The sequence below is a fragment of the Krasilnikovia sp. MM14-A1259 genome (assembly GCF_047159535.1).
GTDB lineage: Bacteria > Actinomycetota > Actinomycetes > Mycobacteriales > Micromonosporaceae > Actinoplanes.
Genome location: NZ_BAAGAJ010000002.1, coordinates 7,011,056 through 7,068,563, shown reverse-complemented (window position 1 = coordinate 7,068,563; position 57,508 = coordinate 7,011,056). Strand labels below are relative to the sequence as shown.

Below are 57,508 nucleotides of genomic sequence, written 5' to 3'. Positions count from 1 at the left end.
GGTACGCACTGCTGGAGCCGCGCGGCCAGCGCCCGCAGGACGGTGTCGCCGGTGGCGTGGCCGGAGCCGTCGTTGATCGACTTGAACCGGTCGACGTCCAGGAACAGCACGCAGACCGGCGCGGGGTCCTCGCCGAGCAGCGCCGCCAGATCCTGCTCGAACGCCTGCCGGGACAGCAGCCCGGTCAGCGGGTCCTGCCGGACCTGGCGCCGCAGCGCCGCCTCGTGCTCGCGGTCGCGAGTGACGTCGCGGCAGTGCACGAAGATCAGCCGCAGCTTGCCCCATCGGTCGCGCAGGCCGGTGCTGTGGATCTCGACCCAGATCAGGGCGCCGTCGGTGCCGCGGCGGTAGCGCCGGGTCAGCGTGACCGGATCGGCCCGCTGGACCAGATCGTCGAACAGCGGGCCGCCGTTGTCGTCGACGGGCTTGAGGGGCAGGTCGCGCACCGTGTACCCGGCGGGCAGCTCATCGGGCAGCCCCAGCCAGTTCCGGTACGCCGAGTTGGTGCGCAGCAGCACGCCGTCCGGCGCGATCATCGCCATGGGCACCGGCGTCTCGTCGAACGCCACGCTGAGCTGGGCCTGGCTGGCGTCGAGGTTGTCCTGGGCCCGGGACTCCTCGGCCTCGGTGAGCCGCCACGCGATCACCTGGAAGGCGGCGGCGAGCAGTACCGCGACGCCGTGCAGCAGCGCCCACAGCCACGGATGCACCATCGCGCTGTGGTGGTCGTACGTACGGTCGCTGACGAGCGTCCCGAACACCGCGTGGTGCAGTGTCGTGCTGACCAGGAACATCCCGAACGGGGTCCAGTCGCGGTACAGGGCCAGTGCCGGGACGGCGACGAAGAACGCGAAATGCGACTCGGTGAGCCCGTGGGTCATGGCGACGAACCCGCCGCAGGCGATCGTGAAGCCCAGCGCCACGAACGTCGAGGGCAGCCGCCGCGGCGGCAGCACGGCCGCGGCCACCACGCACGGCAGGATGAGGATGACGCTGACCAGCCAGGACCGGCCCAGCCCGCCCTGCAGCGCCCCGAACGCGGTCAGGGCGACGACGCAGCCCGCGAGCAGCGTGGTCAGGAGGCGGTGCCGGCCGGCCCAGTCCTCGTCGCGGAGCCCGCCGCCGGCCGGTATCCAACCTCGTACCGCTGTCAGCCCGATCCCCACGTGCGGTGATATCGGCCGTCGAGCGTCCGGCATGAGAATCTACCGGATTCGGACCAAGGTCCTGAATCAGACAAAACTCTTGGCCTCTTAGCGTGCGCTTAACGATCACACAGCCCGGCCATAGCCCCCGGCGCACGAAGGTGCTTCCTGTCCGACAGACATCAGCTCTGTCACCAGCACCGGAGGAACAGACGATGATCAGCTTTCGTACCGCGGGCACCCTCGCCATCGGGCTCGCCGCGGCGCTCGGCGTCGGCGGCACCGCGCTCGCCTCGTCCGGCGCCGACGACTCCGCCGCCCACGTGCGGGCCGACGACAAGGGCGGCCGGGCGGTTCCCATGCTGCCGAACGGTGACCCCATCGCGCCGTCCCGGTCGGACGACTCGACCTCCGCACCGACCGCGGCGCCGACCGCGGCCGGTGTGGTGAGCATCGACACGGCCCGTGCGATCGCGCTGCGGGCCACCGGCGGCGGCCGGGTCACCAGCATCGAGGCCGAGACCGAGCACGGCCGCGCGGTCTGGGACGTCGACGTGGTGGCCGGCGGGGTGCGCCACGACATCGACGTGGACCAGGCGACCGGCGCGGTCACGCGGCACCGTGTCAAGGGCGCCTCGGGCGGCTCCGTGGCGGACGACCGGGGCCGCGGCTCCGACGACACCACCGCCGACGACCGCGGCCGGGGCCAGGGCCAGGGCTCCGACGACACCACCGCCGACGACCGTGGCCGCGGCCAGGGCTCCGACGACACCACCGCCGACGACCGGGGTCGCGGCGGGGACGACCGGGGTGGCGACGACCACGGCAGCGGCCGGCACGGCTCCGACGACTGATCCGTCGGCGAACCAGGTGGAGGCCCCGTGGCTTTGCCACGGGGCCTCGTTCGTGCGTGCGGCTACTGGGAGACGAACAGCAGGCGGTTCGGCGAGCCGCTGCCGGGGTTGCTGACCGCGTTCGAGGTGGCGTCCGCGACCAGCGCGTCACGAACCTGCGCCGGGGTGTACGACGGGTTGCGCGCCAGCACCAGCGCCGCCGCGCCGGCCACGTGCGGCGACGCCATCGAGGTGCCGCTGATGGTGTTGGTCGCGGAGTCGCCGGAGGCCCAGTCCGAGGTGATCGACGTGCCGGGCGCGAAGATGTCCAGGCAGGTGCCGTAGTTCGAGTACGACGCGCGGGCGTCGGTGTTCGTGGTCGCACCGACCGTGATCGCGGCGCCGACCCGGGCCGGTGAGGTGCTGCAGGCGTCGGCGTTGGAGTTGCCGGCGGCCAGCGCGTACGTGACCCCGGACGAGATCGACGCGGCGACCGCGTCGTCGAGGGTGCTGCTGGCGCCGCCGCCCAGGCTCATGTTGGCCACGGCGGGCTTGCTGGCGTTCTGGGTCACCCAGTCGACGCCCGCGACGACCCCGGCGGTGGTGCCGCTGCCGGAGCAGTTGAGCACCCGCACCCCGACGAGGTGGACCTGCTTGGCCAGGCCGTACGTGGCGCCGCCGATCGTGCCGGAGACGTGCGTGCCGTGGCCGTGGCAGTCGACGCCGCCGGTACCCACCGCGTCGTAGCCGGGGGTCGCCCGGCCACCGAAGTCGGCGTGCGAGTAGAGGATGCCGGTGTCGATGACGTACGCGGTCACATTGCTCGCCGTGGTCGGGTAGGTGTACGTGCCGCTGAGCGGCAGGGCCGCCTGGTCGACGCGGTCCAGGCCCCAGGTGGCCCCGTTCTGCGTCTCGAGCAGCGAGACCTTCTGGTTCTGCTCGACGTACGCGACCCGCGGGTCGGCGGCGATGCGCCGGGCGGTGTCGTCGCTCATGCTCGCCTCGAAGCCGGTGAGCGCAGCCCCGTACGTGTAGTGGACCTGCGCGCCGTACCCGGAGGCGAGGCCGCGGGCCTTCGCGGCAGCCGCCGCCATGCCGGGCCGGGTGCCGTGGGTGCCGTCCTTGAGAACCACGATGTAACTGCCGGGGATCGCCGTCGCGGTGCTCGCGAACCGGACCTGTCCCGTCGGTGCCGCCGCCGCAGCCGGGGTTGCCGCCGCGGCCGTGGCGGTCGCCACAACGAGCAGACTGACGGCCAGGGCCTGGCCGCCGAGGGGGCGTCGAATCGCCATGGTGTTCCTCTCTCGCGCCTGCCGGCCGACCCGTCCGCGTGCTCGTGACCCGCAAATATCGACGGTGGTCGGTTTATTGACGCCAGGTTACGGGGCATCGACGGCCGCCACTCCATCCCGATTGGGATATACCGCCGGGATCGTCCCGCTGGCGCGGCGCTGCACCTCGGCCGAACGGCCGGTGCTGGTTAGGATCAACGGACTGCGGCGGGGCTATGGCCCTCAGGCCACACCGGCAATACTCTCGGGTAACACGGCTGTTACGTTGCAACCGTTTCATCTCATACCGGCACGAAGGCGGCGCCCGATGGCTCTCGACGTTCCCTACCGGTCGATCCCGGACATGTTCCTGAAGCGGGTGGCGGCCACCCCGGACAAGCAGGCGTTCGCCAGTCCCAACTCGGACGACACCGGCATGGCATGGCTGACCTGGGCGCAGGTGAAGGACAAGGCCGTCGCGCTGGCCGCCGGGCTCGCCGAGCTCGGCGTGGGCCTGGAAGACCGGGTGTCGATCCTGTCGAACACCCGCCTCGAATGGATCCTGGCGGACCTCGCGATCAACTGTGCCGGCGGGGCGACGACCACCGTCTACCCGACCACGGAGCCCGAGGATGCGGCGTTCATCATCGCCGACTCGGGCTCCAAGGTTCTGGTGGCCGAGAACCCGAAGCAGGCGCTCAAGATTGCCGGTGTGGACACCTCGGTCACCCACGTCGTCCTCATCGACGGGCTGGCCGACGCCGAGGCCGAGCCGCCCCAGCTCACGCTCGCCGACCTGGAGGAACGCGGCCGCGCCGCGCTGGCCCGCGACCCCGGCCTGATCGATCGCGCGATCGAGGCCATCGCCCCGGAGAACGTGGCGACGCTCATCTACACGTCCGGCACGACGGGTCACCCCAAGGGCGTCGAGCTGCTGCACCGCGGCTGGACCTGGGAGGGCATCGCCCAGGAGGACCTCGGCCTGTACGACCCCGACGACCTGCAGTACCTGTGGCTGCCGCTGTCACACTCGTTCGGCAAGACCATCCTCTGCGGCGTCATCCACGTGGGCGTGCCGACCTATGTGGACGGCCGGGTCGACAAGCTCGTGGAAAAGCTCACCGTGATCAGGCCCACGCTGATGGCGGCCGCCCCGCGCATCTTCGAGAAGATCTACAACAAGACCGTCACCACCGCGCTCGGCGAGGGCGGCCTGAAGGCGAAGATCTTCAGCTGGGCGCTCACCACGGGCAAGCGCAAGGTCCGCCTGGAGCAGGCCGGCAAGCCCGTGGACCTGTGGCTGCGCACCGAGTACGCGATCGCGGAAAAGCTCGTCTTCAGCAAGCTGCAGGAGCGCCTCGGCGGGCGGCTGCGCGTACTGGTGTCGGGGTCGGCGCCGCTGAGCCGCGACATCGCCGAGTTCTTCGCTGCCGCGAACCTGCCGATCTCGGAGGGCTACGGCCTCACCGAGACCAGCGCCGCGAACTTCGTCAACCGGGTGGGCCATCTGAAGATCGGCACGGTCGGCAAGCCGCTGGGCGATCTGGAGGTCCGGATCGACACCGACGGCGAGATCCTGCTGCGCGGCGCCCCGGTCATGCGCGGCTACCACAATCTGCCCAAGGAGACGGCGGAGGCGTTCACCGAGGACGGCTTCTTCCGTACGGGCGACATCGGCAACCTGGACGCCGAGGGCAACCTGACCATCACGGACCGCAAGAAGGACCTGGTCAAGACGTCCGGCGGCAAGTACATCGCGCCGTCGAGCATCGAGGGCATGTTCAAGGCGGTGTGCCCGTACACGTCGCAGGCCGTGGTGGTGGGGCAGGCGCGCAACTACGTCACGATGCTCATCTCGCTGGACGAGGACGCCATCGTGGCCTGGGCCGCGGGCGGGCCGCTAGACGGCCGCACGTACGCGGACATCGTCGCCGCGCCCGAGACCGAGAAACTCATCTCGGGCTTCATCGACGAGCTCAACGGCAAGCTCAACCGGTGGGAGACGGTCAAGAAGTTCGCCATCCTGCCGCGCGACCTCAGCATCGAGCAGGGCGAGATCACCCCGTCGATGAAGATCAAGCGGCGCAGCGTCGAGACGAACTTCGCCGCCGAGATCGACAAGATGTACGCGGGCAGCCTCGCCCAGATCTGACCCGCGAGTTCTGCCGGGCCCGGATCCGCACGTGCGGATCCGGGCCCGTCGCGTCACGCCGAGGGTGCCTGGAACAGCCCGACCATGTTGCCGTCGGCGTCGCGCACGAGCGCGGTCAGCGCACCCCCACCCACGTCCTTGACCGGCTGGTGCTCCCGGGCACCCGCGGCAACCAGTTCCTTCACGGCCGCCGCCGCGTCGTCGACCTGCCAGAACGTCACCGGGTGGCTCATGCCCTTGGGGTGGCCGTTCGGATCCAGGCCCACCTCCGGCGCACCCGGCGGCCGGAACCCGACGTAGTAGGGCTCGTTGACGTACGGGTCCACGCCCAGCAACGTGCGATACAACTCGGTCGCCGCCGCGAGGTTCGCGACCGGGTGGACGATGTTGCGGATGCCCTTGATCATGCGTGCCTCCTGTCACATCGGGCCGCTACGGCCCGTCCACCACTGTGACGGATCGCGACGCACGAGGGTGACATCTTGACCGACCCGGGCCGCTACGCGATGACCGCCGGGGTACGCCACGCGGGCCGGCTGGCCCGGTCCAGGTCGTGGCGCACGGCGGCGATCCGGCGTACGGCCTCGGTCAGGTCGTCGGCGGCGAGCGTGAACGGCAGCCGGACGAAACGCTCCAGCGTGCCGTCCAGCCCGAACCGGGGGCCCGGCGCGAGCCGGACACCGACGTCCTCTGCCGCCCGGGCCAGCGCGCTGGAGATGGGCCCGTCCAGCTCCGCCCAGAGCGTGACACCCCCGCCCGGTACGCACACCTGCCACTCGGGCAGCAGCTCGCGCAGCGCCGCGACCAGAGTGTCGCGGCGGAACGTGAGCTGCGCCCGGCGGGCGGCCACGATCTCCTGCTCCTGGGCCAGCAGGCGCACCGCGACGAGCTGTTCCAGCACCGGGCTGGCCATGTCCACCCCGACCCGCAGCGCGGCCAGCCGCTGCACCAGAGGCGCGGAGGCGCGGACCCAGCCGATCCGCAGCCCACCCCAGTACGCCTTGCTCATCCCGCCGATCGACACCACCCGTGAGTGCCGGTCGAACACCGCGACCGGCGGCGGCATCGGTGAGCCGTCCAGCGACAGATCCACGAACGACTCGTCGATGACCAGCTCGGTGCCGGTCGCGTGGGCCGCCCCGACCAGGCGTTCGCGCAGCCCGGCGGGCATGAGATGACCGGTCGGGTTCTGGAACTCCGGGATCAGGTACGCGAGCCGGGGCCGGGTCTGCCGCAGCGCGCCGAGCAGCAGTTCGGCGTCCCATCCGGTGCGCGGGTCCAGCCCGTGGGTGCTGATCCGGGCTCGCCGGGCCGACAGCGCGGCCAGCGCGTTCGGGTATGTGGGCGACTCCACGAGCACGGGCGCCCCGGCCGGGACGGACAACCGCAGCACCAGGTCGAGGGCCTGCTGGGTGCCGCTGGTGATGAGGATCTGTTCCGCGCTGGTCGGCACGCCCCGGGCGGCGAAGCCCTCCGCGACCGCGGCCCGCAGCTCGGGCAGGCCGGTCGGGTGGTAGCCGGCGCTGCCCAGGTAGCGGGGCAGGTCGTCGGCGGCGGCCCGGGCCGCGGCGACCAGTTCGACCGGTCCCGCCGACGCGGCCACCCCCATGTCGATCATGTCGAGGCCGTCGTCGGGCGCCCACAACCCGGAACTGCCGACCCGGTGTCCGGTCGGCAGCGTGGTCCAGCTGCCCGCGCCGCGGCGGCTGGTCAGGTGCCCGGTCTCGCGCAGCGACCGGTACGCCGCCGACACCGTAGTGCGGCTGATCCCGAGGGACTCGGCGAGCTCCCGTTCGGCGGGCAGGCGCACGCTCAGCGGCAGGCGGCTGTCCGACAGCAACCCGCGGATCGCGCCCGCGAGCGCGTCGTAGTCGGGTCGCTTGTGACGACCCGGCAAGGAGTGCCACTGCCCCAGCAGCCGGGCCAATTGGCCGCCGCGTACCGACGTCGTCACCGCCACCTCCGCCAGATTGGCCCTTTCGGGCCGCGCAATTGGCATTCAGAGTGGCAGCTATGCCAACGACTGGCAACACCGATCAGGTCACTGTCCGCTTTCTCCGTCCGATCCGCCGCCTCACCCAGCTGACCGCGGGCCTGACCCTGTACGGCTTCAGCATGGCCCTCATGGTCGTCTCCGGCCTCGGCCTCACCCCGTGGGACGTGTTCCACCAGGGCGTGTCCCGGGCCACCGGGGTCAGCTTCGGCACCGTGGTGATCATCACTGGCGTACCGATCCTGCTGCTGTGGATCCCGCTACGCCAGCGGCCCGGCGTCGGCACCATCGCCAACCTGGTCGTGATCGGCCTCGTCGTGGACGGCGCCCTCGCGGTGCTGCCGTCCGGGGGCAGCCTGCCCGTGCGCGTCACGTACCTGGTCGCCGGGATCCTGCTCAACGGCGTCGCCACCGGGCTCTACATCGGCACCCGGCTGGGCCCGGGCCCCCGGGACGGGCTGATGACCGGCATCGTGGGCCGGTTCCCCCGGCTGTCGATCCGGCTGGTGCGTACCACGATCGAGGTGGCCGTGCTGGCCGTGGGCTTCCTGCTGGGCGGCACGGTCGGCGTCGGCACGATCGCGTACGCGCTCGCCATCGGCCCGCTCGCCCAGGTCTTCATCCCCCGCTTCACGCTGCGGGAGCCGGGGCAGGCCACGCTCGCCGCCACCGCCTGAGCGGGCCCGACGACGGCAAACCGCACCCTTGCACCGGCGGCCCGCACGTGCGGGTGACATCGACCGGGGGAACTGGCCCGCCGATGCCACCCGCCGGCCGGGCGCTGATGGGTGAGCGTCTGATCACCCAGCCACATTCGCTTCCCGGCGCGGCACGCACACGGCATCATTGCGGCATGGGGGCTGGCGGCTGGCGATGGAACGACGCGTGGATCTTCGTCGCCGTGGTCATCGCCGCGCGGCTGGAACGCGACCGCGCCCTGCACGCCGCGTTGCCCGTGACGGGCGCCAGCCTCGCCGACGTGCTCGCCGCCGCCGACTTCCTGCACCACAGCGTGCCGAGCCGCGGCGAGCTGGAGGAGTCGGTGCGGCGGCTCTGCGGCGCCGAGCTGATCACTGTGGACGACGACCTGGTCGAGGTGGCTTCGGCCGGTGAGCAGCTCTGGCGGACCCGGCCGTTCAGCGGCCTGTCGTCGGCTGTGCTGACCATGCAGACCCAGCTCAACCGCGGCTGCCGGCCCGGCGACGGCGACTGGGCCCTGAGCGAGGCCACCTACCAGTCCGCGGTCCGCGAGTACTCACTGCGCCTCGCCGACGGCCGCTAACGCACCGCGTGCCCGGCCGCGCGCAGGCCTTCCTTCACCTCACCGATCGTGAGCTCTCCGAAGTGGAACACACTGGCCGCGAGCACCGCATCGGCACCCGCCGTGATCGCCGGGGGGAAGTGCCCGGGCGCACCCGCCCCGCCGCTGGCGATGACCGGGATGTCGACCACCGCGCGGACCGCGGCGATCAGCTCCAGATCGAAGCCGCTCTTCGTCCCGTCCGCGTCCATCGAGTTGAGCAGGATCTCGCCCGCGCCCAGCTCGGCCACCCGCTGCGCCCACTGCACCGCGTCCAGGCCCGCGCTGCGGCGCCCGCCGTGCGTGGTGACCTCCCAGCCGCTGTCGGTGCCCGCCGCCCGGCGCACGTCCAGGGACAGCACCAGCACCTGGTTGCCGAACCGGTCCGCGATCTCCGCGATCAGCTCGGGGCGGGCGATGGCCGCGGTGTTGACCCCCACCTTGTCGGCGCCCGCCCGCAGCAGCGTGTCGACGTTGTCCACGGAACGCACCCCGCCGCCGACCGTGAGCGGGATGAACACCGACTCGGCGGTACGCCGGACCACGTCGAGCATCGTGGCACGCCCGTCCGAGGAGGCGGTCACGTCGAGGAACGTCAGCTCGTCCGCGCCCTGCGCGTCGTACGCGGCGGCCAGCTCCACCGGGTCGCCCGCGTCCCGCAGGTCGACGAAGTTCACGCCCTTGACGACCCGTCCCGCATCCACGTCGAGGCAGGGGATCACCCGCACCGCGACCGTCATGACCCCTCCTCCGCCGCGGCCAGCGCCTCGACCTCCACCTCGACCAGCATGTCCGGGTGCAGCAGCCCCGCCACCACCACCAGCGTGGCCGCCGGCCGTACGTCGCCGAACAGCTCGCCGTGCGCGCGGCCCACCGCGTCCGCGTGCGCCGCGTCCGTGATGTACATCCGGGTACGCACGACCTGCTCGATCGACCCGCCCGCGCCGCGCAACGCCTCCAGCGCGATGTGGAACGCGGTGAGCGTCTGCGCATGCGGGTCGCCGACCCACTGCACCACCCCGCCCACCGTGGCGGTGCAGCCCGCCGTGAACACCCGGTCCCCCGCACGGACCGCGCGGGAGTACCCGTACGCCTGCTCCCAGCGGCCGCCGGAGCCGAACCGGCCGATCATGCGGCGGCGAGGGCGGCCAGGGCCTCACGGACCGTGAACGCCCCCGCGTACAGGGCCTTGCCGGCGATCACGCCCTCCACCCCGATCGGCTCCAGCGTGGCCAGGGCGCGCAGGTCGTCGAGCGCGGACACCCCGCCGCTGGCGATGACCGGCGCGTCCGTACGGGCGCACACCTCGCGCAGCAGGTCCAGGTTCGGGCCGCGCATCGTGCCGTCCTTCGTGATGTCCGTGACGACGTAGCGTGCCGCCCCGGCCTTGTCGAGCCGTCCCAGCACCTCGAACAGGTCACCGCCGTCGCGGGTCCAGCCACGGGCCGCCAGGGTGCTGCCGCGCACGTCGAGGCCGATCGCGACGCGGTCGCCGTACTCGCCGCAGATCCGGTCGCACCACTCGGGGTCCTCCAGCGCGGCCGTGCCGATGTTGACCCGGGCGGCGCCCGTGGCCAGCGCGCGGCGCAGCGACTCGTCGTCGCGGATACCGCCGGACAGCTCCACGTTCACGTCGAGCCGGCCGACCACGTCGGCGAGCAGGTCGGCGTTGGAGCCGCGGCCGAACGCGGCGTCCAGGTCGACCAGGTGCACCCAGGCGGCGCCGTCGTTCTGCCAGGCGAGCGCCGCCTCCACGGGGTCGCCGTAGCTGGTCTCGGAGCCGGCGGCGCCCTGCACGAGGCGCACGGCCTGGCCGTCGGCGACGTCGACGGCGGGCAGCAGGGTCAAAGTCACGGTGATGTCTCCTAGGATCGGCGGCCCAGTACGAGGACCACCAGGGCGGGCAGGACAAGGACGATCAGGACGGTCAGCACCACCCGCAGCGCGATGCCGGGCACCAGGACCCAGACCGCGACCGCGGCGACCAGGGGCACCAGCAGGATGCCGGTGCGTTCGGCCCGGCTGCGCCGGTGCAACCGGCCGGCGCTACGCCGGCGGGGGGTGAGCGAACGCAGCACCGCCTGCCGCCGCTGCCGGCGAGCCACCCGGCGGGCCCGGGCGGCCTTCTGCTTCTCGGCGGCGGCGAGCCGGGCGGCCCGCCGCCGGGCCCGCTCCTTACTCACCGGTCGCGCAGCTCCCACTCTCACCCGGCAGCGTGGACACCCAGTTGCGCAGCAGCGCGAAGCCGGCGTCCGCGGACTTCTCCGGATGGCACTGCGCGGCGGACAGGGCGCCGTGCTCCACGACCGCCGCGAACGGCACATCGTGCGTGGCCGTGGTGACCAGCGCCCCCGCCTCGCGCAGCGCGTCGAGGTCGGACGCCGCGTACGAATGCACGAAGTAGAACCGGGTGTCCGGCCCCGCGTCGGCGAGCAGTGTCGTGCCGGGCGGGGCGGCGACCGTGTTCCAGCCCATGTGCGGGATCCGGTGGGCGGCCAGCCGGGTCACCGCGCCGGGCAGCAGCCCCAGCCCCTTGGTCTCCACCCCGTGCTCGACCCCGGACTCGAACAGGATCTGCATGCCCACGCAGATGCCCAGCACGGGCCGCCCGGCGGCGACCCGTTCCGCGATGACCGGCCCGGCGCCGAGCGCGTCGATCCCGGCCATGCACGCCGCGTACGCGCCGACCCCCGGCACGACCAGCCCGTCGGCGGCGGCCGCGGCCGACAGGTCGTCGGTCACGGTCACGTCCGCGCCGGTACGGGCGACGGCCCGCTCCGCGGAACGCAGGTTGCCCGAGCCGTAGTCGAGCACCACCACCGACGCCATCAGCTGTCCCCCGGGATCAGCCACGCCACCCCGCCCGCGGCGGCCAGCGCGGCCAGGAGCGCGACCACGGCGATGCTGAACTTGGTCGCACCCTGCCGGACCAGCGACACCACGCCGCCGACCAGGATCCCCGCGAGGGCGAACAACGCGATCGCCATCACAACACGCCCTTGGTGGACGGCAGCGCCCCGGCGTTGCGCGGGTCGACCTCGACCGCCTCGCGCAGCGCCCGGGAGAACGCCTTGAACTGCGCCTCCACCACGTGGTGGGCGTCCGGATGGCCGCCCTCGCGGGCCGCGCGCAGCACGCTGACGTGCAGGGTCACCTTCGCAGCATGCCCGAACGACTCGAAGATGTGCCGGGTCATGCTCGTCGGATACACCGGCCCGATGTACGGCGCGAGCGCCGGCTCCTCATGCACCACGTACGGCCGGCCCGACAGGTCGACCGCGGCCCGGCACAGCACCTCGTCCATCGGGATCGTGGCCGAACCGTACCGGCGAATGCCGGCCTTGTCGCCGAGCGCCTGGGCGAACGCCTCACCCAGCGCGATCGCGGTGTCCTCCATGGTGTGGTGGGCGTCGATCTCCAGGTCGCCCTCGGTGCGCACGGTCAGGTCGAACCCGCCGTGCTTGGCGAGCTGGTGGAGCATGTGGTCATAGAAGCCGACGCCGGTGCTCAGCTCTGCCTGGCCGGTGCCGTCGAGGTCGATCTCGACGAGCACCTTGGTCTCCTTGGTGACCCGTTCGATGCGGGCGGTGCGGCTCATGCCTCGATCTCCATCACGGCGGTGTCCATCGCGGACAGGAAAGCATCAGTCTCGGACTCGGTGCCGGCGGTGACACGCAGCCAGCCCGGCAGCCCGACGTCGCGGACCAGCACGCCGTGCTCCAGCAGCTGCCGCCACACCTGGCTCTGGTCGCCGCCGACGTCGAACAACACGAAATTCGCGTCGCTGTCCGCGACCTGCACTCCGCGCCCGCGCAACGTGGCCACGATCCGGTCGCGCTGCTGCTTGATCGCGTCGACCGTGACCAGCAGCTCGGCGCGGTGCGCGAGCGCGGCCCGGGCCGCGGCCTGGGTGAGCGCCGACAGGTGGTACGGCAGCCGCACCAGCTGGACCGCGTCCACCACGGCCGGGTCGGCGGCCAGGTAGCCCAGGCGGCCACCGGCGAACCCGAACGCCTTGCTCATGGTGCGGGTGACCACGAGCCGCGGATGCCCCGGCAGCAGTGTCAGCGCGCTGGGGGTGCCGGGCCGGGCGAACTCCGCGTACGCCTCGTCCACCACGACCATGCCGCGCGCCGTGGCCAGCACCGCGTCGACGACGGCCGGGTCGAGCGCCGTGCCGGTCGGGTTGTTCGGCGAGCAGAGGAACACCAGGTCGGGGTCGTGCGCGGCGACCTGCGCGACCGCCGACTCGGGGGTGAGCCCGAAGTCGGCCGCCCGCTGCGCGCCGATCCAGCGGGTGCCGGTGCCCGCGGCCAGCAGCGGATGCATCGAGTACGACGGGCCGAAACCCAGCGCGGTACGCCCCGGCCCCGCGAACGCCTGCAACAGCTGCTGCTGGACCTCGTTGGAGCCGTTGGCGGCCCACACGTGCGCCGCGCTGAGCCCGTACCCCAGATATGCGGCCAGGTCGGTCCGCAACGCGACCGCGTCCCGGTCCGGGTAGCGGTTGAGGTCGCGCAGCTCCGCCTGCACCGCCTTGGCGATGGCGTCCACCACCGCGTCCGGCACCGGATACGAGTTCTCGTTCGTGTTCAGCCGCACCGCGACGTCGAGCTGCGGTGCCCCGTACGGGCTGCGGCCGCGCAGGTCGTCACGGATCGGCAGATCGTCGATCGTGGTCATGGGCGGAACCTCACCGCCACGGCGTCGCCGTGCGCGGGCAGATCCTCGGCGTTGGCGAGCGCCACCACGTGCCCGGCGACGTCGCGCAGCGCGGCCTCGTCGTACTCCACGACGTGAATGCCGCGCAGGAACGACTGCACCGACAGCCCGGAGGAATGCCGGGCGCAGCCGCCGGTCGGCAGCACGTGGTTGGAACCGGCCGCATAGTCGCCCAGCGACACCGGCGAGTACGCCCCCACGAAGATCGCGCCCGCGTTGCGCACCCGCATCGCGATCCCCCGGGCATCGGCGGTCTGGATCTCCAGGTGCTCCGCCGCGTACGCATCCACCACCCGCAGGCCCTGCTCCACGTCGTCGACCAGCACCACCCCGGACTGCACGCCGGTCAGCGCCTCGCGGACCCGGGCCTCGTGCTTGGTCGCCGCGACCTGGCGGGCCAGCTCGGCCTCCACCGCCGCCAGCAGCGCGGTCGAGTCGGTGACCAGCACGCTGGCCGCGAGCGGGTCGTGCTCGGCCTGGCTGATCAGGTCGGCCGCGACGTGTACGGGGTCGGCGGTGTCGTCGGCCAGAATCGCGATCTCGGTAGGGCCCGCCTCGGCGTCGATGCCGACGACGCCGCGCAGCAGTCGCTTCGCCGCGGTGACCCAGATGTTGCCCGGCCCGGTGATCACATCCACGGGCTTGCACCGGTCGGCCTCGTCGGCGCCCGCACAGCCGTAGCCGAGCATCGCGACGGCCTGGGCGCCGCCGACCGCATACACCTCGTCGACACCGAGCAGCGCGCACGCCGCGAGCACCCGGGCGTCGGGCAGGCCGCCGTTGTCCGGTTGCGGCGGGCTCGCCACCACCAGGCTCTCCACGCCCGCCACCTGGGCGGGAACCACGTTCATGACCACGGTCGACGGGTACACCGCGAGGCCACCCGGCACGTACAGACCGACGCGGGTGACCGGCACCCAGCGCTCGGTCACCGTGCCGCCGGGCACCACCTGGGTGGTGACGTCCGTGCGCCGCTGGTCGGTGTGCACCTTGCGGGCCCGGGCGATGGCCTCCAGCAGGGCGGCGCGCACGTCCGGGTCGAGGCCGTCCGCCGCCGCGGCGATCGCGTCGGCGGGCACCCGCAGACGCTCCAGACGTACGCCGTCGAAGCGCTCCGTCGCCTCCCGGATCGCCGGGAACCCATGCTCGCGGACCGCCTCGACGACCGGGCGGATCTTCTCTACCGCGACGGAGACGTCGAGTTGGGCTCGGGGCAGCAGGCCGCGCGGGTCCCGCCGGGAGCCGCGCAGGTCGATCCGGTTCAGCACGGGCCCAGTCTAGGCTGCGGGGCGGACACCGGACCGGCCACGTTCCAGGGCGTGGGACCGCCGGCGCCGCACGGCTGACACGGCCTTCGTGGCTTTCGCCGGTGCGGCTCGCATGGCGTTGCGGGGCGAACCGCGTGGCGTTGCCGGGGCGGACCGCCGGGCGTTGCCGGGGCGGCTCGCGCGGCATTTGCCGGGCGACCCGCGAAGATCACTGCACCGGCCGCGCGTGTCGCCGCACCGGACCGATACGCTCGCACCGTGGGCACGATTCTGCCGGTCTTTCCGCTGGGCACAGTCCTTTTTCCCGGCCTCGTGCTGCCGCTGCACATTTTCGAGGAGCGATACCGGGTCCTCGTCCGCGAGCTGGTCGCGGCCACGGGCGACGGCCCGCACGAGTTCGGCGTGGTGACGCTGCGCCGCGGCTGGGAGACTCCGCAGGCGTCCGCCGAGGACGATGACGAGCCGATCGTGGACGAGGCGCCGGTCACCCTGTCCCAGATCTTCGACGTCGGCTGCACCGCCGAGCTGCGGCAGGTCACCGAGCTGCCGGACGGCCGGTTCGACATCGTGACCGTGGGCCGGCGCCGGTTCCGGGTCCTGAGCCTCGATGCGGACACCCACCCGTATCTCGCCGCCGAGGTGGAGTGGCTGCCCGACGAGGAGCAGGCGGACGAGGTGGCCGACGCACTGGCCCCGCGGGTGCTGGCCGCGCTGCGGACGTACCTGGATCTGCTGCGCCCCGAGACCGAGGTGCTGGACCAGGTCCCGGACGACCCGACCGTGCTGTCGCACCTGGTCGCGGCGACCGCCCAGCTGACGCTGGAGGAACGTCAGGAGCTGCTGGCGGCGCCGGACACGACCACGCGGCTGCGCGCCGAGCTGCGGCTGCTGAACCGTGAGGCCGGGCTGCTGGCTCGGGTCCGGGCGGTCCCGGTCCCGCTCTCCGACCTGGCCCGCCCCGCCAGCCCCAACTGACCCCGCAGCCCCGCAAGGGTCAGGGAGCCCCGTCAGGCGCGGTTGGCGCCTGCGCCGGGGGTCGGCGGTAGGTCGCCGGCCGGTGCGGGCGGCTGCCCGTCAGTCCAGCCCGGGACGGACCCCGGGCCCGGCAACAGGTCCGCGCCGGGTGCGGCCGAGGGTTCGTCGTGGCCCGGGCCGGCCCCCGCGCGGTCCAGGTCCGGGTCGCTGGACCAGCCCGCAAGCAGCGTCAGCACGATGACCGCGGCGAACGCGGGGATCAGCAGCACACCGTAGGCGTGCAGGTCGGGCGGGGCCGAGTAGGTGGCGCCGGGCGCCGAGGTCTCCCGCCACTGCTCGTACGCGTGCAGGCCCACCTCCCGGCCCACCGCCCACGCGGCCGCGGCCGCGGCCAGCGTCCCCACGGTCACACCGACGAGCAGCGCGGGCCCGCGGTACCGGCGCAGCACCATCCAGGCGGTGATCGCGACGGCGAGGCCGAACACGAACCCGAGGATGGCGAACCAGCCGTCGGCCGCGATGTACTGCTCCGGCGACGGGTCGTTGACCACGATCCCGTTCGCCCCGGCGTTGAGCACCGGGACGGACGGTGCCAGCCATGTCCAGATCAGGCCCAGCGGCACCCCGGCCAGAGCGACCACGAGCGCGGTCAGCGCACCCGCCGAGACGGTACGGCGCCACGGCCGGGTCGCGGGCTGCGGCGGCGCGGCCGGTGGTGCCCAGTCGCCCGCCGGCGCGGGCGCGTCCAGCGGCGGGATCAGGTACGACGGCTCCGCGCGGGGCGGCGGCGTGGGCGCGTACGACGGCTCCGCCGCGGGCGGCGACGGGTACGACGGCTCCGCGCCGTGCGGCGACGCCGGTTCCTGACTGGGGTTCACCCCCCGATCCTGCCAGGTCCCGCTGGATGCTGCCTGTGATGCCCCTGCACGCCGGTCAGCTCACGCTGGCCGGGCCGAGGATGGTCTTGAGGTCGGCCCGCAGCGCCGTGGTGGGGGCCACCCGGACGCCGCCCAGCCGCATCACCGTGGTGCGGCTGCCGTTCTGCAGGTGGACGTGCACCTCGGCGTCGCCGGGATGGCTGACCAGGATCTCCTTGAGCTGGTCGACCAGCGGCGGGGTGCACCGGGTGATCGGCATGGTCAGGGTGATCGGCTTGGTGTCGGCGGAATGGGACACGTCCGGCATCGACATGTCCATCGCCATGATCCGCGGGGTGTCGTCGCGCCGGTCCACCCGGCCCTTGACGACGACGATCGCGTCCTCGGCGATGTACTGGCCGATCACCTCGTAGGTGTTCGGGAAGAACAGGGTCTCCACGCCGCCCGCGAGGTCCTCCAGGGTGGCGGAGGCCCACGCGCGGCCCTGCTTGGTGATCCGGCGCTGGACGCCGGTGAGGATGCCCGCGAGCGTGACGACCTGGCCGTCGGGGATCGAGCCCTCCTCGTTGAGGGCGGCGATCGTGGTGTCCGCGGCGTTCGCCAGGATCTGCTCCAGCCCGGCGAGCGGGTGGTCGGAGACGTACAGGCCGAGCATTTCCCGCTCGAAGGCAAGCTTGTCGCGTTTGTCCCACTCGGCGTCGCCGATCACCGGCATCGCGACCGTGGCCGAACCTGCCCCGCTCTCGTCGCCGAACGCCCCGAACAGGTCGAACTGCCCCGCCGCCTCGTTGCGCTTGACGTCGGCGTGCGCATCGATCGCCTCCGCATGGACCGCCAGCAGGCCCTTGCGGGTGTGGCCCATCGAGTCGAATGCCCCGGCCTTGATCAGCGATTCCACGGTCTTCTTGTTGCAGGCGACCGCGTCCACCTTGGACAGGAAGTCGTAGAAGTCGGTGTAGTCGCCTTTGTCCTTGCGGCAGCGGGCGATCGCCTCGACCACGTTATGGCCCACGTTGCGGACCGCGGCCAGGCCGAAGCGGATGTCGGTGCCGACCGGGGTGAACGGGCCCGCGGACTGGTTGACGTCCGGTGGGAGGACCTGGATGCCCATGCGCCGGCACTCGGCCAGGTACATCGCCATCTTGTCCTTGTCGTCGCCGACGCTGGTCAGCAGCCCGGCCATGTACTCGGCCGGGTAGTTCGCCTTCAGATAGCCGGTCCAGTACGACACCAGGCCGTAGCCGGCGGTGTGTGCCTTGTTGAACGCGTAGTCGGCGAACGGGACGAGGATGTCCCAGATCGCCTGGATGGCCTCCTTGGAGTAACCGCGTTCCAGCATGCCGTCGCGGAACGGGATGAACTCCTTGTCGAGGACCTCTTTCTTCTTCTTGCCCATGGCGCGGCGCAGCAGGTCGGCCTTGCCCAGCGAGTACCCCGCCAGGATCTGCGCGGCGCGCTGCACCTGCTCCTGGTAGACGATCAGGCCGTACGTGGGACCCAGGATCTCCTTGAGCGGCTCCTCCAGCTCCGGGTGGATCGGGGTGATCTCCTGCTGGTTGTTCTTGCGCAGCGCGTAGTTGGTGTGCGAATTCGCGCCCATCGGGCCGGGCCGGTACAGCGCGAGGACCGCGGAGATGTCCTCGAAGTTGTCCGGCTTCATCAGCCGCAGCAGCGAACGCATCGGGCCGCCGTCGAGCTGGAACACCCCGAGCGTGTCACCGCGGGCCAGCAGCTCGTACGTCGCCTTGTCGTCCAGTTTCAGCGCCAGCAGGTCCAGTTTGGTGCCGTGGTTGAGCTCGATGTTGCGGACCGCGTCGTCGATGATCGTCAGGTTGCGCAGGCCCAGGAAGTCCATCTTGAGCAGACCGAGCGTCTCGCAGGTCGGGTAGTCGAACTGCGTGATGATCGCGCCGTCCGCGTCGCGGCGCATCAGCGGGATGTGCTCGATGATCGGCTCGGCGCTCATGATGACCCCGGCCGCGTGCACGCCGGTCTGCCGGATCAGGCCCTCGATGCCGCGGGCGGTGTCGATGACCTTCTTGACGTCCGGGTCGGTCTCGTACAGCGTGCGGATCTCACCGGCCTCGGAGTACCGCTTGTGCTCCGGGTCGAAGATGCCGGTCAGCGGGATGTCCTTGCCCATCACGGCGGGCGGCATCGCCTTGGTGATCCGGTCACCCACCGCGTACGGATAGCCGAGGACGCGGGCCGAGTCCTTGATCGCGGCCTTGGCCTTGATCGTGCCGAACGTGGCGATCTGCGCGACCTTGTCGTCGCCCCAGCGCTCGGTCACATATCGGATGACCTCGCCGCGCCGACGCTCGTCGAAGTCGATGTCGACATCCGGCATCGAGACGCGCTCGGGGTTGAGGAACCGCTCGAAGATCAGTCCGTGCGGCAGCGGGTCCAGGTCCGTGATCCCCATCGCGTACGCGACCAGGGAGCCGGCGGCCGAGCCCCGGCCCGGGCCCACCGCGATGCCCTGCTGCTTCGACCACTGGATGAAGTCGGCCACCACGAGGAAGTACGACGGGAAGCCCATCTGGATGATGACGCCGAGCTCGTACTCGGCCTGCTTGATGTGGGTCTCCGGGATGCCGCCCGGGAAGCGGCGGGCCAGGCCCTCGAACGCCACCTTGCGGAACCAGCTCTCCTCGGTCTCCCCGTCGGGCACCGGGAAGCGGGGCATCAGGTTCTTGAAGGTGAACATGCCGGTGGTGTCGACCTTCTCCGCCACCAGCAGGGTGTTGCGGCAGCCCACCTGCCACGCCTCGGACGAGTCCACCGCGCGCATCTGGTCGGCGTTCTTGACGAAGTAGCCCGCGCCGTCGAAGCGGAACCGGTTGGGGTCGGCGACGTTGCTGCCGGTCTGCACGCACAGCAGCACGTCGTGCGCCTCGGCCTGGGCCTCGTGGGTGTAGTGCGAGTCGTTGGTCACCAGGGGCGGGATGTCCAGCTTGCGGCCGATCTCCAGCAGGCCGTCGCGGACCCGGCGCTCGATGTCCAGGCCGTGGTCCATCAGCTCCAGGTAGAAGTGCTCCTTGCCGAACACTTCCTGGTACGCCGCGGCGGTCCGCAGCGCCTCGTCGAACTGTCCCAGCCGCAGCCGCGTCTGCACCGCGCCGGACGGGCAGCCGGTGGTGGCCATGATGCCCTCGGCGTGCTCGCCGATGAGCTCCAGGTCCATCCGCGGCCACTTGACGTAGTGGCCCTCCATCGAGGCGCGCGAGTTGAGCTTGAACAGGTTCTTCAGGCCCACGTCGTTGCGCGCCCACATCGTCATGTGGGTGATCGCGCCGTTACCGGAGATGTCGTCGCTCTTCTGCTCCGGCCGGCCCCACTTGACCCGCTGCTTGTGGAAGCGGGACTCGGGCGCCACGTACGCCTCGACGCCGATGATCGGGGTGACCCCGGCCGCGGTGGCCTGCTTGTAGAAGTCGTACGCCCCGTGCATGTTGCCGTGGTCGGTGATCGCCACGGCCGGCATGCCGAGGCGATTGGCCTCGGCGAACAGATCCTTGAGCCGGGCGGCTCCGTCGAGCATCGAATACTCGGTGTGCACATGCAGGTGCACGAACGAGTCAGACACCCGGCAGCCCCCTTTTCGCCCGGCCGACAACCGACGACGGGAAGCCTAGCCCCGACCCCCGACATCCGGCACGGGGGACACCCGGGTCATTGCGCGAACGGTTCGATCATCACCGCGGCGGCGCGCAGCCATGCCGCCCGGGTCTCCGGCTGCAGGTCGCCGTACTCGATCGACGAGCCTACCTCCAGGGCCGGGTCGTACGGCACCACGGCGACCGCCCTGGTCCGGGTCGCGAAGTGCTTGGTGAGGTCGTCCAGCAAGGGCAGCTTGCCCGGCGACGGGCAGGAGATGAGCGTCACGGCGTTGGCCACGATGTCGCCCATGCCGGTGTCGTCGAGCAGGTCCAGCATCCAGTCGGCCGTGAACGCGGCGTCCTCGCGCGGCACCGTGGTGATCACCAGCTGGTCCGCCGCCTTCATCACGGTCTGCCAGTTGACGCTCTCCACGTTGTTGCCGGTGTCCACACAGATCACGTCGTGGGTGCGCCGCAGCAGGTCCATCACCCGCCGCACCGTGTGCTGGTCGAGCCGCTGCGCGAACCGCGGGTTCTCCTCCCCCGCCAGCACGTCGTACGAGCCGTCGGAGGCGTGCCGCAGGTAGTCGTCGAGCTCGCTGAGCAGCTCCTCGCCGTGCATGTTCTCGATCGTCAGCAGGTCGGCGATCAGGTGCCGGATCGTCCGTGCGTGCCGGGCGCTGCCGGCGCGCAGGCCCAGCGTGCCGCGCAGCTCGTTGTCGTCCCAGGCCAGCACGCCGCGGCCGCGGACGCTGCCGATGGTCGCCGCGGCGAGCACCGTGGCGGTCGTCTTGTGCACCCCGCCCTTCGGGTTGGCGAACGCCAGCACCCGGGGGGTGCCCAGCTTGCGGCGCATCACCGCGACGGCCCGTTCGAGGTCCTCGTCGGGACGCGCCTGGCGCCACTCGATGCGGGCCCCGGCGGGCGAGGTCGGCGCGGCCGGGGCCGGGGCGGGCAGCACGGGGGCCGGCGGAGCGGGGGCCGGCACGACCGGCGGCGCGGGCCGGGGTGCGACCGGGGCGGGCGGGGGAAGCACGGACGCCGGGCCGACGGCCGCGGCCGCGCGCGCCGCCGGGTACCCGTTCTCCGGGAGCACCCGGGCGATCGGTGGTGGCACCGCACGCGTGGCCGGGTTGAAGAAGCTGTGCTGCTGCTCCGCCTCGGCCCGGCCGGCATAGCCTTCGGCGCGTGGCGCAAGGCCGTCGGCGCGAGTGGCGAAGCCGTCGAAGCGGCCACTGAGATCGTCGGACCGGCTCCCGCCGCCGTCGGCGCGGCCACCGAAGCCGTCGGCCAGGCGCGACTGCCGCCGGGAGTCCAACGGGTTCACCGGGCGCGGCTCGGCCGGGCTCACCGGGCGCGGGTCCGCGGTCCGCCCGACGCGCCGGTCGAGCGGATTGACCGGGCGGCGATCGAACGGGTTCACCGGGCGCGGCTCGGACGCGGGCCGGGGCTGCTCCGGCGGACGCTGGTCGGCCTGGTGCCGGGGGTCGAGCGGATTGAACGGGCGTCGCTCCGGCGGGCTCACCGGACGGCTCGGCATCGGATGGGTGCCCGGCGCCGGCCGGTACGCCTCGGCGGACTCGTCGTGGTCGGCGCCCTCGGTGTCGTCGGCCGTCCGGGACCCGTGGCGCGCACGATCGAGCAGCGCCCGCCATCGCGGGGCTGGTTCCGCAGGCCGGCCCCAGCCGGTCTCGGTCCCATCCACGGCTCGTCCTCCCTGCGCCGACTCGCGATGTCCCCGGACGGGCGACACCGCCCTAGACAGGCTACGGAGGCCAACCCTATTCGGGCCACTCCCCAATGCCTTCCGCCGGTTGGCCTTGATCCACCGGCGGCACATCGTTGATGCATGCACACCCGTCCGTGACCGACCGGCACCCCCGGCTGGGGCGCCGACGTGGGTCTAACGGCTGGACGGGCCGCGGGATGCTCCCGCCGACGCAGACGGCACATCGGCGGCCGGCCCCGCCGGGGGCCGGTGGCGCGGTGTTGCTTCTTCTCCGATACCCGGAGGCACGGTCCGGACCCCCCGCCGGGATCAGCAGGTGAGGTGGAAGTCACACCGGGCCCGGACGACGAGGGTAACGGCGCACCGGTCGGCGGGGCAACCGCCCGGACCCACGCGGGGCCCTCGGTCAGTTCCCGTCGCGCAGCACGTCCAGCGCGTACGCCAGGTCCTGCGGGTACTCGGCGACGAAGCGCACCTCGTCCTGCGTACGCGGGTGCAGGAAGGCCAGCTCGCGGGCGTGCAGCCACTGCCGGTCCAGCCGCAGCCGGGCCGACAGGGTGGGGTCCGCCCCGTACGTCAGGTCGCCCACGCACGGGTGCCGCAGTGCCGCGAAATGCACCCGGATCTGGTGGGTGCGGCCGGTCTCCAGCTTCACGTCCACCAGGCTCGCCGCGCGGAACGCCTCCACGGTGTCGTAGTGGGTGACGCTGGGCTTGCCGCCGGACATCACCGCGAACCGGTAGTCGGCGCTGGGGTGCCGGTCGATCGGTGCGTCGATCGTGCCGCGCAACGGGTCCAGGTGACCCTGCACGACCGCGTGGTACCGCTTGTCGACCTCGCGGTCCTTGAACGCCCGCTTCAGCACGCTGTACGCGTGCTCGCTCTTGGCGACCACCATCAGTCCCGTGGTGCCGACGTCGAGGCGGTGCACGACGCCCTGCCGCTCGGCGGCGCCACTGGTCGCGACGCGCTGGCCCATCGCGGCCAGCCCGCCGATCACGGTCGGCCCGGTCCAGCCCGGGCTGGGGTGTGCGGCCACCCCGACCGGCTTGTCGACCACCACGATGTCGTCGTCGTCGTACACCACCCGCATGCCGTGCACCGGCTCGGCCACCACGACCGGCGCGCTCGCGGGCGCGGGCAGGGTGACCTCCAGCCACGCCCCGGCGCTCACCTTGTCGCTCTTGGGCCGGGGAATGCCGTCGACCAGGGCGTCCCCGGCCTCCACCAGCGCGGCGGCAGCCGTCCGGGACAGCCCGAACAGGCGGGACACCGCCTGGTCCAGGCGCATGCCGTCGAGGCCGTCGGGCACGGGAAGGGAACGCCGGTCCCCCGCGGGACGCAGCCCGGGTGCGGTCACGGGCGCGCCCCTTCAGATCCTTGGTCGGGTGTCCGCCGGGTTCGGCTGCCGTCACGCTGGCGGCCGGTCAGTTCCAGCACGATGGCCAGGCAGACACCGATCGTGAGGCAACTGTCGGCGACGTTGAAAACAGCGAACTTCTCACCGTACGGCGCGAACGCGCTGATCATGTCGACCACGTGGCCCTGGAACGGGCCGGGGGCGCGGAACAGCCGGTCGCCCAGGTTGCCCAGGGCCCCGCCGAGCACCAGCCCCAGGCTGACCGCCCAGGGAATCGACCGCAGCCGCCGGGTCATCCAGGCGATCCACCCGATCACCGCGAGCGTGATCACCGGGAACACCCAGGTGTGGCCGCTGCCCAGGCTGAACGCGGCCCCGCTGTTGCGCAGCAGCGACAGGTAGATCAGCCCGCCCAGGATGCGCACCGGCTCGGCCGGGTCGAGGTGCTGGACGGACAGCTCCTTGACGATCTGGTCCGCCGCGACGGCCAGCAAGGCGGTACCCGCCAGCAACGCCACGGCCCGCGGTGCGGGGCCCGGCGACGAATCCGGCCCGGACGCGGTCACGGCGGTACCGCCCGCTGCCTCGTCGGCGTTCAGCGTCGTTCCTCCAGTTGCTTGCAGGACACGCACAGGGTCGCGGACGGGAACGCCGCAAGCCGCTCCACCGGGATGGCGTTGCCACACCGCTCGCACCAACCGTAGTTGCCCTCGCCGAGCCGGTCGATGGCGCGTTCCACCTGGTTGATCCGCTCCAGCAGGTTGTTCGCGAGCGTGATCTCCTGCTCGCGCTCGAACGTCTTCGTCCCGGTGTCCGCCTGGTCGTCGCCGGCGGAGTCGGTCAGCCGTTCACGCTGGAGCTCCGCGATCTCGGTGAGGGTCTGGTCGTACTCGCCCTGAAGCTCGTCGCGGCGCTCGGTGAGCGCCACGCGGATCTTCTCGGTCTCCGCGGCGCTGCGCGACCGCCTCGTCCCGGCCTTGGCGGTCGAGGCGGGCCTGGTGTCGGTTGCCTTGGCCATCGTCGCTCCCTCGCCGCGACGAGCGCGGCATCGGCGGTTGCGGGACCAGTGGCGGGCGGTGTCCCCGCCCGTGCCCACCCGTCCCCTTTCGGGCCGGTCGCGCCCCCGCGCGCCCGGCCGGCGCGGCCTGTGGGCAGGCCGCCGCCATGATCCCTCACGTGCACAAACGGCGTGCACGAAACCGCCGCGCACACCGGAGGCTCGCAAGGATACGGAACGTGCAGGTCCGCGACAACCTGGCGCACCGGCCGGGATACCCCGAACCGGGGCGAAAAATACCCGGACGATTGGTCGGACAACCGACACGCCGCGCTCAGGGCACCTCCCGGCCCTCCTCGCCGAACCAGCGGGCGAGCCGTCCGCGCCGGCTGACCGCCCGCAGCCGCCGTTCGGCCGTGTCGCGGACGTCGGCCGTCGCCACGATCAGCAGGGTGTCCCCCGTGCGCAGCCGGGTGTCCGGGGCGGGGACGAATCCGGCCCCCTCGCGGACGACGAGCGTCACCACCGCCCCGACGGGCAGTCGCAACTCGTCGATGTGCACCCCCGCCAGCCGGGATCCTGGTGCCACGCCGATCTGCAGCAGGTCCGCGTGCATGTTCTCCAGCGGCGCGGACTCCACCTGCACCTCCGCCGCCTCGGCGGGTGCGGTGATCCCGAGCCGGCGGGCGACCGGCGCGATCGTCCCGGCCTGCACCAGCGTGAAGATGATCACGAGGACGAACACCGCGTCGAACAGCTTCTCGGCGCCCGGGGTGCCGATCGACAGCGGGATGGTGGCAAGCACGATCGGCACCGCACCACGCAACCCCGCCCAGGACAGGAACGCCTGCCCCCGCCACCCCGGCGCGCCGCGGACCAGCAGGGCGGAGACGGCGACCGACAGCGGGCGCGCCAGCAGCACCAGCGCCCCGCCGACGACCAGCGCCGCCACCAGGGCACCCGGCAGGCGGCTCGGCGACACCAGCAGGCCCAGCAGGACGAACAGGCCGATCTGCGCCACCCAGGCCAGCCCGTCGGCGAAGCCGAGGATGGCCCGGCGGTGCGGCAGCCGGGCGTTGCCCAGCACGACCCCGGCCACGTACACGGCGAGGAAACCGGAGGCGTGCGCGACCGCGCCCGCCGCGTACGCGAGCACGGTCAGCCCCACGGCGGCGATCGGGTACAACCCGGCCGAGGGCAACGCCGCCCGGCGCAGCAGCCAGCGCCCGGCGGCGCCGACGAACAGGCCGATCGCCGCGCCCACGGCGAGTTCGTAGACGAGCAGCACCAGCTCGTGCCACCAGGGGGACGCCGCGGCGGGGCTGGCCAGCAGCACCACGAGCAGCACCACCGGCGCGTCGTTCATGCCGGACTCGGCCTCCAGCGTGGCCACCAGCCGCGGCGGCAGCCGCAGGCGGCGCAACGTGGCGAACACGGCGGCAGCGTCCGTCGAGGACAGCACCGCCCCGTACAGCAGGGCGAGACGCCAGTCGAGGCCGAGCAGCAGGTGCACGACCACCCCGACGACCACGATGCTGACCGCCACGCCGACCGTGGCCAACGTGGCGGACAGGCCCAGCACCGGGCGCAGAGTGCTCCAGCGGGCGGTCAGCCCGCCCTCCGCGATGATCACGATCAGAGCGCAGAAGCCGAGCGTACGGGTGAGCTCCGCGTCGTCGAACCGGATGCCGAGGCCCGCCTCGCCGAGCAGGATCCCGATGAGCAGGTAGACGAGGAGGCTGGGCAGACCGACGCGGGTGGACAGGCGTACCGCCGCCACGGCGACCAGCAGGACGGCAGCCCCGATCAGCAGGGCGGCGTCCAGGTGACCGGTCACACCGGCCCGGCGACGCCGTCGCGCAGCGCGCTCAGCCGCGCGGCGAGGTCGGCAGCGTCGGCGGCGACCACGAAGACCTTGTCCCGGCTGGTGGCCCCGATCCGCAGCGTCACGGCCGCCGCCCGTACGCCGAGGGCGTCGGCGAGCGCGCGGCGTACCGCCTCGGTGGCCTTGCCGTCCACCGCCGGAGCGCCCACCGCGATGATCAGGGCGGCGCCGTGCGGGCCGTCGTACCGGCCCCCGACGTGGGTCCGGCCCGCGCCGGGGCGCACCCGGACCGGGACGGAGAGCTCTCGGTCGCCGGGTGCGGGCGTACGCCGGTTGGCCATGCCTCATTGTCCCGATCTTCGGCGTGGCCGGTGCTCGGGGGCGGCACTCCGCCTGCCGTCATCGCCGGAGCGGTCGGGGTCAGCCTCGGGCGGCCGCCGCGAGCAGGCGGTCGACCGGGCGGCACAGGCCGCACGGGGTGAAGCCCAGCTCGACCGCCTCGGACACCGGCAACGGCTCGGTGAGCCGCCCGACCAGGTGCGGACAGTCCGACACGTGGTAGCGCGGCCGGCCGTCGACGACCAGCACCTCGGCGTCCATCCGCGCGATGCGCACGGCGTCCGCGGCTCGCTCGGCCTGCGGCAGTGGCTCGTCGGCGGGGTCGTCGGGGTCGGGCCGGCCGAACTCCTCCACCGGCTCGTCGAACGACGGTCCCGCGGTGAAGCCTGCCGGGGCGGTCCCGCTCACCGAATCGTGGCCCAGCAGGTCGGCGTGGCCGGACAGGTCAGGCTGGCCCGACGGACCAGGCCGGCCCGACACGTCGAGCTGGTCGAGCAGGCCCAGGCCGGAGCCGGCCGCGGAGTCGCCCGGATCGCTTGCCCAGGACTCGTCGTCAGCACGGGCCGCGGAGTCGCCCGGGTCGCGCCGCCAGGACTCGTCCTCCTCCTGGCTGCGGGCCGCGTCGATGACCGAGGAGGCGTGGTCGTAGTCGGCGTGGTCCCGGTGCTGGTCGCGGTCGTCGCCGACCTCCGGTACCAGCGGCGCGTCGTATCCGCTGCCGGGGTCGTCGTCCACCCTGGCACCCAGAGGGTGATCGTCGGTGGCGTCGAACGCGCCGGGTTCGGCCAGGAGGCCCGCATCCCCCGCGTCGAGTGCCGGGGCGTCCGGCCCGAACTCCATCGCCGCAGCGGAGCCGGTGTCATCGCCGTATTCCAGGGCGCCGGTCTCGTCCGGATACTCCGGGGCGTCGGACTCCTCCGGGAAGACCGTGGAGCCCCGCAGGCCCGGGTCACCGGGGTCGTCGGTGAGGCTGGGCTCGTCATCGAAGACGGCGGTACGCGTGCCGCCCGGCTCGTCCGCGAAGCCCGTGGCGGCAGCGGCGCCCGAGCGGGCGGTCTCGCCCGCGTAGACGGCGGTGGCTGCGGCCGGCGTGGCCCGCTCGGTGAACGCGGCGGATTCGGCGTGCGGTGCGCCGCCCGCCGCGTCGCGGTCACGCCCGCTGGTGCGGGTGGCCGCGGGCCCGAGGGCCCCGCCGACGTCGCGGGCGGCGGCCCGGCGGGCGGATGCCCGGCGGGCGCCCACGACCAGCGCGACCGCGGCCAGCAGGCTGGCCACGATGGAGCTGATGAGCAGCATGCTCGACCCGCCGGCGACGCCGAACACAAGCAGCGTCACCGCGACGAGGATGAGCAGCAGACTGGCAACGATCATGGGCTCATCCCCGCCGCAGTCGGTCCGTCACGATTCCTGAAGGTTTGAGGGTCAGCGGCCGGTCTCGATGGAGTTGGCGCGGCCACCGCCGTACGAGCCGGCCAGGCCCGCCGCGGCGAGACCACCCGAGCCGCCCACGGAGCGGTTCGCGTCGGCGCGCGCCATCTCGGCCTCCAGGCCCTGGCCGCGGCCGTCGAGGTCACGCAGCTGGCTCTCCAGGTAAGCCTTGAGCCGGGTGCGGTACTCGCGCTCGAACTGCTTGAGCTCCTCGATGTGCTTCTGCAGCGCGGAGCGCTTGGCGTCCAGGCCGCCCATGGCTTCCTGGTGGCGCTGGCGCGCGTCCCGCTCGAGGGCGTCGGCCTTGGCGCGAGCCTCGCGGGTGACCTCCTCCGCCTTGGAACGGGCGTCGGAGAGCAGCTTGTCGGCCTCGCGGCGAGCGTCCGCGACGTGGTCGTCCGCGGTGCGCTGGGCCATCATGAGCACCCGCAGCGCCTGCTGCTCGCCGTCGCCGCCGGGAGGGGTGGGACCGGCGCCGACGCCGCCCTGGGCGCGGACCTGCTCGAGCTCGGCCTGCATCTGCCGCGCCGCCTGCTCGGCGGCAGCCTTGTCCCGCTGGACCCGGTCGAGCTGGGCCTTCATGTCGTTGAGCTCCGCCGCCAGCCGGGGGTCGGCACCCGAGACGGCTGGCGCGCCACCCCGGCCACCACGCTCGACCTGCGCGCGCAGCTCGTTGTTCTCCTCGATGAGACGGGCGAGTTCGCGCTCGACCTCGTCCAGGAAGGCGTCGACCTCCTCCTCGTCATACCCCCGTTTGCCGATCGGGGGCTTTTTGAAGGCGACGTTGTGCACGTCGGCCGGGGTCAGCGGCATCGAAACTCCTCGGGTCAGTCGCGGCCGCGTGGGGCACGCCCTGTCACACGCTGAACACAGTGATCAGGCGCGCTAACACGAATTCCATAAGCACGAACAGGATAACCAGCAGGACCAGGGACGCCAGGTCCAAGCTCACGGTACCAATTCGCAGCGGTGGGATCACACGCCTCAACGCCCTCAAGGGTGGATCAGTGACGCTCCACACCAACTCCAGTGCCGCGGAGGCCCCCCGACGCGGCTGCCACCGGCGGCCGTACTGCAGGACCGCACCCAGGACAAACCTCGCCAGCAGCGCCAGGAAGAAGACGTAGACCAACAGGTACAGGACTTGGAACACGATCGACAGCACGTCCGGCGGATCCCTCGTTAGGGTTCAACTCTGGTTGAAGAAGCCGCCCTCAGCGATCTTGGCCTTGTCCTCCGCGGTGACCTGGACATTCGCCGGTGAGAGCAGGAAAACCCGGTTGGTCACGCGCTCGATCGTACCGCGAAGCCCGAAGGCGAGACCGGCGGCGAAGTCGACCAGCCGGCGCGCATCCCCCTCATCCATCTCGGTGAGGTTGATGATGACCGGAACCCCGTCCCGGAAGTGCTCCCCGATCGTGCGGGCCTCCCGGTACGTCGTCGGGTGCAGCGTCGTGATCTGGTACCGCTGCTCCTCCTCCGGCGGGCGCTGGTGCGGCTGGGCCTGCGGGGCGAGGGCGAGGTTGTCGCGGGTCTGGTAGCTCAGCGCGCCGGTGGCCTCACTCGCGGACGACGACGGCCGGGTGATCGAGCGCACGCTGGCCCGCTCGGCGCGGCTCTCCTCGCGGTCGAGGTCCATGCGCGACACCCGCTCGCTCGGCCGGACCCGCTCGAAGCTGCGGGCCCGCGGCAGCGCGGGAGCCTCGTCGACCTCGTCGTCATCGTCGGCGAACTCGTCCGCGTACCGGTACCCGGAGTCGCGCTCCCGGTCCCGGTCGCGATCCCGGTCGCGATCCCGGTCACGGTCGCGGTAACCGCTCTCGCGGTAACCGCGGTCGTCGTAGCGCTCGTCGTCCTCCTCGACGAGGCCGAGCCAGACGCCGGCCTTCCGCAACGCGCTCATGCTGTCCCCACCTCTCGCATGCGCTCGCGGCCCTCGCTGCACTCGCGCATGCCCCCCACCTCGTCCCGTACGGCGCTGAACCTCGTGCCCATGCCCCCAAAACCTCCGTCCGTGGTACGGCCCGCTCCCCCTCGGCGTGCCGCGCCCCGCTTACCCGGGGCCGTCATCGGGCCCCGTCGTGACGCTGTGCCGTCGGGCGCCGCGGCCATCCTGGAGGCACGTCGCGCGAAACAACACGTATGTAGTTTGCTGCCCGCCGCAAGGCTACCGCAGCGTGTTGCGCATCCCGAGCAAAGAACTACCGATCCGGACGTGTGTCGCACCGTGCCGGACGGCCGCCTCCAGGTCCCCGCTCATGCCCGCGGAGACCACAGTGGCGCCCGGATAGCGCTCGGCCAGCCGGGCCGACAGCGCCGCCAGCGTCGCGAAGGCCCGGTCCGGTTCCCAGTCGCGGGGCGCCACCGCCATCACGCCCGCCAGGCGCAGGCTGTCGGCGGCGGCCACCGCGCCGGCGACCCGCCACAGGTCGTGGTCCGGATCGTCGGCTTCGTCGACGGCGCCGCCGCGAGCCGGGTCACCGTCGACACTGATCTGCACCAGCACGTCGACCGGTGCGGTCCGGGTGTCCGCCGCCGCCCGGTCCAGGGCGGCGGCCAGCCGGATCGAGTCGACGGACTCGACCACGTCGGCGTACCGGGCGACCGAGCGGGCCTTGTTGCGCTGCAGCTGGCCGACGAAGTGCCAGCGCACGTGCGCCCCGGCCGCGGCGAGCGCGGCGGCCTTGGGGGCGGCCTCCTGGTCCCGGTTCTCCCCGACGTCGGTGATCCCCAGTTCCGCCAGCAGCAGCACGTCCGATGCGGGGTACGTCTTGGTGACGGCGACCAGGGTCACCTCGGCGGGGTCACGCCCGGCCGCCGTGCAGGCGCGGGCGATCCGCTCCAGTACGGCCTGCCGGGCGCCGGCGAGCTCGGCGCGACGGTCGGCGGCGGTCACGCCGCCCCTCAGGACCCGTTCTTGAGGAAGTCCGGGACGTCCACGTCGTCGAACAGGACCCGCCGCGGCGGCGGGGTCGTGGCAGCCTGCGGTGCGGTGTTCACCGGCGCGGCAGACGCCGGGGCGGCCGCGGGCGGGGTGGCGGCCGGCTGCGCCTTGCGGGCCGGCTCGGCCGGCTTGTACGAGGGCGTACCCCCGTCGAAGCCCGCCGCGATGACCGTGACCCGCACCTCGTCGCCGAGCGCATCGTCGATGACCGCACCGAAGATGATGTTGGCGTCCGGGTGGGCCGCGTCCGTGACGAGCTGGGCCGCGTCGTTGATCTCGAACAGGCCCAGGTCGGACCCGCCCGCGATGGAGAGCAGGACGCCGCGGGCCCCGTCCATGCTCTGCTCCAGCAGCGGGCTGGAGATGGCCTTCTCCGCGGCCTCGACCGCGCGGTTGTCGCCGCGCGCGCTGCCGATGCCCATCAGCGCGCTGCCCGCGCCGCTCATGACGCTCTTGACGTCGGCGAAGTCCAGATTGATCAGACCCGGCGTGGTGATCAGGTCGGTGATCCCCTGGACACCGGAGAGCAGCACCTGGTCGGCCTGGCGGAACGCGTCCATCATGCTGATTCCGCGGTCGCCGAGCGCGAGCAGCCGGTCGTTGGGGATGACGATGAGCGTGTCGCACTGGTTGCGCAGCTCGTCGATGCCCGACTCGGCCTGCACCTGGCGGCGCTTGCCCTCGAACGAGAACGGCCGGGTGACCACGCCGATGGTGAGTGCGCCGAGCTTGCGGGCGATGTTCGCCACCACCGGCGCGCCGCCGGTGCCGGTGCCGCCGCCCTCGCCGCAGGTCACGAACACCATGTCGGCGCCCTTGAGCACCTCCTCGATCTCGTCGCGGTGGTCCTCGGCGGCGTTCTTGCCGACCTCGGGCTGGGCCCCCGCGCCGAGCCCGCGGGTCAGCTCCCGCCCGACGTCGAGCTTGACGTCGGCGTCGCTCATGAGCAGCGCCTGGGCGTCCGTGTTGATCGCGATGAACTCGACGCCCTTGAGCCCGACCTCGATCATGCGGTTCACGGCGTTGACGCCGCCGCCGCCGATGCCGACGACCTTGATGACCGCAAGGTAGTTGTGTGGAGGTGTCATCGGGCTCAGCCTTCCCTTCCAGGGTTGGCGGACACGAAGGCCCCGCGGTCGGCCAGACCGCCTCGTGTCCGCTCCGTACAAGGGAGGGCGAGGAAACCCTCACCCTCTACTAGAGGCTTATGGTTATGTCAACCTCTCGACCTCTCGACGCAAGGTATTCGGACGCCAGTCCCGAACCAAGGACCGCCCCGGCGTGTCGGCCCCTCCGTGCGTGATGAGTATCCGACTCACCCGTAACCCCGGAACTAATGCGCCGTTTAGGACCTAATGTCCGATCGGCAGTCAACGGATCGTTACGACCTCGGGCGCGCTGACATCGATGGTGGCGCCCGGCTGTTTCAGCAACGTGGTCGCCACCTGCGCCTTCGTCGGGCTCTGGGTGTCGTCGCCCCAGACGATCGACCGATGGCCGCGCAGCTCCAGCCGGATCTGCGCGGGAGCCATGACGGAGATCTCCACCAGCTGCTCGCGCAGCTCGTCGGTGAGCGCCGCCAGCACGGTCAGCGCCGACCGCGTGTTCACGTCCGCCGGGCCGGGCGCAGCGAGCCGGGCCAGCGGCAGACCCGCCGGGGCGGACGGCACCGTCCGGTACGCCACCCCCGCGCCGTCGAGCAGCATGAACCGGCCCTTGTCCAGCGGCACCGCCGCGACCGGCCGCCGCTCCACCACCTCGATCTCGATCGTGCCGGGCCAGGAACGCGACACGACCGCCCGGTCCACCGGCGCGAGACCCTGCACCCGTGCCCGGACCGCATCCAGGTCCACCCGGGCCAGCGGCTCGGCCATCGGCACCGCCGCGGCCTGCTCCACCTGCGCCGAGGTCAGGGACTCGGTACCGACGACCCGCACCTCGCGCACACCCAGCAGGGAGGTGCCGTACACCATCCACACCAGGACACCCAGCACCGCGACCACGCCCGCGCCCACGGCCCACGGCAGTGCCGCGCGCAGCCGGCGGCGCCGCGCCCGCGCCATGAACCGCCGCACCGACGACGGCACCGCGTCAGTGTCCGCCCGTACGAGCCGCCAGTTGCGGCCTTCGCCGGTGTTCATGCCTTTGGTCTTGGCGGAACGGCCACCGGGCACCGGGCTACCGCCCGTCGGCCTCGGCCAGCGCCACCAGCAGCTCGTCGCCCATCAGCGAGATCGGCGGGGCGCCCATGGTGACCACCACGTCACCCGGGCGGCTGCGGCGCACCACCTCGGCGGGCACGTCCGCCCAGGACGGCACGAACACCTTGTGCTCGCCGGGCAGGTCGATCGCGGCGGTCAGCGCCACCCCGCCCTCGCCCGGCCCGCGCACCTCGCCCGGGCCGAACACCTCCATCACCACGACCTCGTCGGCCAGCGCCAGCCCCTCGGCCAGCTCCGCCTGAAGATCGCGGGTGCGATACACCCGGTACGGCTGGAACACCACGACCAGCCGCCCGTCGCCGGCCACCTCCCGCAGCGTGCGCAGCGCCGCACTGACCGAGGTCGGGTGGTACGCGTACTCGTCGTAGACCCGCACGCCCGCGGCGGTGCCCTTGCGCTCGAAGCGCCGCCGCACCCCCGGGAAGGAGGCCAGCGCCTCGGCGATCGAACCGATGCCGATGCCCAGCTTCAACGCGGTGAGCACCGCGGCAGCACTGTTCAGGCCCATGTGCCGGCCGGGCAGCGCCAGGCGCAACTCGCCCAGCGGCTTGCCCTCCAGGAACGCCTCGTAGCGGACCCCCTGCACGGTCGAGGCCACCGACGCGATGCGCAGCGTCGCGTCCGCGGACTCCCCGTACGTGTAGACCGTGCGGCCGCGCTCGCGCAGCGCCGCGATCAGCTCGGCCACGCCGGGGTCGTCGGCGCAGGTCACCACGAAACCGTCCGCGTCGGTCAGCTCCGCGAACTCCAGGAAACCCGCCTTGAGCCCGTCCAGGTCGCCCCAGTTGTTGAGGTGGTCCGCCTCGATGTTCGTGACGATCGCGACGTGCGGGCGGTAGATGAGGAACGACTTGTCGCTCTCGTCGGCCTCCGCCACGAAGTACGGTCCGGTGCCGTGGTGGCCGTTGGAGCCGGCCTCGGAGATCTCCCCGCCGATGACGAACGACGGGTCCTGACCGGCGTGCTGCAGGATCACCGTCATGATCGACGTGGTGGTGGTCTTGCCGTGGGTGCCGGCCACCGCGATGGTCTTGCGGTTGGTCATCGCCGCGGCCAGCGCCTCCGAGCGGTGCAGCACGCGCAGCCCGCGGCGGCGCGCCTCGGCCAGCTCCAGGTGGTCCTGCGGGATCGCGGTGCTGTAGACGACCGTGTCGACGCCGTCCAGGTTGGACGCCTCGTGGCTCATGTGGATCGTGCCGCCCAGCGCCCGCAGCGCGGCCAGCGCAGGCCACTCGCGCAGCTCGCTGCCCGAGACCGGCACCCCCCGAGTCAGCAGCAGGCGGGCCAGCCCGCCCATGCCCACCCCGCCGATGCCGATCAGATGCACCCGGCCGAGATCCTCGGCGGTCAGCCCGCCGGCCGGCGTCAGCTCCGCCGCGTTCACCGCTCCACTCCCCAAGCTCCCCGGTCACTCATCGCCCGGCCACCGCCTGGCAGACGAAATCCAGCAGCGCCTCGTCGCCGTCGCGGCGACCATACGCGCTCGCCGCGGACCCCATCGCGGCGAGCCGCTGCGGGTCACGGGCCAGCGGGATCACCGTACGCTCCACCCAGTCGGGGCTCAGCTCCGCGTTGTCCACCAGCAGCCCGCCGCCGGCGTCGACCACGGGCCGCGCGTTGCGCTGCTGCTCCTGGTTGCTGTACGGATACGGAACGTAGATCGCGGGCAGTCCCAGCGCGGTGGTCTCGGCCACCGTGATCGCCCCGCCGCGGCACAGCATGAGGTCGGCCGCCGCGTACCCGAGCTGCATGTCGGACAGGTACGGCACCACCACGTACGGCACCGGCAGGTCGCTGGGCACGTCGAACGGGTCGTTGCGGCCCCCCTGCACGTGCAGCACCTGCACGCCCGCGTGCGCCAGCTTCTTCGCCGCCCCGGCCACCGCCAGGTTGATCGTCCGTGCGCCGGAGGAGCCGCCCGAGACGAACAGCACCGGCAGGTCGGGGCGCAGCCCGAAGTGCGCCAGAGCCTCCGGGCGCAGGGCGGCCCGGTCGAGACCCGTGATGCCGGTACGCAAAGGCACCCCGACCACCCGCGCGTGGCGCAGCGACTCGGCGAGCTGTGGCTGGTGCGGGAAGCCGACCGCGACGTTCTTGGTGAACTTCATGCCCACCCGGTTCGCCACGCCGGGCGGCACGTTCACCTCGTGCACGACGATGGGCAGCTCCCGCCGCCACGCCGCCAGGTACGCCGGCACGGACACGTACCCGCCGAAGCCGACCACCACGTCGGCCTGGACCTCGTCGATCACCTTGCCGGCCGCGTGCGCCGACTTGTACATCCGGTCCGGGGTGCGCAGCAGGTCGAGGTTCACCGAGCGCGGCAGCTGGAACGCGGGAATCACCCGCAGGTCGTAGCCCGCGTGCGGGATCAGCTCGTTCTCCATGCCCTTCGGGCTGCCCAGCGTGGTGATCTGGACCTCGGGGAAATGCCGGCGCAGGCAGTCGGCGAAGGCGAGCAGCGGGTAGATGTGGCCGCCGGTACCTCCCCCGGCGAGCACGACCGACCGCAGCAGAGCCATCACCGTCTCCTCTCCCACCCCGCCCGAACCGGCTAGGGACGGCCCTTTCCGGCGCTCGCGGTTGCCCGGCCCGCGGAGGCGGCGCCGGGACGCGACGGTCCCGGCCGCCGCGGCGGGGGCAGCGGCGGCAGCGGGGCCCAGAGTAGCCGCACCCACCTGGCGGGCGGACGGGCGTGCAGGGCCCGCGCCGCGTCCGGCTCGGCCCGGGCGAACGAGGCCAGGATGCCGATCGCGGCCATCACCACGACCAGGGCGCTACCGCCCGCGGAGATGAACGGCAACGGCAGGCCGGTGATCGGCAGCAGCCCCACCACCCCGCCGATGTTGATCACTGCCTGGGCGACCAGCCACGTGGTGACCGCGGTGGCGGCCATGCGCCGGAACGGGTCCTCGACCCGCCGGGCGATCCGGAAACCGGTGTACGCGAGCACGGAGAACAGCGCCAGCACCACCGCGCAGCCGACCACCCCCAGCTCCTCGGCCACGATCGCGAAGATGAAGTCGTTGTCCGCCTGCGGCAGCCAGTCCCATTTGAGCGCGCTCTTACCCAGCCCGACGCCGAACCAGCCGCCCTCGTAGATCGCCGAGCGGCCCTGCAGCAGCTGGTAGCACGCGCCGATGGAGCAGTTCTCGGGCGGCTGCAGCCAATTCGCGATCCGGGCGAACCGGTAGTTCTCCTCACCGACCGCCCCGGATCCTGCACCGCGGGACGCGGCCGCGATGAGCAGCCCGATACCCGCCGTGCCCAGTACGCCCAACGCGGCGAACACCCGCAGCCGCACCCCGGCGGCCCACAGCAAACCCACGATCAGGGCCAGCAGCACCAGCATGGTGCCCAGGTCGTTGTAGCCGACCAGCACGAACAGCAGCCCGACCACCGGGAACAGCGGCGTGGCCAGCTCGCGCCAATGGCCCAGCGCGGGGCCCTTGCGGGCCACCAGGTCCGCCCCCCACAACACCACGCCCAGCTTCGCCAGCTCGGACGGCTGGACCCCGATCGGTCCGAGGTAGAGCCAGAGCAGCTCCGAGTGCACCGGGCCGAGTTTGGCGGAATGCAGCAGCCCGACCTTCTTCAACGCCATCAGCAGGTCGAGCACCACCAGCAGCACCACGGCCGTGCCGAGCACGTACGTGCCGAGGGTGCGCAGCGTACGGGCGGGAAGCCGCTGGCAGATCCAGAAGCCGACCAGGCCGAGCAGCGCGTACACCGCCTGCTTGCCGATCATCGAGAACGCGTTGCCGTGCTGCGCGTACGCCTTGACGCTGGTGGCCGAGAAGACCATGGTCAACCCGATCAGCAGCAGCAGCCCGGAGCTCGCGATGAGCAGGTAGTACGAGCTGAGCGGCCGCGCCAGCAGCCCGTGCACGGCAGGTAGGAACTGCCGGCTCAGTGACGGGCGCGCCCGCTGGTCCTCCGCCATGTGGTCATCATCCCGGCGCATGCCCGCCCAGCCGACACACCCGGGCGCGTGTCGCCGGGATTTGTGAGACCTATCCCATGACCGCCAGGAAGTCGCTGTAGAACAGACCGCAGCCGATGGCCACACAGATACCGGCGACGATCCAGAAGCGCACCACGATATTGACCTCGCTCCAGCCCGCCAGCTCGAAATGATGCTGCAACGGGGACATCCGGAACACCCGTTTGCCGGTGGTCTTGAACGAGATGATCTGGATCACCACGGACATCGTGATGATGACGAACAGGCCGCCGATGATGATCGCCAGCAGCGTCGTACGGGTCGCCATGGCCAGCCCGCCCACCAGGCCGCCCAGCCCGAGCGCGCCCGTGTCACCCATGAAGATCCGCGCCGGGGAGGTGTTCCACCACAGGAAGCCCACGCACGCCCCGGCCGCCGCGGCGGCGATCAGGGCGATCTCCAGCGGGTCGCGCACCTCGTAGCAGTAGTTGTGCGGGTTGGCCGCGTACGTCCGGTCCGCGCACCAGTGCCGGTACTGCCAGAACCCGATCAGGGTGTACGCCCCGAGCACGAGGATCGTCGCGCCCGTGGCCAGCCCGTCGAGGCCGTCGGTGAGATTCACGCCGTTGGACATCGACATGATGACGAACACGAAGATCAGCACCGAGCCGACCTTGCCGACGTCGAGGAAGCTGATGTCGCGGATGAACGAGATGTGCTCGCTCGCCACGGTCTGGCCGTTGGTGCTGGGCACGTACAGGGCCGCGATGCCGAAGCCCGTGCCGACCAGGAGCTGGCCCAGCAGCTTGCCCTTGGCGCTCAGGCCGCCGGAGTGGCGCCGCCGCACCTTGAGGAAGTCGTCGAGGAACCCGACCGCGCCGCAGAACACGAACAGGCCCAGCAGCACCAGCGCGGTCATCGTCGGGCCGACCTGGGCGATCTGCTGCTCGGGCAGCGTGGTCAGCGCGACGTGCCCGGCCACGTACGCGAGCACCGTGGCCACGATGAACGCCACGCCGCCCATCGTCGGCGTGCCCTTCTTGCCCTGATGGGTCGCCGGCCCCACGGAACGGATCGGCTGGCCCGCCTTCAGCGCCGTGAACACCCGGATCGCCACCGGTGTGCCGAACAGCGAGATGATGAAGGCGACCGCGGCCGCGACGATGACTGCCCTCACCGGCGTACCCCCTCGGGCCGCAGGCTGTCCGCGACCTCCCACGTGCGATATCGGGACCCCTTGACCAGCACCACATCGCCGGGGCGCAGGTCGAGTTCCGCAATGGCGGCCGCCTGGTCGGCGGCGTGCAACCCCTGACCCGTCCACGACGCGACCGTGGCCGCGCCCGCCAGGATCGGGGCGGCCTCGGCCACCGCGATGAGCCGGTCCACGCCCAGCTCGGCGGCGAGCCGGCCGACCTGCTCGTGTCCGGAACGCTCGTACTCGCCCAGCTCGGCCATGTAGCCCAGCACCGCGACCGTCCGCCGGCCCGCGCCCAACGCGGCCAGCGACCGCAGCGCGGCCTCGGTGGACGACGGGTTGGCGTTGTACGAGTCGTCGATGACCGTCACGCCGTCGGGCCGGTCGAAGACGTCCATCCGCCGCACCGACGCGATGCCGACCTCGCCGAGCGCGTCCGCGACCTGGGCGACCGGCAAACCCGCCGCCAGCGCGACCGCGGCCGCGGCCAGCGTGTTGCCGACCTGGTGGCGGCCGGTGACCGCGAGCCGCACCAGCGCCGATTCCCCGCCCGCGACCAGCGTGTACGCGGCCCGCCCGCGCGCGTCCAGCGTGACGTCGACCGCCCGCACGTCCGCCTGCTCCGCCTCGCCGAACCGGACGACCCGCGCGCGGGTGCGGCTCGCCATCGCCGCCACCAGCGGGTCGTCCGCGTTGAGCACGGCCACGCCGTCGGCGGGCAGCGCCTCGACGAGTTCCCCCTTGGCGAGCGCGGTGCCCTCCACCGAGCCGAACTCGCCGAGGTGGGCGGCACCGATGTTGAGCACCACCCCGATGCGCGGCGGCGCCACCTGCGCGAGATGCCGGATGTGCCCGACCCCGCGGGCCCCCATCTCCAGCACCAGGAAGCGGGTGTCCGGCCCGGCCTTCAACACCGTGTACGGGTGCCCCAGCTCGTTGTTCAGCGATCCCGGCGGCGCCACGGTCGGCCCGAGCCGGGCCAGCAGCTGCCCGATGAAATCCTTCGTGGTGGTCTTGCCGGAGGAGCCGGTGAGCCCGACCACGGTCAGCGCGTCCAGCCGGTCCACCACCACCCGGGCGAGCCGGGCCAGCGCGTCGAGCTGATCGGCCACGACCACACCGGGAACCCCCGCGTCACGGGTGCCCAGCACGCCCGCCGCCCCGGCGGCCATGACGGCCGGCGCGAACTCGTGGCCGTCCACCTTCTCCCCCGCGAACGCCACGAACAGCCCGCCCGCAGTGATCTTCCGGGAATCGAACTCGACCGGCCCGGTGACCTGCGCACCCGGCTCGGCGCCGACCACCTGCCCGCCGGTGACCTCCGCGATCTCGCCGAGAGTCATCGTGATCAAGGGGCCCCTCCCGCGCTCGCCCGGGCGGTCAGCGCCTCGGCCAGCTCGATCCGGTCGTCGAACGGCAACACCTCGCCGCCCACCTCCTGGCCCCGCTCGTGTCCCTTGCCCAGTACCGCCACGACGTCGCCGGGGCCGGCGTACCGTACCGCCTCGTCGATCGCGGCGCGACGGCCCGCCACCTCGACGATCTTCGCCGGCGTGCCGGCCTGCTCCGCGCCCTGCCGGACCGCCGTACGCACCGCGGCCGGATCCTCGGTGCGCGGGTTGTCGTCCGTCACGACCAGGATGTCCGCGCCGCGCGCCGCGGCGGCGCCCATCAGGGGCCGCTTCCCGCGGTCCCGGTCGCCGCCCGCGCCCAGCACGGCCAGCAGCCGCCCCCCGCGGGCGTTCGCGAGTTCCCGCAGGGCGGCCAGCGCGGCCACGATCGCGTCCGGCTTGTGCGCGTAGTCGACAACCCCGAGGACGTCGCCGGGCGCGTCGACACGCTCCAGCCGGCCGGGTACGCCCGGGCAGGCGGCGACCCCGCGGGCGGCCACCGCCGGGTCGACCCCGGCGGCACTCAGGCTCGCGATGGCGAGCAGCGCGTTCGCGACGTTGTGCCGGCCGGGCAGCGCCACCCCGGCCGCGACCGGGCCCGCCGGGCCGCGCGCCACGAACTCCTGACCGAACGCCGACTCCCGGACGTCCGCGGCGTACCAGGTGGCGCCGGGGTCGCCCGCCGCCGAGTAGCTGATCGTGGCGGGCCGGAACAGCGGCGCCAGCGCCGGATCGTCACGGTTGAGCACCTCGGCGCGGCACCGGCCGTCGAACAGCTTGGCCTTCGCCGCGAAATAGTCGTCCGTGTCGGCGTGGAAGTCGAGATGGTCCTGCCCGAAGTTGGTGTACCCGCCGACCGCGAACCGGACCCCGCCGACCCGGCCGAGGCTCAGCGCGTGGCTGGACACCTCCATCACCACGGCCGAGACCCCCTGCTGCACCGCCACGGCGAGCAATGCGTGCAGGTCGGTGGCCTCCGGGGTGGTGCGTTCGCTGTCGATCACCAAGTCACCCAGGCGGGTCTCCACGGTGCCGATCAGCCCGGTGGTCAGCCCGGCCGCCCGCAACCCCGACTCCACCAGGTACGCCGTGGAAGTCTTGCCGGCCGTACCGGTGATGCCGATGAGGGTCAGCGCGGCCGTGGGCTCGCCGTAGATCGCGGACGCGGCGGCGCCCAGCACGGCCCGCGGGTCGTCGGCGACCAGCACCGGCAGACCGGCCGCGAGAGCCGCGTCGCGCCCCGCCGGGTCGGTCAGCACCGCCACCGCGCCCGCCTGCGCCGCCGCGGCGACGAACTCGGCGCCGTGCCGGCGCGCGCCCGGCAGTGCGGCGTACAGATCGCCCGGACGCACCTCACCGCTGGCGTGGGTCACCCCGGTCACGGGAACGTCCGCGCCGGTCAGGGACGCGGGCAGCGCCGCGGCGAGATCGGCCAGCCGGTACGGGGACAGGCCCTGGGGACGCGGAATGCCGGACACGGCGTCAGACCCTACCCCGTGCCCGGCACCTCAACGCCAACGCCACAGCCACTACGGATAGATCTTGAACTTCGGTGGCTTCGTGCCCGACGGCGGCACCCGGTAGCGATGCAAAGCGTCCGACATCATTTTCTGGAACGCCGGGGCGGCCACCTCGCCGCCGGTGCCGTTCGGCACATCCGCGAAGACCCCGATCACGAACCGCGGGTTGTCCGCGGGCGCCATGCCGATGAACGAACCGGCGTTGTGGCTGGTGTAGTGCCCGTCGATGAGCATTTTGCCGGTGCCGGTCTTGCCCGCCACCCGGTAGCCGTCGACCGCCGCGCGGGTGCCCGTGGCGCCCTTGACGTCCACCACGGCCTCCATCATCGTGCGCAGCTCACGGGCGACCGCGGGGCTGAGCACCTGGTGCGTCTCGGGCGCCGGGGCGGGGGTCACCGCGCCGTTCGTGCCGGAGACGGTGGCCTTGATGAGGTGCGGCTGCACGTACGTGCCGTCGTTGGCGATCGCCGCGTACCCGGCGGCCATCTGGATCAGCGTGGCGTCGACGCTCATGCCGATCGGCACGGAACCCGTCGCCGAGCCGCTCCACTGCTCCGGCGTGAGCAGCCGCCCGCCCGCCTCGCCCGGGGTGCCCTCGCCGGTGGGCCTGCCGAGGCCGAACTTCTGCTGGTACTCGTACAGCTTCTGCTTGCCGAGCCGGTCGGCGATGAGGATCGTGCCGACGTTCGACGAGTACGCCAGCACCCCCGGCACGGTCAGCTGGGTGCCCCGCGTCTGTGGGTGGGTGTCCGCGAAGCGGGCCCCGCCCCGCATCAGCGCGGGCCCGACCGTGATGGCCGAGTCCGGGGTGATCACGCCTTCCTGCAGCGCCGCCCCCAGCGTGAACACCTTGTGCGTGGAGCCCGGGTCGGACACCACGCTGCTGGCCACGTCATCCCGGTCGGCCGGCTTCACATCGAACGGCTTCGCCGCGTTGTACGGCGGGTAGCTGGCCTGGGCCAGCACCTCGCCGGTCTGGACGTCGAGCACCACGGCGGCACCGATGGTGGCGTTGACCCGTTCCATGTCGTCGGCCAGGTACCGCTGCACCTCGAACTGCAGGTCCCGGTCGATGGTCAGCTCCAGCGAGGTGCCCGGCTGCGCCGGGGTCTCGTGGTGGTAGCCGCCCGGGATCTCCTTGGCGAGCTCACCCTTGTCCACCCGCGGGTTGCCGCGCTCGAAGACCCGCTCGCCGTCGGTGCCGCGCAGCAGCTCGTCGTAGCGGGCCTCCAGCCCCTCCAGGCCGGTGTGGTCCTCGCCGGTGAAGCCGATGAGGTTCGCGGCCAGGTCGGCGCCGAACACGTCGCGCCGCTCGTCACGGTCGGAGTTGATGCCGGGCAGCTTCATGGCCGCGATCCGGTCGGCGACCGCGATGTCCACACCACGCGCCAGGTACTGGAAGCGTGACCAGCCACCGAACGGGCTCTTCTTGCGCGCCATGAGCTGCATCAGCTTCGACGGGGCGATGCCGAGCAGCGGGGAGAGCTGGGCCGCGGCGGCCGCCGGGCTCTTCACCAGCTCCGGGTCTGCGTAGATGTACCGTGCCTCGACGCTGTGTGCCAGCACCGCCCCGGAGCGGTCCAGGATGCTGCCCCGCGGCGCGGGCAGCACCACCTCGGCGAGCCGGTTGTTGCGCTGCGCCAGGAGTTTCTGCGCGTCGGCGGACGACTCCATGACCTGCATGCTGACCAGCCGCACGCCGATGGTCACGAACAACGTCAGCGCCAGCACCGTGCCCAGACGCAACCGCCGGGTGCTATTGGCCAGCTTCGGGGGTTCCGGGGGGATGGCCGCGACCGGCCGCTTGGGCGCGTACCGCGGGGCGTTGCCGGGCCGGCCGCCCGCGGTCCGCCGGGGCGCCGGTGCTCCGGCGCGCTCCCGGTCGTTGCCATTTCCGGTACGCCGGTCCGCCACGTCCCGCCGCCCGCCGCGAGCCGTGCTGCGGGAGCCGCCCGCCGCGCCCGGGTCCGACGGCCGCTGCGCACCACCCGCCCGCCGGTCCGCAGATCGCTGCCGCCCGGCCGCGTCCACGGACCGCTGCCGGCCGCTCGCGTCTCCCGACCGCTGCCGGCCGCTCGCGTCTCCCGACCGCTGCCGGCCGCTCGCGTCTCCCGACCGCTGCCGGCCGCTCGAATCCGACGGCCGCTGCTTGCCGATCGACTCGTCCGACTGATGCCGGTCGCCCGCATCCGCGGGCCGCTGCTTCCCGGCCCGCTCGGCCGGCCGTTGCTTTCCGGTCGCCTCGTCCGGCCGCTGCTTTCCCGCCTGCTCTGCGGACCGCTGCCGGCCGGCTGCGCTCCGGTCCGCGGTCGCGGGCCGCTGCCCGTTCGCCGCTCCCCGGGCATCGTCCGTGCGGCGACGCGGACCGGGCTGGTCGTCGTCGAGCACCTGCAACGCGGGCCGGAACGGGTCCGTGGTGCGGCCGCTGCGCGGGCGGCGGCTGCGCTGGTCGCTCTCGCGGACGGTACGTCCCCGAGGCGTGTAGGCACGGGCGTCACCGATGCCCGCGAACCCGTGATCGGCTTCGGTCTCGCGGCCGTCGGCCGCCGGCTGGTCACGAGACGCGCCGCGCCGGGGCTGTGGACCCCGGCGCGGCGGCTCGTCGGCACGCGATGGCATCCGGCCTACCGCCCGGTGCCCGGCACAGCGACCTGCCCGCCGCCCTGCGGCGCCACGGGCTGACCGCCGCCCTGTGGCACGGCCACCTGCCCGCCACTCTGCGGCGCGACCGCCTGCCCGCCCTGCGGCCCGCCGGCCTGCGGGGCAGCACCCTGAACCGCACCGCCCTGAGCTGCACCGCCCTGGACCGCGCCACCCTGGACCGCACCACCCTGGACAGTGCCGGTCCCGGAGGTACCGTTGGGCGGCGCGCCATTTCGGACAGTGGTGGCCCCGTTCTGCGACGCACCACCCTGGACGGTGCCGGGGACACCGCCACGGGCCGTACGGTTGCGATCGGCCCCCTTGCCCGGCTCCTGAGCGGTGACCGCGGGCTGGCCATTCCCCGGCTTCGGCACCCCGATGATCTTTCCGTCGGGCAGCCGGATGTACGCGGGCGTGTCCGCCTTGACCAGTCCCAGCCGGCGGGCGGCGGCGTCCAGGTTGCCGGTGCTCTCGTACCCCGCGATCTGGTTCTCCAGCTGCTGCTGGTGCGCGTCCATCCGCGCCTTCTGGTCCTGCAGGCGGCTGATCCGGAACGTGTTCTCGTTCGTCTTGGTGTTGATCAGCAGGATGCCCAGCACCCCGGCGACAACGAGTGCGATGACGACGACCGCGAACGGCGCCCGGGGCGCCCGGATCGGCGCCGGCGGCGCGACCCGCAGTCGCGGCGCGGCGTCGGCGGCCGGCTGCGCCCCATCCAGCTTGAGCGCGGCCGTCCCCTGCGTCGGCACCACGCCGCGGCGCACACCGTCCGCTCGGTTCGCGCCCTCGCCGCGCGCTGTGCCGCCGCGGATCGAATCCGCGCGGCGGGCCGTGCCCGGCGCCGGCTGCCGGCGCTCCCCCCGGGCACCGCCGACGCTGCGGACCTCGTCGATCGCGGGCGCGGGCGTGCCCCGCTCGCGGCTGGTGCGCTGCGACCCGATGCGCTGCGCGGTCCGGCCCCCCGACCGCGGCGCCGTACGCTCGCTCATGTTCCCTCCCCCTCCTGCTGTCTACGCGGGCGCAACCGGCCCAGCCCCCCGTGCGTCGCCGACATCCGGGGGCGTTCGCGGTCGCCCTCCGGTGTCTGGCGCTGATCGTCGATGCGTTCCACCGCGCGCAACTTCACCGACGCGGCGCGCGGGTTCTCCGCGACCTCCGCCGCGCTCGGCGGCTCCGACCCGCGGGTCAGCAGCCGCAGCTTCGGTCCTGTCCCCGGCAGTTCGACCGGCAGGTCGATCGGCCCGGTGCTGCGTGCCCGCGCGGCGATGGCGCGTTTGACGATCCGGTCCTCCAACGATTGATACGACATCACCACAAGGCGGCCCTTGGCCGCCAACAGGTCCAAGGCGGCCGGTACGGCCCCCTCCAGCGCGACAAGCTCGCCGTTTACCTCTATCCGTAGCGCTTGAAACGTCCTCTTCGCGGGATTGCCCCCCGTACGCCGCGCGGCGGCCGGGATCGCGTCCCGGACGAGGTCGGCAAGTCGCGCCGAGGACGTGATCCGGTCCTTCGCCCGCTCCCGCACGATCGCCGAGACGATGCGGGACGCGAACTTCTCCTCGCCGTACTGCCGCAGGATGCGGACCAGTTCGGCGGGCTCGTACCCGTTGACGACCTCCTCGGCCGTGGTGCCGCGGCTCTGGTCCATCCGCATGTCCAGCGGCGCGTCCCGGGCGTAGGCGAACCCGCGGTCGGGCTCGTCGAGCTGGAGCGACGAGACGCCCAGGTCGAACAGGCCACTGTGGAACGACGCCAGGTCGAGATCCGCGAGCACGTCCGGCAGCTCGTCGTAGACCGCATGGATCAGATGCGTACGGTCGGCGAAGCGGGACAGCCGGTGCCGGGCGTGCGCGAGCGCCTCCCGGTCGCGGTCCAGTCCGATGAGGACCACGTTCGGATACCGGTCGAGCACGGCCTCGGCGTGCCCGCCCAGTCCCAGCGTGAAGTCGACGTGGACGGCGTGCGGACGGTCGAGGGCGGGAGCGAGCAGCTCAAGACAGCGCTCGAGCAGCACCGGCACGTGCGTGCCGCGAAGCTCCCCCATGTCGACCCCCATTGCCCTGCTCTTTTCCACGTCCACCCGGTTGCCCGGTCGTCTTCCGTACCGCCAGATCCCCATCCGCTCGTGCCCTGACGTGTGGGCGCGCCCGACCCCGGACACGCGCCTGGCGCCGGGGAAGAGGCGCCAGGAGCGGGAGCGGCTGGAGATCTCGCAGTACGGCGGCAGCGACGTCCGAGCCGCCTGCACGGCCCGCACCCGGTGGCGCCCTACAGTCCGCCGGGCAGCACCCCCTCCTCGATGTCGGCGAATTCGTCCTCACTCGCCGAGAGGTACTGCTCCCAGGACTGCTTGTCCCAGATCTCCACCCGCGTGCTGGCCCCGATCACCACGAGCTCGCGGTGGAGTCCCGCATACTCGCGCAGGTGCGCGGGGATGGTGACCCGCCCCTGTTTGTCGGGGACCTCGTCGTGCGCGCTCGCGAAGAAGACCCGGCTGTACGCCCGGGCCGCCTTGTGCGTCACCGGCTGCTCGCGCAGTTGCCCCGCGATCCGCTGGAACTCAGGCATCGGGAAGACGTAGAGACAGCGCTCCTGCCCCTTGGTGATCACGACACCTCCCGCCAGCTCGTCCCGGAACTTCGCCGGGAGGATCAGCCGGCCCTTGTCGTCGAGGCGCGGGGTGTGCGTGCCGAGGAACATCGGCCCTTACCCCCTGCCCCCAGGCGGTTTCGCGGTCCGCCGTTTCGCTCGGGCCGGCAAGTCCTCCGGGGAGCCGCCCGCTGGTGCCATCTCACCCAAGGGGTGTCATGTCCACCTGGAGCCGGTCCCAACTCGGCCTGCCAATGCGCTCCACCTTACTCCACTTCCCTCCACCCGCAACCGGAATGCCGCGTTTCGCGAGCCCGGTTCGCAGACGAAAGCGCACGTCAGACACATGGAGGCGCGGTGGAGGGCCGAGCGCCCGATCGGGCAGATCATGTTTCCGACATGCGGCGCAGTCGGGCACGAAATCCCCGCGAATCCAGACGTTCGGGGGTTGCACAGCCCCTCGGATCGCGGCGCGGGGAGGAAAGTGGAGGGCCGGCAACGACAGTGGGGCGTGACCCGAACCGGGTCACGCCCCACTGATGTCGTGATGCAGGAGGTACCGCTACCTCACACGGCGACGCGCCGCACGACGTAGTTCTTGCTCCAGATCTTGTGCTTGCCCACCGTGGCGCCGGAGTGCGGCGAGTCCCACATGTAGCCCCCACCGGCGTAGATGGCCGCGTGGTAGCCGTGCGAGCCGGAACGGAAGACGATCAGGTCACCGACCTGCGCGTCGGACTTGCTGACCGCCGTGCCGACGCGCTGCTGCGCGTTGGCCGTGTGCGGCAGGTTCTTGCCGGCGGCCTTCTTGTACACGTACTTCGTGTAGCCCGAGCAGTCGAAGACCCGGGGACCCGAGGCGCCGAACCGGTACCGCGCACCGCGGTGCCGTTCAGCCTCGGCCAGGATCTTCGCCCCGCTGGACGTCACATTGATCTTGACAGCCCGGGTGGCCGTACCGCGGTAGCTGCCCGCCCCGGTGAACTCCGTGCGCAACCAGGTGGTCGAGCTGGGAGTCGTCTTGAACGCGGCGGACCCGTTGGCACCCAGCCCGCGGGTGACCAGGGTCTGCCACTTGCCGTTGCGCTTGGCCTGCAGGCGTACCGAGCCCGTGGTCACGGCCTGGCCGGTACCCGGGTCGATCACCGTCGCCGTCACGTAGACGGCCTGGCCCCACTTGATCGTGCTCTTGTTGACCCGATCGGTGATCCTGGGCGTCACCGCCTCCGAGGCCGCCAGGTTGGTGGCGGTGCTGGTGGCGGCTGCCGCGGCGGCCGGCGTGGTGACCAGCTGGCCGGCGCAGAGGCAGAGACCCAGGGACAACGCTAGGGTGCCGGTACCGACGGACATGCGGCGGCCCCGGCTCGAACGACGTTCGTGCACGGTAGAGAGTTCCCTCCGGCACGCCTGCGAGGTTAGCTGTCGGGTTCGGGCGGGAAGGTTGCCCGGCCGCCGTTGGCGGCTTCACCCCGAGGTCCGGCACCCCCGCCGAACCGGCGGAAGCACCGAGCGGACCGGAATTGGGTCCCCCGTCCCTGCCCCCCATTGCCTTGTGTGTGGTCGCGCGGTGCATGGTCGTGTCGCCCGGGCCGGGGCAGGGCTCGGCGTGGCTCGGTTCGACACGAGCGGCGAGCGATCGCTCACCACCAGAAACCTTCCTAGCCGAATTCGAAGTTCAACGCTGGATCAAGATCGTTAACAGAAGATATTGGCACGCTGGCGCGTGTCCGGTTATGGCAACGGCGCGACAAATGCCGCCACACAGCGTTGCCTTGTGATTACCAGTGGGTGATGGTTACGGGTGAATCAGAACACACAAAAAGCACCACGACGGCCGATCATGCTCCAGGATGGACTCCCCCGTTTCTGGCGCCAAGCCTCCCAAAAAGACCATTGCGGACGCCACCCGGCCGATCCGGCAGTCCACCGAAAGCACGAGATCCGTCACGGAGCGGACGGGCCGGACGACCACTCCACGTAGTGCCCGGCTCCGGTACCCTCGCCTGCGTGACGGACGGGAAGATGCCCTTGCGGGCCAAGGTCGCGAGCTCCGTGTCGCGTACCGCGGCCGCGCTTTCACGGGCGGCGGGACGCGGCGACGGCTCGGTCATCGGCGGCTGGATCGGCCTCAAGATCGACCCCGACCTGCTGGCACATCTCGCCGCGGGCCGCGCCATCGCGCTCGTGTCGGGCACCAACGGCAAGACGACCACCACCCGCCTCGCCGCCGCCGCCCTCGGCGTGCTCGGGCCGGTCGCCACCAACTCGTTCGGCGCCAACATGCCCACCGGGCACACCTCGGCCCTGGCCAAGGCCGGGGCCACCCCGTTCGCGGTGCTGGAGGTGGACGAGCACTATCTGGCCCGGGTCATCGAGGCGACCACGCCGCGGGTGATCGCGCTGCTCAACCTCTCCCGCGACCAGCTCGACCGGGCGAAGGAAGTGGCGATGATGGCGCAGCTGTGGCGCACCGCGCTGGCCGCCCACCCGGACGCCCACGTCGTCGCGAACGCCGACGACCCGATGGTCGTCTGGGCCGCCGTGGGCAGCCCCCACGTCACCTGGTTCAGCGCCGGGCAGCGCTGGCACGACGACTCCTGGGTCTGCCCCGAGTGCGGCTCCGCCATCCACCGCGAGGGCGGCGACTGGCGGTGCACCGGGTGCGCGTTGCGCCGGCCGCAGCCCCAATGGCGCGTCGAGGACGACGGCGTGCTCGACCCCCGCGGCGACTGGCACCTGGTCAAGCTGCAACTGCCCGGCCACGTCAACCTGGGCAACGCCGCCACCGCGCTGGCCGTGGCCGCGGAGTTCGGGGTCCGTCCCATCGAGGCCGTCCCCCGGCTCGCCTCGGTCGCCTCTGTCGCCGGCCGGTACGCCCAGGTGGAGCGGGACGGACGCAACGTACGGCTGCTGCTGGCCAAGAATCCGGCAAGCTGGCTGGAGGCGTTCGACATGGCGGAGGAGGCGCCCACGCTGCTGTCCGTCAACGCCCGCGACCCCGACGGCCTCGACACGTCCTGGCTCTACGACGTGGATTTCTCCCCGCTGCGCGGGCGGCCCGTACTGATCACCGGTGACCGCGCGTACGACCTCGCCGTGCGCCTCGAAGTGAACGACGTGGCGTTCACGCACGTTAGTAACTTCGACGAGGCGTTGCGGGCCACCCCGCCCGGGCGCCTCGAGGTGATCGCGAACTACACGGCGTTCCAGGACATCCGAGCGGAGTTGGACCGTGTCAACTGAGAGCACCCTGCGGATCGTCTGGATCTACCCCGACCTGCTGTCGACGTACGGTGACCGGGGCAACCTGCTGATCCTCGCCCGCCGCGCGGCCCTGCGCGGCATCGCGGTCGAGACCCACGAGGTCCGCTCGGACCAGCCGATGCCCACCTCCGCCGACATCTACCTCATCGGCGGCGGCGAGGACGGCCCGCAGGCGCTCGCGGCGCAGCGGCTCATCGCGGACGGCGGCCTGCACCGCGCGGTCAGCCAGGGCGCCGCGGTGCTCGCGATCTGCGCCGGTTACCAGCTGTTCGGTACGTCGTTCTTCGCCAAGGGCACTCAGTGCGCCGGGCTGGGCCTGCTCGACATCTCCTCGGACCGCGGCGAGACCCGGGCCGTGGGCGAGGTTCGTGGCGACATCGACCCGCGGCTGGGCCTGCCCCCGCTGACCGGATTCGAGAACCACGGCGGCCGCACCCATCTCGGCCCCGGCGTCGCCCCGCTGGCCCGGGTCACCGCCGGCATCGGCAACGACGGGCGCACCGAGGGAGCGTGGGCCGGAAAGATCCTCGGCACGTACGCGCACGGGCCCGCGTTGGCCCGCAACCCGGCGATAGCCGATCTGCTCCTGAAATGGGCGATCGGCGTCGATAACCTTTCGCCACTGGATGACACGTGGGCCGACCGGCTCCGGAGCGAACGGCTCGCCGCGGCGAGCGCCTGACCAGCACCACCTAGTCCTCGACCGGCAACGAGACTGGAGCGGCACGCTGCATGACTGACATCCTGATCGCCCCGCGGGGCGCTGACTCCGCGGATCCTCAGGCCACTCAGCCGACCGTCACGCCGCACCCCGAGCCCGGCCCCGGCCGCCGTCACCGCCTGATGCGCTTCGGTGTGCTCGCCGTCGCCATCGCGGCGTTCGCCGCCGCCGCCGCGCTGCTGCCGTTGCAGGCCATCGCCCAGTCCGTGCTCGCGCTCGGCCCGATCGCCGCGGTCGCCATCGCGATCCTCGGCGGCGTCCTGCTCTCCGTCCTGGTCCCCCGCACCGCGATCACCATGGCGTGCGGCGCGCTGCTGGGCCCCGCGACCGGTTCGGTCACCGCGCTCGCCGCGGCCGTCATCGCCGCGGTCGCCACGTACTACGCCGGCCGGTGGGCCGGCCGGGGAATCCTCGGCGCGCGGGCGGGCAGCCGGATGGCCCAGCTCGACGGCTGGCTGAACCGGCGCGGGCTCTCCGCGGTGCTGCTGGTCCGTTTCCTGCCGCTCGCCCCGTACGGCCTGGTCGGCTACGCGTACGGCACGACGTCGGTGTGCCGCAAGCGCTACCTGCTCGGCACGACGCTGGCCGCGGTCCCGTCCACGATCTCGTACGCCGTGCTCGGGGCGGCCGTCACCGCCCCCGGCAAGATGAACGCGCTGACGCTGGCCCCCGCGCTGATCGGGTTCGCCCTCACCGCGGTGATCGTGCTGCGCTGGCGCATGGCGACCCGCCGCCGTCAGGCCGCCGCCGTCCCGGCCTGATCCACCCACGCCCCGGACATACGGAAACGGCCCGCCTCGCGGCGGGCCGTTCTCGTGTGCGGCGGGTCAGACCACGACGCTGACCAGGCGACCCGGCACGACGATGACCTTCTTCGGCTCGCGGCCGGCCAGCGCCTCGGCGACCTCGGCCAGTGCCGCCGCCCGGACGTCCGCCTCCGCGGTGTCCGGGGCGACCTCGACCCGGCCACGCACCTTGCCGTTGACCTGCACCGGGTACGTGATCGACTCGGCCACCAGCTGGGCCGGGTCGGCCTGCGGGAAGTCGGCGTACGCCAGCGTGCCGTCGTGGCCCAGCCGGCGCCACAGCTCCTCCGCCAGGTGCGGGGCGAACGGCGACATCATCAGCACCAGCGGCTCCACCGCCTCGCGCGACGCCACCGGCAGCGGGGTCAGGCCGTTCGTCAGCTCGATCAGCTTGGCGATCGCGGTGTTGAACCGCAGCTCGTCCAGGTCGCCGCGGACCCCGTCGATGATCCGGTGCAGCAGCCGCCGGGTCTTGGTGTCCAGCGGCTCGTCACCGACCCGGACCGCGCCGGTCTCCTCGTCGACCACCAGGCGCCACACCCGTTGCAGGAAGCGCTGCGAGCCGACCACCGCCCGGGTCTCCCACGGCCGCGACACGTCCAGCGGGCCCATCGCCATCTCGTAGACGCGGAACGTGTCCGCGCCGTACTCGGCACACATCTCGTCCGGGGTGACCACGTTCTTCAGCGACTTGCCCATCTTGCCGTACTCGCGGAACACCTCCTGGCCGTCGTAGAAGTACTTGCCGTCGCGCTCGACGACCTCCTCGGCCGGGACGATCACCTGGCGGGCGTCGCGGAACGCGTACGCCTGGATGTAGCCCTGGTTGAACAGCTTGCGGAACGGCTCGAACGACGAGACGTGGCCCAGGTCGTGCAGCACCTTGTGCCAGAAGCGCGCGTACAGCAGGTGCAGCACGGCGTGCTCGACACCGCCGACGTACAGGTCGACGCCACCGCAGTCGCCCGGCTTGCGCGGGCCCATCCAGTAGGCCTCGTTCTCCGGGTCGACGAAGATTTTGTCGTTGTGCGGGTCCAGGTAGCGCAGCTCGTACCAGCACGAACCCGCCCACTGGGGCATCGTGTTGGTCTCCCGCGTGTAGCGCTTCGGCCCGTCGCCCAGGTCCAGCTCGACCTCGACCCACTGCTTGGCGCGCGACAGCGGGGTTTCCGGGTCGCTGTCGGCGTCGTCCGCGTCGAAGGTGCGCGGCGAGAAGTCGTCCACCTCGGGCAGTTCGACCGGCAGCATCGACTCGGGCAGGGCGATCGGCAGGCCGGTCTCGTCGTAGACGATCGGGAACGGCTCGCCCCAGTAGCGCTGGCGGCTGAACAGCCAGTCGCGCAGCCGGTAGGTGGTGGCGCCGCGGCCGTGGCCGCGCTCCTCCAGCCAGCCGATCATCGCAGCCTTGGCCTCGGGAATCCCCAGGCCGTTCAGGAACCCGCTGTTGATCGCCGGCCCTTCGCCGGTGTACGCGCCCTCGAAACCGTCCGGCGCCGTGCCGCTTCCGGCGCCTGCTCCTCCGGACGGCGCGGAGAACCCGGGCGGTTGCACCGTACGGATGATCGGCAGGTCGAAGACCTCGGCGAACGCCCAGTCCCGCTCGTCCTGGCCGGGCACCGCCATGATCGCGCCGGTGCCGTAACCGGCCAGCACGTAGTCCGCGATGAACACCGGGATCCGCGCGTCGTTGACCGGGTTGACCGCGTACGCGCCGGTGAACACGCCGGTCTTGACCTTGGCGTCGGCGGTGCGCTCCTGCTCGGATTTCGCGGCCGCCGCGGCCCGGTAGGCGGCCACGGCCTCGCCCGGGGTGGCGTGCCCGCCGGTCCACGCCGCATGGGTGCCCTCGGGCCACGCGGCCGGCACGATCGACGCGACCAGCTCGTGCTCGGGCGCCAGCACCATGTACGTGGCGCCGAACAGCGTGTCCGGCCGGGTGGTGAACACGCTGACGACCCCGTCGCCGACCAGCGGGAAGTCGACGTGGGCGCCGGTGGAGCGGCCGATCCAGTTGCGTTGCATCAGCTTGACCGGCTCGGGCCAGTCCAGCGTGTCCAGGTCCTCGACCAGCCGGTCACCGTACGCGGTGATCCGCATCATCCACTGCTTCAGGCTGCGCTGGAAGACCGGGTAGTTGCCGCGCTCGCTGCGGCCGTCCGGGGTGACCTCCTCGTTGGCCAGCACGGTGCCCAGGCCGGGGCACCAGTTGACCGGTGCCTCGCTGACGTACGCCAGGCGGAAGCCGTTGATCACCTCGCGCCGCTCGACGCCGGTCAGGGCGGACCAGGCCCGGCCGTCCGGGGTCGCCCGGGTGCCCGCCTCGAACTCGGCGATCAGGTCGTCGATCGGCCGGGCCTTGCGGGCGGCCGGGTCGTACCAGGAGTTGAAGATCTGCAGGAAGATCCACTGGGTCCACCGGTAGTAGCCGGGGTCCGTGGTGGAGAACGTGCGGCGCTCGTCGTACGCCAGGCCCAGCCGGCGCAGCTGGCCGGTGTACCGCTCGATGTTCGCCTCGGTGGTCGTACGCGGGTGCGTGCCGGTCTGCACCGCGTACTGCTCCGCGGGCAGCCCGAACGCGTCGAAGCCCATCGGGTGCAGCACGTTGAAGCCGGCCATCCGCTGGTAGCGGGTGTAGCAGTCCGTGCCGATGTAGCCCAGCGGGTGCCCGACGTGCAGCCCGGCCCCCGACGGGTACGGGAACATGTCCTGCACGTGCAGTTTCGGCGCCCCGGCGCGGGGGTGCTCGGGGTCGGCCAGCTCGCCCACCGGGTTGGGGGCGTGGAACGTGCCGTTCTCGGCCCAGTACGCCTGCCAGCGCTCCTCGATGTCGCCGGCCATCGCCGCGGTGTATCGGAACGGCGGGACGTCCGCCGTGGTGTCGGACTCGCTCATCGTCATCATCTCGTTCGCGGAAGTCGTGGACGGGGTCGGACCTGCTTCAGGGCACAAAAAAGCCCCTCACGCAGGAGGGGGCGCCGCACCGGTCGTCGGGGACGACTCAGTGCGGCCGGCTAAGGAGCAGAAACGACCGGGCCATGTGGGGATGATACCGGGTGCGGTGACGGCCGGGTATCAGGTATGCCACCGGCCCGCCCCGCTGAGTGCGGGACGGGCCGGTGAACCGTACGGATCAGGCGGAGGGGGTGCCGTAGACGGCGAGCTCCGTCGAGTCCATGAACTGGCAACCGCTGAACGGCGCGTCCGGCGTCGTGCACTTGCCGCCGTCCTGTGCCTGGGTCGACAGCATCGTGTACCGGATGAACTGCACGCCGGTCTTGCCCGCGGTCAGCGGCACCGGGTTGGCCACGTTCTGGTTGGCCGCGGTGAACTGGCCGGTGGCCGCGACGGTCCAGGTGCTGCCGTCGGCCGACGTCTCGATCCGGAACTTGCCGGTCGAGGCGCTGGCGCCGTCACCGCAGGTCGCGGTCGCGTCGAGCGTCAGCTCGGCGATGTCGACCGCGTGCGGCAGCTTGACGACCACGTTCTGGCCGTTGGCGTCCGCGACGACGTCCGAGCCCCAGCCGGAGCCGGCGGACTGGTCGAACATCTGCTTCGGGCCGCACCCGAACTCGGTGTAGTCCGGGCCGGTGAAGCTGACCACGCTGCTGCCGCCACCGGTGGCGGCCCAGTCGCGGCGCAGCGGCCAGTCGACCTTGTTGGCCCGGGCACCGACGGAGACCGTCTTGACCACGGAGTCGTACCCGGCGCCCTTCGCGAACACCTTCGGGTACGTGCCCGGCAGCACGTCACTGATCGTGTACGTGCCGTCGGCCCCCGTGGTGGCCACGTAGTCGTTGGCGAAGCCGGAGGTGTGCCCGCCGAAGCCGACGGTCGCACCGGACACGGCCGCACCGGTGTCGGTGTCGGTGACCTTGCCGGACACCGAGCCGCGCGGGGTGTTGGCCGCGGGCGGCATCGAGAAGTCCTCGACCACGTTGGCGTCGTCGCCGTCCACGGCACCGGCGAAGAAGCCCATGCCGCGGTGCGCGAACACCTTCCAGATCGTCTTCTGCAGCCGGCCGTGGTTGACCACGAGGTCGGCCTGCAGGATCGAGTTGCGCTCGTCGAGGAACGACGGGTTCGACGGGGACAGCTCCATGGCCCGGGTCACCAGGTTCTCGGCGGTGGTGCTGCCGATCGCCTTGCGCAGGTCCCACAGGGTCTGCGCCCAGATCTCGCCGTCCGCGTGCACCTCGGGCCGGCCGGCAACCTTGCCGAAGTCGCCGTACGTGTAGCCGCCCGGGCCCGCCTGCGGGGTGCCGGGGCAGGCCGCCGACGTGCTGCCGACCGAGCAGTCCAGCGCCTCGCTGCGGAACGGGCCGCCGCCGGCGACGTACTTGCCGATCTGCAGGTCGCCGTCCTTGCCGGAGTCCTTCTCCAGGCCCTGGTTCACCAGGTAGTCGGTGGCGTACCAGTCGCTCCAGGCCTCACCCATGGAGCCGGCCTGCACGGTGCCCAGCGTGGAGACGCCGTTCGCGTCGACCACGAGGCGGTTCGACAGGCCGTGGGTGTACTCGTGGAACACGATGTCGGCCTCGTCGCCGGAGTTGCTGGCGATGAACGGGTCGGTCGCGTCCTGCGGGTCTGGGAACAGGTACATCTGCATGGTCGGCGGGGTGCCGTCCGGCGGGGTGTTCATGTTCGCGTTGTCGACGTGCTGGGCGTCCGGCAGGCCGTTCGCGGTGTCGGCGCCGTCCAGGGCCTGGCCCTGCACCGCGTCGTCGTCGACCGCCTCGAAGTTGCCCGCGGCCCGGGTGAACCCGATCGGGGCGGCCTTCAGGTGGTCGTGCCAGGTGCCGAGGAAGTAGTACATCTGCACCGCGTTCTGGCCGCGGTTCTTCTGCCACGAGTACGGCACCTTCGGGTCCCAGGAGCACTGGAACGCCGCGGTGCAGCCGCCGCCGACCTGCGCGGTGAAGTTCGTGAACGGGAACTGCCAGCTGCGCTTGGCCGCCGGGGCGACCTCCTCGCTGGGGTTGGCCACGTTGTCGTCGTTGACGTCGGTGTAGACGTGCGCGATGTTGCCGGCCAGCTTCGGCGAGTTGTTCGGCAGCCACTTGCTCAGGTCGACGCTGACCTGCTTGCCGCCGGACGGGGCGCCCGGGTAGTTGGGCCAGGCCAGGCCGTTGTCCTTGGCGACCGTGCTCTGCCGGAACAGGATCGTGCCGTCCTGGGCGTCGACCACGTGGATGAAGCCGGTGTCCATCGCGATGGTCTGCCACGCCAGGCGGGGGCCGGCCGCGGTCTGGAACATGACCAGTTTCGCGGAGCCGTGGTCCGAGAACGTGGTGGTCTTCGTGGCGCCGCCGCCACGCGTGACGACCTTGGCCTTCGACGAGGCGAAGACGTTGTCGACCGCGGCGGCGCGGGCCTTCTCCGCGGTCAGCGTGGCCGCGCCCGGGGTGCTGGGCAGCGCGGCCAGCGGCGCGCCGTCGACCTGGACGAGGCGGCCGTCCTTGGCGACGTGGGCCTTGATGCCGTTGCCGAACACCGGCACGCCGTCCACGCTCTGGATGAAGCTGAGGTGGTGGGTGCCCGCGACGTCGACGTAGTCCTGGCGCAGCTGGAGCTGGTCGACCGCGGTGGCGCTGAGGCCGAAGACGTCCGAGTTCGCCTTGACGTAGCCACGGGCGACGGCCTCGGGCTTCTTGCTGCTGGCGGCGGTCAGGAAGCCGTCGAGCTTGGTGACCCGGCGCGGCGTACCCGTGGCGCGGTCCATGTCGACGATGCCCTGGACGCCGAGCTTGTCGCGCAGCTTGCGGGCCGGGCTGCCGGGCCGGGCCGCGGCGGCGAGCCGCTGCGCGGCGACGGCGCCGGTCTTCGTGGTGACCGCGGGCTTTGCGGCGGGCGGGTTCAGGAAGTCACGCGAGTCGTAGTTCTCGAGTGCCTCGCCCTTGCTCGGCTTGTCCGCGGTGCCCGCGGCGCTTCTGGGTTTGGGTGCGGCGTCCGCCTGGGCGGGGAGTAGCCCCGCGAGCAGGACGACGCCGGCGGCTGCTGCCCCCCACCGCCGGTTCAGCGACGGTGCTGACAACGGTCTCAATTCAGGCCCCTCTCGGCCGGGCTCAGGTGGGCACCGTCCGCCGAGCCTCACGCCCCCGCGCCGGAATCCACCTCGTGTCTGTGGCCAGTCGATGGGTGATGTTCATCTCCATGAGCAGAGATAACTAGACCGTTATCGAGTTCGTTACTCAGTCGATATTCGTGACTGTGAGCCGACTCTCCGTAGCATTGGGGCACTCTGCGCACACGCGCACTCACGGCACGCAGCGGGCGTTCCGGCCGTCCGAAGCAGACGGACGACCGGAACGCCCTGGTCAACTCAGCCGATGGGGGTGCCGTAGACCCCGATCTCGGTGGAGTCCACGTCCTCACACCCGCTGAACGCGCCCGGGCAGGTGCCCTGCAGGTCGGGGACCTGGGTGCCGAGCATCGTGTAACGCAGGAACTTCA

Annotated in this window: 49 protein-coding genes, 1 pseudogene and 1 riboswitch (2 of these 51 cut by a window edge); of the genes and pseudogenes, 8 read left to right on the top strand and 42 right to left on the bottom strand. The window is 72.3% G+C overall.

Going from position 1 to position 57,508, the window contains the following annotated elements:
• A protein-coding gene (locus ACMCNK_RS32220) for a putative bifunctional diguanylate cyclase/phosphodiesterase (RefSeq protein ID WP_412740096.1) crosses the window boundary here: on the bottom strand, positions 1–1,166 show its 5' portion. The gene continues 1,078 nt to the left of window position 1, outside the view; the window shows 1,166 of its 2,244 coding nt (coding positions 1–1,166); the start codon lies at positions 1,164–1,166; the stop codon falls past the left edge of the window.
• Positions 1,167–1,360: 194 nt separating this feature from the next.
• Here ACMCNK_RS32220 and ACMCNK_RS32215 point away from each other — a divergent pair, with 194 nt between their 5' ends.
• Positions 1,361–1,999, top strand: a complete 639-nt coding sequence (locus ACMCNK_RS32215) for a PepSY domain-containing protein (protein WP_412740095.1) — start codon at positions 1,361–1,363, stop codon at positions 1,997–1,999.
• A 62-nt stretch (positions 2,000–2,061) separates the two neighbouring features.
• Here the strand turns inward: ACMCNK_RS32215 and ACMCNK_RS32210 are convergent, their stop codons facing one another.
• The gene (locus ACMCNK_RS32210; protein WP_412740094.1) at positions 2,062–3,270 is read right to left on the bottom strand and encodes a S8 family peptidase; all 1,209 of its coding nucleotides are present in this window, start codon (positions 3,268–3,270) and stop codon (positions 2,062–2,064) included.
• A gap of 307 nt (positions 3,271–3,577) precedes the next feature.
• Between ACMCNK_RS32210 and ACMCNK_RS32205 the strand changes: the two genes are divergently transcribed.
• Positions 3,578–5,401: an AMP-dependent synthetase/ligase gene (locus tag ACMCNK_RS32205; RefSeq protein ID WP_412740093.1), complete on the top strand. Its 1,824-nt coding sequence runs from the start codon at positions 3,578–3,580 to the stop codon at positions 5,399–5,401.
• 53 nt (positions 5,402–5,454) lie between these two features.
• On the opposite strand, the gene ACMCNK_RS32200 is transcribed toward ACMCNK_RS32205, so the two are convergent.
• Both ACMCNK_RS32200 and ACMCNK_RS32195 read right to left on the bottom strand, forming a co-directional pair.
• Positions 5,455–5,808, bottom strand: coding sequence for a VOC family protein (locus tag ACMCNK_RS32200; RefSeq protein WP_412740092.1), 354 nt, complete (start codon positions 5,806–5,808; stop codon positions 5,455–5,457).
• A 92-nt stretch (positions 5,809–5,900) separates the two neighbouring features.
• A complete protein-coding gene (locus ACMCNK_RS32195) occupies positions 5,901–7,355 on the bottom strand; it encodes a PLP-dependent aminotransferase family protein (RefSeq protein WP_412740091.1) in 1,455 nt (484 codons plus the stop codon).
• A 59-nt stretch (positions 7,356–7,414) separates the two neighbouring features.
• On the opposite strand from ACMCNK_RS32195, the gene ACMCNK_RS32190 reads away from it, so the two are divergent.
• A complete protein-coding gene (locus ACMCNK_RS32190) occupies positions 7,415–8,071 on the top strand; it encodes a YczE/YyaS/YitT family protein (protein ID WP_412740090.1) in 657 nt (218 codons plus the stop codon).
• A gap of 176 nt (positions 8,072–8,247) precedes the next feature.
• Entirely contained in the window at positions 8,248–8,676 is a 429-nt protein-coding gene (locus ACMCNK_RS32185) for a hypothetical protein (RefSeq protein WP_412740089.1), read from the top strand.
• On the opposite strand, the gene hisF is transcribed toward ACMCNK_RS32185, so the two are convergent.
• The 9 genes from hisF to hisD are packed head-to-tail and all read right to left on the bottom strand — an operon-like array spanning position 8,673 to position 14,684.
• Entirely contained in the window at positions 8,673–9,434 is a 762-nt protein-coding gene (gene hisF / locus ACMCNK_RS32180) for an imidazole glycerol phosphate synthase subunit HisF (RefSeq protein WP_412740088.1), read from the bottom strand. The genes ACMCNK_RS32185 and hisF overlap by 4 nt on opposite strands.
• Positions 9,431–9,826, bottom strand: coding sequence for a RidA family protein (locus ACMCNK_RS32175; RefSeq protein ID WP_412740087.1), 396 nt, complete (start codon positions 9,824–9,826; stop codon positions 9,431–9,433). The genes hisF and ACMCNK_RS32175 overlap by 4 nt, the downstream gene beginning before the upstream one ends.
• Entirely contained in the window at positions 9,823–10,548 is a 726-nt protein-coding gene (gene priA, locus ACMCNK_RS32170; protein WP_412740086.1) for a bifunctional 1-(5-phosphoribosyl)-5-((5-phosphoribosylamino)methylideneamino)imidazole-4-carboxamide isomerase/phosphoribosylanthranilate isomerase PriA, read from the bottom strand. The genes ACMCNK_RS32175 and priA overlap by 4 nt, the downstream gene beginning before the upstream one ends.
• Positions 10,549–10,559: 11 nt before the next feature.
• Positions 10,560–10,877: a hypothetical protein gene (locus tag ACMCNK_RS32165; protein WP_412740085.1), complete on the bottom strand. Its 318-nt coding sequence runs from the start codon at positions 10,875–10,877 to the stop codon at positions 10,560–10,562.
• Positions 10,870–11,523: an imidazole glycerol phosphate synthase subunit HisH gene (gene hisH, locus ACMCNK_RS32160; protein ID WP_412740084.1), complete on the bottom strand. Its 654-nt coding sequence runs from the start codon at positions 11,521–11,523 to the stop codon at positions 10,870–10,872. The genes ACMCNK_RS32165 and hisH overlap by 8 nt, the downstream gene beginning before the upstream one ends.
• The gene (locus ACMCNK_RS32155) at positions 11,523–11,681 is read right to left on the bottom strand and encodes a hypothetical protein (protein ID WP_412740083.1); all 159 of its coding nucleotides are present in this window, start codon (positions 11,679–11,681) and stop codon (positions 11,523–11,525) included. Before ACMCNK_RS32155 ends, hisH begins: the two co-directional genes overlap by 1 nt.
• Positions 11,681–12,292, bottom strand: coding sequence for an imidazoleglycerol-phosphate dehydratase HisB (hisB, locus tag ACMCNK_RS32150; RefSeq protein WP_412740082.1), 612 nt, complete (start codon positions 12,290–12,292; stop codon positions 11,681–11,683). Before hisB ends, ACMCNK_RS32155 begins: the two co-directional genes overlap by 1 nt.
• Positions 12,289–13,377 carry a histidinol-phosphate transaminase gene (locus ACMCNK_RS32145; protein ID WP_412740081.1) on the bottom strand — a complete coding sequence of 363 codons (1,089 nt, stop codon included), beginning with the start codon at positions 13,375–13,377 and terminating at the stop codon, positions 12,289–12,291. Before ACMCNK_RS32145 ends, hisB begins: the two co-directional genes overlap by 4 nt.
• Positions 13,374–14,684, bottom strand: a complete 1,311-nt coding sequence (gene hisD, locus ACMCNK_RS32140; RefSeq protein ID WP_412740080.1) for a histidinol dehydrogenase — start codon at positions 14,682–14,684, stop codon at positions 13,374–13,376. Before hisD ends, ACMCNK_RS32145 begins: the two co-directional genes overlap by 4 nt.
• Before the next feature lie 258 nt (positions 14,685–14,942).
• On the opposite strand from hisD, the gene ACMCNK_RS32135 reads away from it, so the two are divergent.
• Positions 14,943–15,659: an LON peptidase substrate-binding domain-containing protein gene (locus ACMCNK_RS32135; protein WP_412740079.1), complete on the top strand. Its 717-nt coding sequence runs from the start codon at positions 14,943–14,945 to the stop codon at positions 15,657–15,659.
• A gap of 32 nt (positions 15,660–15,691) precedes the next feature.
• Here ACMCNK_RS32135 and ACMCNK_RS32130 read toward each other — a convergent pair whose 3' ends face one another.
• From ACMCNK_RS32130 to ACMCNK_RS32005, 26 genes and pseudogenes are all read right to left on the bottom strand, one after another.
• Entirely contained in the window at positions 15,692–16,537 is an 846-nt protein-coding gene (locus tag ACMCNK_RS32130; RefSeq protein WP_412740078.1) for a hypothetical protein, read from the bottom strand.
• Between the two features lie 55 nt (positions 16,538–16,592).
• Positions 16,593–20,126, bottom strand: coding sequence for a DNA polymerase III subunit alpha (gene dnaE / locus ACMCNK_RS32125; RefSeq protein ID WP_412740077.1), 3,534 nt, complete (start codon positions 20,124–20,126; stop codon positions 16,593–16,595).
• Positions 20,127–20,212: 86 nt separating this feature from the next.
• The gene (locus ACMCNK_RS32120) at positions 20,213–21,844 is read right to left on the bottom strand and encodes an AAA family ATPase (protein ID WP_412740076.1); all 1,632 of its coding nucleotides are present in this window, start codon (positions 21,842–21,844) and stop codon (positions 20,213–20,215) included.
• 430 nt (positions 21,845–22,274) lie between these two features.
• On the bottom strand, positions 22,275–23,159 hold the full coding sequence (locus ACMCNK_RS32115) for an RluA family pseudouridine synthase (RefSeq protein WP_412741054.1): 885 nt from the start codon (positions 23,157–23,159) through the stop codon (positions 22,275–22,277).
• A 65-nt stretch (positions 23,160–23,224) separates the two neighbouring features.
• Positions 23,225–23,851 (bottom strand): signal peptidase II, encoded by a 627-nt coding sequence (lspA, locus tag ACMCNK_RS32110; protein ID WP_412741053.1) that lies wholly within the window; start codon positions 23,849–23,851, stop codon positions 23,225–23,227.
• Entirely contained in the window at positions 23,824–24,246 is a 423-nt protein-coding gene (locus ACMCNK_RS32105) for a TraR/DksA family transcriptional regulator (protein WP_412740075.1), read from the bottom strand. Before ACMCNK_RS32105 ends, lspA begins: the two co-directional genes overlap by 28 nt.
• Positions 24,247–24,559: 313 nt before the next feature.
• The gene (locus ACMCNK_RS32100) at positions 24,560–26,062 is read right to left on the bottom strand and encodes a potassium/proton antiporter (protein WP_412740074.1); all 1,503 of its coding nucleotides are present in this window, start codon (positions 26,060–26,062) and stop codon (positions 24,560–24,562) included.
• Complete coding sequence (locus ACMCNK_RS32095) at positions 26,059–26,391, bottom strand: DUF167 domain-containing protein (protein WP_412740073.1); 333 nt, start codon at positions 26,389–26,391, stop codon at positions 26,059–26,061. Before ACMCNK_RS32095 ends, ACMCNK_RS32100 begins: the two co-directional genes overlap by 4 nt.
• Before the next feature lie 79 nt (positions 26,392–26,470).
• On the bottom strand, positions 26,471–27,760 hold the full coding sequence (locus ACMCNK_RS32090) for a hypothetical protein (protein WP_412741096.1): 1,290 nt from the start codon (positions 27,758–27,760) through the stop codon (positions 26,471–26,473).
• 51 nt (positions 27,761–27,811) lie between these two features.
• Entirely contained in the window at positions 27,812–28,630 is an 819-nt protein-coding gene (locus ACMCNK_RS32085; protein WP_412740072.1) for a DivIVA domain-containing protein, read from the bottom strand.
• Positions 28,631–28,673: 43 nt separating this feature from the next.
• Positions 28,674–28,982, bottom strand: coding sequence for a YggT family protein (locus ACMCNK_RS32080; protein ID WP_412740071.1), 309 nt, complete (start codon positions 28,980–28,982; stop codon positions 28,674–28,676).
• 24 nt (positions 28,983–29,006) lie between these two features.
• The gene (locus ACMCNK_RS32075; RefSeq protein ID WP_412740070.1) at positions 29,007–29,720 is read right to left on the bottom strand and encodes a cell division protein SepF; all 714 of its coding nucleotides are present in this window, start codon (positions 29,718–29,720) and stop codon (positions 29,007–29,009) included.
• Between the two features lie 264 nt (positions 29,721–29,984).
• Positions 29,985–30,713 carry a YggS family pyridoxal phosphate-dependent enzyme gene (locus ACMCNK_RS32070; RefSeq protein WP_412740069.1) on the bottom strand — a complete coding sequence of 243 codons (729 nt, stop codon included), beginning with the start codon at positions 30,711–30,713 and terminating at the stop codon, positions 29,985–29,987.
• Positions 30,714–30,721: 8 nt separating this feature from the next.
• Positions 30,722–31,849 (bottom strand): cell division protein FtsZ, encoded by a 1,128-nt coding sequence (gene ftsZ / locus ACMCNK_RS32065; RefSeq protein ID WP_412740068.1) that lies wholly within the window; start codon positions 31,847–31,849, stop codon positions 30,722–30,724.
• 282 nt (positions 31,850–32,131) lie between these two features.
• A complete protein-coding gene (locus ACMCNK_RS32060; RefSeq protein ID WP_412740067.1) occupies positions 32,132–32,902 on the bottom strand; it encodes a cell division protein FtsQ/DivIB in 771 nt (256 codons plus the stop codon).
• A 37-nt stretch (positions 32,903–32,939) separates the two neighbouring features.
• Complete coding sequence (murC, locus tag ACMCNK_RS32055; RefSeq protein WP_412740066.1) at positions 32,940–34,367, bottom strand: UDP-N-acetylmuramate--L-alanine ligase; 1,428 nt, start codon at positions 34,365–34,367, stop codon at positions 32,940–32,942.
• Between the two features lie 28 nt (positions 34,368–34,395).
• Complete coding sequence (gene murG / locus ACMCNK_RS32050) at positions 34,396–35,505, bottom strand: undecaprenyldiphospho-muramoylpentapeptide beta-N-acetylglucosaminyltransferase (protein WP_412740065.1); 1,110 nt, start codon at positions 35,503–35,505, stop codon at positions 34,396–34,398.
• Between the two features lie 32 nt (positions 35,506–35,537).
• Positions 35,538–36,926 (bottom strand): FtsW/RodA/SpoVE family cell cycle protein, encoded by a 1,389-nt coding sequence (locus ACMCNK_RS32045; RefSeq protein WP_412740064.1) that lies wholly within the window; start codon positions 36,924–36,926, stop codon positions 35,538–35,540.
• A gap of 70 nt (positions 36,927–36,996) precedes the next feature.
• Entirely contained in the window at positions 36,997–38,103 is a 1,107-nt protein-coding gene (mraY, locus tag ACMCNK_RS32040) for a phospho-N-acetylmuramoyl-pentapeptide-transferase (protein ID WP_412740063.1), read from the bottom strand.
• Positions 38,100–39,476, bottom strand: a complete 1,377-nt coding sequence (locus ACMCNK_RS32035) for a UDP-N-acetylmuramoyl-tripeptide--D-alanyl-D-alanine ligase (RefSeq protein WP_412740062.1) — start codon at positions 39,474–39,476, stop codon at positions 38,100–38,102. The genes mraY and ACMCNK_RS32035 overlap by 4 nt, the downstream gene beginning before the upstream one ends.
• Positions 39,473–40,993: a UDP-N-acetylmuramoyl-L-alanyl-D-glutamate--2,6-diaminopimelate ligase gene (locus tag ACMCNK_RS32030; RefSeq protein WP_412740061.1), complete on the bottom strand. Its 1,521-nt coding sequence runs from the start codon at positions 40,991–40,993 to the stop codon at positions 39,473–39,475. The genes ACMCNK_RS32035 and ACMCNK_RS32030 overlap by 4 nt, the downstream gene beginning before the upstream one ends.
• 51 nt (positions 40,994–41,044) lie before the next feature.
• Positions 41,045–43,654, bottom strand: coding sequence for a penicillin-binding transpeptidase domain-containing protein (locus ACMCNK_RS32025; protein ID WP_412740060.1), 2,610 nt, complete (start codon positions 43,652–43,654; stop codon positions 41,045–41,047).
• A gap of 374 nt (positions 43,655–44,028) precedes the next feature.
• Positions 44,029–44,667, bottom strand: a pseudogene (locus ACMCNK_RS32020) (hypothetical protein); the annotation flags it as partial.
• Positions 44,664–45,722 carry a 16S rRNA (cytosine(1402)-N(4))-methyltransferase RsmH gene (gene rsmH, locus ACMCNK_RS32015; RefSeq protein ID WP_412741052.1) on the bottom strand — a complete coding sequence of 353 codons (1,059 nt, stop codon included), beginning with the start codon at positions 45,720–45,722 and terminating at the stop codon, positions 44,664–44,666. The gene rsmH and the pseudogene ACMCNK_RS32020, both read right to left, overlap by 4 nt.
• A gap of 224 nt (positions 45,723–45,946) precedes the next feature.
• Positions 45,947–46,378 carry a division/cell wall cluster transcriptional repressor MraZ gene (gene mraZ, locus ACMCNK_RS32010; RefSeq protein ID WP_412740059.1) on the bottom strand — a complete coding sequence of 144 codons (432 nt, stop codon included), beginning with the start codon at positions 46,376–46,378 and terminating at the stop codon, positions 45,947–45,949.
• Positions 46,379–46,834: 456 nt separating this feature from the next.
• Positions 46,835–47,617, bottom strand: coding sequence for a C40 family peptidase (locus ACMCNK_RS32005; RefSeq protein ID WP_412740058.1), 783 nt, complete (start codon positions 47,615–47,617; stop codon positions 46,835–46,837).
• Between the two features lie 39 nt (positions 47,618–47,656).
• Positions 47,657–47,776, bottom strand: a riboswitch (cyclic di-AMP (ydaO/yuaA leader).
• A gap of 513 nt (positions 47,777–48,289) precedes the next feature.
• On the opposite strand from ACMCNK_RS32005, the gene ACMCNK_RS32000 reads away from it, so the two are divergent.
• The 3 genes from ACMCNK_RS32000 to ACMCNK_RS31990 are packed head-to-tail and all read left to right on the top strand — an operon-like array spanning position 48,290 to position 51,013.
• Positions 48,290–49,510 (top strand): MurT ligase domain-containing protein, encoded by a 1,221-nt coding sequence (locus ACMCNK_RS32000; protein WP_412741051.1) that lies wholly within the window; start codon positions 48,290–48,292, stop codon positions 49,508–49,510.
• Complete coding sequence (locus tag ACMCNK_RS31995) at positions 49,500–50,213, top strand: type 1 glutamine amidotransferase (RefSeq protein ID WP_412740057.1); 714 nt, start codon at positions 49,500–49,502, stop codon at positions 50,211–50,213. Before ACMCNK_RS32000 ends, ACMCNK_RS31995 begins: the two co-directional genes overlap by 11 nt.
• Before the next feature lie 50 nt (positions 50,214–50,263).
• Positions 50,264–51,013, top strand: a complete 750-nt coding sequence (locus ACMCNK_RS31990) for a TVP38/TMEM64 family protein (RefSeq protein ID WP_412740056.1) — start codon at positions 50,264–50,266, stop codon at positions 51,011–51,013.
• A 66-nt stretch (positions 51,014–51,079) separates the two neighbouring features.
• Here ACMCNK_RS31990 and leuS read toward each other — a convergent pair whose 3' ends face one another.
• The 3 genes from leuS to ACMCNK_RS31975 all read right to left on the bottom strand — a co-directional run.
• Complete coding sequence (gene leuS, locus ACMCNK_RS31985) at positions 51,080–53,950, bottom strand: leucine--tRNA ligase (protein WP_412740055.1); 2,871 nt, start codon at positions 53,948–53,950, stop codon at positions 51,080–51,082.
• 238 nt (positions 53,951–54,188) lie between these two features.
• On the bottom strand, positions 54,189–57,098 hold the full coding sequence (locus ACMCNK_RS31980; RefSeq protein ID WP_412740054.1) for a M36 family metallopeptidase: 2,910 nt from the start codon (positions 57,096–57,098) through the stop codon (positions 54,189–54,191).
• Between the two features lie 279 nt (positions 57,099–57,377).
• Positions 57,378–57,508 carry the 3' end of a M36 family metallopeptidase gene (locus ACMCNK_RS31975; protein WP_412740053.1) on the bottom strand. The gene runs 2,785 nt beyond the window's last position, so the window shows 131 of its 2,916 coding nt (coding positions 2,786–2,916); its start codon lies off the right edge, out of view; the stop codon is at positions 57,378–57,380.

Bases quoted from the DNA above. Each gene is read 5' to 3' on its own strand.
- hisB (WP_412740082.1), bottom strand. From the start codon at position 12,292: ATGAGCCGCACCGCCCGCATCGAACGGGTCACCAAGGAGACCAAGGTG.
- ACMCNK_RS32185 (WP_412740089.1), top strand. From the start codon at position 8,248: ATGGGGGCTGGCGGCTGGCGATGGAACGACGCGTGGATCTTCGTCGCC.
- ACMCNK_RS32200 (WP_412740092.1), bottom strand. From the start codon at position 5,808: ATGATCAAGGGCATCCGCAACATCGTCCACCCGGTCGCGAACCTCGCG.
- ACMCNK_RS32210 (WP_412740094.1), bottom strand. From the start codon at position 3,270: ATGGCGATTCGACGCCCCCTCGGCGGCCAGGCCCTGGCCGTCAGTCTG.
- ACMCNK_RS32090 (WP_412741096.1), bottom strand. From the start codon at position 27,760: ATGATCGTTGCCAGTCTGCTGCTCATCCTCGTCGCGGTGACGCTGCTT.
- hisH (WP_412740084.1), bottom strand. From the start codon at position 11,523: ATGGCGTCGGTGGTGGTGCTCGACTACGGCTCGGGCAACCTGCGTTCC.
- ACMCNK_RS32145 (WP_412740081.1), bottom strand. From the start codon at position 13,377: ATGACCACGATCGACGATCTGCCGATCCGTGACGACCTGCGCGGCCGC.
- hisF (WP_412740088.1), bottom strand. From the start codon at position 9,434: ATGACGGTCGCGGTGCGGGTGATCCCCTGCCTCGACGTGGATGCGGGA.
- ACMCNK_RS32155 (WP_412740083.1), bottom strand. From the start codon at position 11,681: ATGGCGATCGCGTTGTTCGCCCTCGCGGGGATCCTGGTCGGCGGCGTG.
- ACMCNK_RS32190 (WP_412740090.1), top strand. From the start codon at position 7,415: ATGCCAACGACTGGCAACACCGATCAGGTCACTGTCCGCTTTCTCCGT.
- ACMCNK_RS32005 (WP_412740058.1), bottom strand. From the start codon at position 47,617: ATGTCCGTCGGTACCGGCACCCTAGCGTTGTCCCTGGGTCTCTGCCTC.
- mraZ (WP_412740059.1), bottom strand. From the start codon at position 46,378: ATGTTCCTCGGCACGCACACCCCGCGCCTCGACGACAAGGGCCGGCTG.
- ftsZ (WP_412740068.1), bottom strand. From the start codon at position 31,849: ATGACACCTCCACACAACTACCTTGCGGTCATCAAGGTCGTCGGCATC.
- ACMCNK_RS32085 (WP_412740072.1), bottom strand. From the start codon at position 28,630: ATGCCGCTGACCCCGGCCGACGTGCACAACGTCGCCTTCAAAAAGCCC.
- ACMCNK_RS32095 (WP_412740073.1), bottom strand. From the start codon at position 26,391: ATGGCCAACCGGCGTACGCCCGCACCCGGCGACCGAGAGCTCTCCGTC.
- leuS (WP_412740055.1), bottom strand. From the start codon at position 53,950: ATGAGCGAGTCCGACACCACGGCGGACGTCCCGCCGTTCCGATACACC.
- ACMCNK_RS31990 (WP_412740056.1), top strand. From the start codon at position 50,264: ATGACTGACATCCTGATCGCCCCGCGGGGCGCTGACTCCGCGGATCCT.
- ACMCNK_RS32115 (WP_412741054.1), bottom strand. From the start codon at position 23,159: ATGCGCCTGGACCAGGCGGTGTCCCGCCTGTTCGGGCTGTCCCGGACG.
- ACMCNK_RS32075 (WP_412740070.1), bottom strand. From the start codon at position 29,720: ATGAGCGCGTTGCGGAAGGCCGGCGTCTGGCTCGGCCTCGTCGAGGAG.
- ACMCNK_RS32215 (WP_412740095.1), top strand. From the start codon at position 1,361: ATGATCAGCTTTCGTACCGCGGGCACCCTCGCCATCGGGCTCGCCGCG.
- ACMCNK_RS32205 (WP_412740093.1), top strand. From the start codon at position 3,578: ATGGCTCTCGACGTTCCCTACCGGTCGATCCCGGACATGTTCCTGAAG.
- ACMCNK_RS32060 (WP_412740067.1), bottom strand. From the start codon at position 32,902: ATGAACACCGGCGAAGGCCGCAACTGGCGGCTCGTACGGGCGGACACT.
- ACMCNK_RS32175 (WP_412740087.1), bottom strand. From the start codon at position 9,826: ATGATCGGCCGGTTCGGCTCCGGCGGCCGCTGGGAGCAGGCGTACGGG.
- murG (WP_412740065.1), bottom strand. From the start codon at position 35,505: ATGGCTCTGCTGCGGTCGGTCGTGCTCGCCGGGGGAGGTACCGGCGGC.
- ACMCNK_RS32000 (WP_412741051.1), top strand. From the start codon at position 48,290: ATGCCCTTGCGGGCCAAGGTCGCGAGCTCCGTGTCGCGTACCGCGGCC.
- ACMCNK_RS32025 (WP_412740060.1), bottom strand. From the start codon at position 43,654: ATGCCATCGCGTGCCGACGAGCCGCCGCGCCGGGGTCCACAGCCCCGG.
- ACMCNK_RS32045 (WP_412740064.1), bottom strand. From the start codon at position 36,926: ATGGCGGAGGACCAGCGGGCGCGCCCGTCACTGAGCCGGCAGTTCCTA.
- rsmH (WP_412741052.1), bottom strand. From the start codon at position 45,722: ATGGGGGAGCTTCGCGGCACGCACGTGCCGGTGCTGCTCGAGCGCTGT.
- ACMCNK_RS32105 (WP_412740075.1), bottom strand. From the start codon at position 24,246: ATGGCCAAGGCAACCGACACCAGGCCCGCCTCGACCGCCAAGGCCGGG.